General features: G+C 58.8%; 38 protein-coding genes and 10 pseudogenes (1 of these 48 running past the window's edge). 17 read left to right on the top strand and 31 right to left on the bottom strand.

The genetic code is table 11. From position 1 onward, the window contains the following. The 3 genes from I6F20_RS35230 to I6F20_RS35220 form a co-directional block, all read left to right on the top strand. A protein-coding gene (locus I6F20_RS35230; protein WP_225130653.1) for an amidohydrolase crosses the window boundary here: on the top strand, window positions 1-1,589 show its 3' portion. 67 nt of this gene lie to the left of the window's left edge; only the last 1,589 of its 1,656 coding nucleotides appear in the window; its start codon lies off the left edge, out of view; it ends in the stop codon at window positions 1,587-1,589. 250 nt (window positions 1,590-1,839) lie between these two features. Next, the gene (locus I6F20_RS35225; RefSeq protein WP_225130651.1) at window positions 1,840-3,486 is read left to right on the top strand and encodes an amidohydrolase; all 1,647 of its coding nucleotides are present in this window, start codon (window positions 1,840-1,842) and stop codon (window positions 3,484-3,486) included. Between the two features lie 9 nt (window positions 3,487-3,495). Then, window positions 3,496-4,464, top strand: coding sequence for a CobW family GTP-binding protein (locus I6F20_RS35220; RefSeq protein ID WP_225130649.1), 969 nt, complete (start codon window positions 3,496-3,498; stop codon window positions 4,462-4,464). A gap of 208 nt (window positions 4,465-4,672) precedes the next feature. Here I6F20_RS35220 and I6F20_RS35215 read toward each other — a convergent pair whose 3' ends face one another. Then, window positions 4,673-5,560 carry a LysR family transcriptional regulator gene (locus I6F20_RS35215; protein ID WP_225130647.1) on the bottom strand — a complete coding sequence of 296 codons (888 nt, stop codon included), beginning with the start codon at window positions 5,558-5,560 and terminating at the stop codon, window positions 4,673-4,675. Window positions 5,561-6,475: 915 nt separating this feature from the next. Continuing rightward, a pseudogene (locus tag I6F20_RS35210) lies at window positions 6,476-6,703 on the bottom strand (DNA polymerase/3'-5' exonuclease PolX); the annotation flags it as partial. 523 nt (window positions 6,704-7,226) lie between these two features. On the opposite strand from I6F20_RS35210, the gene ligD reads away from it, so the two are divergent. From ligD to I6F20_RS35190, 4 genes and pseudogenes are all read left to right on the top strand, one after another. After that, window positions 7,227-8,165: a non-homologous end-joining DNA ligase gene (ligD, locus tag I6F20_RS35205; RefSeq protein WP_225130645.1), complete on the top strand. Its 939-nt coding sequence runs from the start codon at window positions 7,227-7,229 to the stop codon at window positions 8,163-8,165. 186 nt (window positions 8,166-8,351) lie between these two features. Continuing rightward, the gene (locus I6F20_RS35200; protein ID WP_225130643.1) at window positions 8,352-8,498 is read left to right on the top strand and encodes a hypothetical protein; all 147 of its coding nucleotides are present in this window, start codon (window positions 8,352-8,354) and stop codon (window positions 8,496-8,498) included. Continuing rightward, a complete protein-coding gene (locus tag I6F20_RS35195; protein WP_225130731.1) occupies window positions 8,498-8,665 on the top strand; it encodes a hypothetical protein in 168 nt (55 codons plus the stop codon). The genes I6F20_RS35200 and I6F20_RS35195 overlap by 1 nt, the downstream gene beginning before the upstream one ends. 85 nt (window positions 8,666-8,750) lie before the next feature. Next, window positions 8,751-9,118: pseudogene (locus tag I6F20_RS35190) on the top strand (non-homologous end joining protein Ku); the annotation flags it as partial. On the opposite strand, the gene I6F20_RS35185 reads toward I6F20_RS35190, so the two are convergent. Continuing rightward, window positions 9,115-10,521, bottom strand: coding sequence for an AlbA family DNA-binding domain-containing protein (locus I6F20_RS35185; RefSeq protein ID WP_225130641.1), 1,407 nt, complete (start codon window positions 10,519-10,521; stop codon window positions 9,115-9,117). The pseudogene I6F20_RS35190 and the gene I6F20_RS35185 sit on opposite strands and share 4 nt — an antisense overlap. 185 nt (window positions 10,522-10,706) lie before the next feature. Further along, window positions 10,707-10,967: pseudogene (locus I6F20_RS35180) on the bottom strand (hypothetical protein); the annotation flags it as partial. 310 nt (window positions 10,968-11,277) lie between these two features. Here I6F20_RS35180 and I6F20_RS35175 point away from each other — a divergent pair. Further along, the gene (locus I6F20_RS35175) at window positions 11,278-13,437 is read left to right on the top strand and encodes an exonuclease domain-containing protein (protein WP_225130638.1); all 2,160 of its coding nucleotides are present in this window, start codon (window positions 11,278-11,280) and stop codon (window positions 13,435-13,437) included. Between the two features lie 179 nt (window positions 13,438-13,616). On the opposite strand, the gene I6F20_RS35170 is transcribed toward I6F20_RS35175, so the two are convergent. The 3 genes and pseudogenes from I6F20_RS35170 to I6F20_RS35160 form a co-directional block, all read right to left on the bottom strand. Further along, complete coding sequence (locus I6F20_RS35170) at window positions 13,617-14,150, bottom strand: SOS response-associated peptidase family protein (RefSeq protein WP_345944135.1); 534 nt, start codon at window positions 14,148-14,150, stop codon at window positions 13,617-13,619. A 27-nt stretch (window positions 14,151-14,177) separates the two neighbouring features. Next, window positions 14,178-14,327 (bottom strand): annotated as a pseudogene (locus tag I6F20_RS35165) (DUF3606 domain-containing protein); the annotation flags it as partial. A 239-nt stretch (window positions 14,328-14,566) separates the two neighbouring features. Beyond that, entirely contained in the window at window positions 14,567-14,911 is a 345-nt protein-coding gene (locus I6F20_RS35160) for a radical SAM family protein (RefSeq protein ID WP_225130636.1), read from the bottom strand. Window positions 14,912-15,109: 198 nt separating this feature from the next. On the opposite strand from I6F20_RS35160, the gene I6F20_RS35155 reads away from it, so the two are divergent. Together I6F20_RS35155 and I6F20_RS35150 are read left to right on the top strand one after the other, a co-directional pair. Then, on the top strand, window positions 15,110-15,397 hold the full coding sequence (locus tag I6F20_RS35155; protein WP_225130634.1) for a hypothetical protein: 288 nt from the start codon (window positions 15,110-15,112) through the stop codon (window positions 15,395-15,397). A 176-nt stretch (window positions 15,398-15,573) separates the two neighbouring features. After that, a complete protein-coding gene (locus tag I6F20_RS35150; protein WP_225130632.1) occupies window positions 15,574-16,779 on the top strand; it encodes a hypothetical protein in 1,206 nt (401 codons plus the stop codon). A 252-nt stretch (window positions 16,780-17,031) separates the two neighbouring features. Here the strand turns inward: I6F20_RS35150 and I6F20_RS35145 are convergent, their stop codons facing one another. The 10 genes from I6F20_RS35145 to I6F20_RS35095 form a co-directional block, all read right to left on the bottom strand. Further along, window positions 17,032-17,784 (bottom strand): DUF4011 domain-containing protein, encoded by a 753-nt coding sequence (locus I6F20_RS35145; protein ID WP_225130630.1) that lies wholly within the window; start codon window positions 17,782-17,784, stop codon window positions 17,032-17,034. Between the two features lie 936 nt (window positions 17,785-18,720). Then, window positions 18,721-19,854, bottom strand: a complete 1,134-nt coding sequence (pimD, locus tag I6F20_RS35140; protein WP_225130628.1) for a pimeloyl-CoA dehydrogenase small subunit — start codon at window positions 19,852-19,854, stop codon at window positions 18,721-18,723. 161 nt (window positions 19,855-20,015) lie between these two features. Next, window positions 20,016-21,206 carry a pimeloyl-CoA dehydrogenase large subunit gene (pimC, locus tag I6F20_RS35135; RefSeq protein ID WP_225130626.1) on the bottom strand — a complete coding sequence of 397 codons (1,191 nt, stop codon included), beginning with the start codon at window positions 21,204-21,206 and terminating at the stop codon, window positions 20,016-20,018. Between the two features lie 175 nt (window positions 21,207-21,381). Then, window positions 21,382-22,569 carry an acetyl-CoA C-acyltransferase gene (locus tag I6F20_RS35130; RefSeq protein ID WP_225130624.1) on the bottom strand — a complete coding sequence of 396 codons (1,188 nt, stop codon included), beginning with the start codon at window positions 22,567-22,569 and terminating at the stop codon, window positions 21,382-21,384. Between the two features lie 364 nt (window positions 22,570-22,933). Further along, the gene (locus I6F20_RS35125) at window positions 22,934-25,030 is read right to left on the bottom strand and encodes a 3-hydroxyacyl-CoA dehydrogenase NAD-binding domain-containing protein (RefSeq protein ID WP_225130622.1); all 2,097 of its coding nucleotides are present in this window, start codon (window positions 25,028-25,030) and stop codon (window positions 22,934-22,936) included. After that, window positions 25,027-27,252 (bottom strand): acetate--CoA ligase family protein, encoded by a 2,226-nt coding sequence (locus I6F20_RS35120; RefSeq protein ID WP_225130620.1) that lies wholly within the window; start codon window positions 27,250-27,252, stop codon window positions 25,027-25,029. Before I6F20_RS35120 ends, I6F20_RS35125 begins: the two co-directional genes overlap by 4 nt. A gap of 975 nt (window positions 27,253-28,227) precedes the next feature. After that, window positions 28,228-28,950, bottom strand: a complete 723-nt coding sequence (locus I6F20_RS35115; protein ID WP_225130618.1) for a D-2-hydroxyacid dehydrogenase — start codon at window positions 28,948-28,950, stop codon at window positions 28,228-28,230. Continuing rightward, entirely contained in the window at window positions 28,922-29,170 is a 249-nt protein-coding gene (locus tag I6F20_RS35110; RefSeq protein WP_225130616.1) for a hypothetical protein, read from the bottom strand. Before I6F20_RS35110 ends, I6F20_RS35115 begins: the two co-directional genes overlap by 29 nt. Window positions 29,171-30,042: 872 nt before the next feature. Next, complete coding sequence (locus tag I6F20_RS35100) at window positions 30,043-31,920, bottom strand: IucA/IucC family protein (protein WP_463671685.1); 1,878 nt, start codon at window positions 31,918-31,920, stop codon at window positions 30,043-30,045. 1,065 nt (window positions 31,921-32,985) lie between these two features. Beyond that, window positions 32,986-33,468: an SET domain-containing protein-lysine N-methyltransferase gene (locus I6F20_RS35095; RefSeq protein WP_225130614.1), complete on the bottom strand. Its 483-nt coding sequence runs from the start codon at window positions 33,466-33,468 to the stop codon at window positions 32,986-32,988. A 1,935-nt stretch (window positions 33,469-35,403) separates the two neighbouring features. Here I6F20_RS35095 and I6F20_RS35090 point away from each other — a divergent pair. After that, window positions 35,404-35,850, top strand: coding sequence for a hypothetical protein (locus I6F20_RS35090; RefSeq protein WP_225130612.1), 447 nt, complete (start codon window positions 35,404-35,406; stop codon window positions 35,848-35,850). A 513-nt stretch (window positions 35,851-36,363) separates the two neighbouring features. Here the strand turns inward: I6F20_RS35090 and I6F20_RS35085 are convergent. The 8 genes from I6F20_RS35085 to I6F20_RS35050 form a co-directional block, all read right to left on the bottom strand. Continuing rightward, window positions 36,364-37,323 carry a succinylglutamate desuccinylase/aspartoacylase family protein gene (locus I6F20_RS35085; RefSeq protein ID WP_225130610.1) on the bottom strand — a complete coding sequence of 320 codons (960 nt, stop codon included), beginning with the start codon at window positions 37,321-37,323 and terminating at the stop codon, window positions 36,364-36,366. A 772-nt stretch (window positions 37,324-38,095) separates the two neighbouring features. Next, on the bottom strand, window positions 38,096-39,100 hold the full coding sequence (locus I6F20_RS35080; protein WP_306469177.1) for a cysteine synthase family protein: 1,005 nt from the start codon (window positions 39,098-39,100) through the stop codon (window positions 38,096-38,098). 299 nt (window positions 39,101-39,399) lie between these two features. Further along, on the bottom strand, window positions 39,400-39,891 hold the full coding sequence (locus tag I6F20_RS35075; protein WP_225130606.1) for a GNAT family N-acetyltransferase: 492 nt from the start codon (window positions 39,889-39,891) through the stop codon (window positions 39,400-39,402). A gap of 1,329 nt (window positions 39,892-41,220) precedes the next feature. Then, on the bottom strand, window positions 41,221-42,402 hold the full coding sequence (locus I6F20_RS35070; RefSeq protein ID WP_225130604.1) for a trans-sulfuration enzyme family protein: 1,182 nt from the start codon (window positions 42,400-42,402) through the stop codon (window positions 41,221-41,223). Window positions 42,403-43,055: 653 nt separating this feature from the next. Further along, window positions 43,056-45,236, bottom strand: a complete 2,181-nt coding sequence (locus I6F20_RS35065) for a 3-hydroxyacyl-CoA dehydrogenase NAD-binding domain-containing protein (protein WP_225130593.1) — start codon at window positions 45,234-45,236, stop codon at window positions 43,056-43,058. 23 nt (window positions 45,237-45,259) lie between these two features. After that, complete coding sequence (locus I6F20_RS35060) at window positions 45,260-46,468, bottom strand: acetyl-CoA C-acetyltransferase (protein WP_225130591.1); 1,209 nt, start codon at window positions 46,466-46,468, stop codon at window positions 45,260-45,262. 602 nt (window positions 46,469-47,070) lie between these two features. Further along, window positions 47,071-47,670 (bottom strand): UPF0149 family protein, encoded by a 600-nt coding sequence (locus I6F20_RS35055; protein WP_225130589.1) that lies wholly within the window; start codon window positions 47,668-47,670, stop codon window positions 47,071-47,073. Window positions 47,671-47,717: 47 nt separating this feature from the next. Next, entirely contained in the window at window positions 47,718-47,966 is a 249-nt protein-coding gene (locus tag I6F20_RS35050) for a transposase domain-containing protein (RefSeq protein ID WP_463671684.1), read from the bottom strand. A 260-nt stretch (window positions 47,967-48,226) separates the two neighbouring features. Between I6F20_RS35050 and I6F20_RS35045 the strand changes: the two genes are divergently transcribed. After that, window positions 48,227-48,427 carry a hypothetical protein gene (locus I6F20_RS35045; RefSeq protein WP_225130587.1) on the top strand — a complete coding sequence of 67 codons (201 nt, stop codon included), beginning with the start codon at window positions 48,227-48,229 and terminating at the stop codon, window positions 48,425-48,427. Further along, window positions 48,399-50,468 carry a recombinase family protein gene (locus I6F20_RS35040; protein ID WP_225130585.1) on the top strand — a complete coding sequence of 690 codons (2,070 nt, stop codon included), beginning with the start codon at window positions 48,399-48,401 and terminating at the stop codon, window positions 50,466-50,468. The genes I6F20_RS35045 and I6F20_RS35040 overlap by 29 nt, the downstream gene beginning before the upstream one ends. Here I6F20_RS35040 and I6F20_RS38095 read toward each other — a convergent pair. The 5 genes and pseudogenes from I6F20_RS38095 to I6F20_RS38260 form a co-directional block, all read right to left on the bottom strand. Next, a complete protein-coding gene (locus I6F20_RS38095; RefSeq protein WP_275945349.1) occupies window positions 50,465-51,127 on the bottom strand; it encodes an IS66 family transposase in 663 nt (220 codons plus the stop codon). The two genes, I6F20_RS35040 and I6F20_RS38095, sit on opposite strands and share 4 nt — an antisense overlap. Window positions 51,128-51,222: 95 nt before the next feature. Continuing rightward, a pseudogene (locus I6F20_RS38090) lies at window positions 51,223-51,798 on the bottom strand (transposase domain-containing protein); the annotation flags it as partial. A 101-nt stretch (window positions 51,799-51,899) separates the two neighbouring features. Beyond that, window positions 51,900-52,254: pseudogene (tnpB, locus tag I6F20_RS35030) on the bottom strand (IS66 family insertion sequence element accessory protein TnpB). Window positions 52,255-52,259: 5 nt separating this feature from the next. After that, window positions 52,260-52,481, bottom strand: a complete 222-nt coding sequence (locus tag I6F20_RS38265) for a hypothetical protein (protein ID WP_225130730.1) — start codon at window positions 52,479-52,481, stop codon at window positions 52,260-52,262. A gap of 23 nt (window positions 52,482-52,504) precedes the next feature. Next, a pseudogene (locus I6F20_RS38260) lies at window positions 52,505-52,675 on the bottom strand (transposase); the annotation flags it as partial. A 965-nt stretch (window positions 52,676-53,640) separates the two neighbouring features. Between I6F20_RS38260 and I6F20_RS38540 the strand changes: the two are divergent. The 4 genes and pseudogenes from I6F20_RS38540 to I6F20_RS35000 all read left to right on the top strand — a co-directional run. After that, the gene (locus I6F20_RS38540) at window positions 53,641-53,865 is read left to right on the top strand and encodes a transposase (protein ID WP_225130583.1); all 225 of its coding nucleotides are present in this window, start codon (window positions 53,641-53,643) and stop codon (window positions 53,863-53,865) included. A gap of 200 nt (window positions 53,866-54,065) precedes the next feature. Then, a pseudogene (locus tag I6F20_RS35010) lies at window positions 54,066-54,392 on the top strand (transposase); the annotation flags it as partial. 550 nt (window positions 54,393-54,942) lie between these two features. Further along, window positions 54,943-56,454, top strand: a complete 1,512-nt coding sequence (gene ltrA / locus I6F20_RS35005; protein WP_225130581.1) for a group II intron reverse transcriptase/maturase — start codon at window positions 54,943-54,945, stop codon at window positions 56,452-56,454. A gap of 64 nt (window positions 56,455-56,518) precedes the next feature. After that, window positions 56,519-56,692, top strand: a pseudogene (locus I6F20_RS35000) (IS3 family transposase); the annotation flags it as partial. 18 nt (window positions 56,693-56,710) lie between these two features. Here the strand turns inward: I6F20_RS35000 and I6F20_RS34995 are convergent. Beyond that, a pseudogene (locus I6F20_RS34995) lies at window positions 56,711-57,637 on the bottom strand (IS3 family transposase); the annotation flags it as partial. Between the last annotated feature and the right edge of the window lie 34 nt (window positions 57,638-57,671).

Below are 57,671 nucleotides of genomic sequence, written 5' to 3'. Positions count from 1 at the left end.
AAGCCGTGGCAATATCCAAGGGAAAAATACTCGCCGTTGGATCTTGGGAGGCCGTAAGCCGTCACCGTGGCTCGCAAACAACTCTAGTCGATATCGATGGGCGCACGATGTTACCCGGCTTCGTCGAAGCACACGGTCATCCCCTGCTTAGCGCTTTGTGTTGGGGCGACCCCGTGGTCGATATTCGATCGGTGCACACGCCCACGTACGAGGCGGCTCTCGCTAAGATAAGAAGAAGAGTTAGCAAAGCAAAAGATGGTGAGTTCCTCTGGTTCCTGGGGCTTGACCCCCAGCTCCACGTCGGCGCCAAAGAGCCTAGCAAGGCCGACCTGGACGAACTCTCACCGAACATTCCGATCGCGGTGCAGGTGTCAAACATGCACGGAATTTACCTCAATTCGGCGGCCCTTAAGGCACTTAAAATCACACGCGAAACCCCCGTTGTTCCTGGCGGGAATGTTCGTTGCGATGAGAATGGTGAACCTTGGAAATTTGAGGAGCGCTCGCGCGAATACGTCATCGAGAGTTTCTATGCTCTCTGCGGCGAGCAGCGGGGCGTCGACTCCTTACGGGATTGGCTGTGGAAGTTCTCAAAGTCTGGATATACGACCAGCTCCGAAATGGGCGTGACGCCCATGACCAGCCTCTTCTACAAGAAGACTTTGGAAAGAGAGCAAATGCCCATTCGGGTCTTTTGCTATCAGAGAGCAGTTCCCGAAGGAATCGAGACAATTTCCTTTGAGGGAGGAAACGATCGGTTTGCAATGGCCGGCATCAAGGTGTGGGGTGATGGGTCCGTCCTTATGGGCAACGTGTGGCTGACAAAGCCATACCTCAATAACGAAATCACCCTTACGAGCATGGGTCTACCGCGCGACAGCGTCGGTCACATGAACTACAAGCCCGAAGAGTTGAACCGTATCATACGAGCTTACGCCGCCCGCGGGCATCAAATGTCCGTTCATACGCATGGCGATCGGACTATCGACGCGGTTCTGGATGCATATGAGGCGGCACTCAATGAGTTTCCCGAAGCAAAGCGACCGTTCCGGCTCGAGCATTGCGGAACGTTGCGCGAAGACCAAATTGACCGCTGCAACACGCTCGGAGTGGTGTGTAGCTTCTTCTTACCTTACCTTTATTACTGGGGCGAAGCACTCCGCGACGCGCTCCTTGGACCGGAAGCGGCCGCAAAGTTTGTGCCAGCGGGGAGCGCCGTCCGAAAGGGGATGCGGAGTTCGCTCCACTGCGACCCACCGATGACCTGGCCGCACGCGCTCCTTTGTCTACATCTTGCCACCACTCGCCGAAGCCGCGCAGGAAACGTTATTGGCCCAGATCAGATCATGGATATGGATTCGGCCTTGCGGTCCATAACAATTGACGCGGCCTTCCATCTTAGAAAGCACAACGAGATCGGAAGCATTGAGGTTGGCAAATATGCGGATTTTGTAGTCCTCGACAAGAACCCGCGCGCCGTCGATCCAGAGCACGTGCTTGATCTCAAGGTCCTCGGCACGTACGTCGAGGGAGAAAGAATTTGGGAGTGCTCGGCCGAAGAAGCGCCGAGTGGGCGACAGGCTGCATAGCACAGACGACCATTCCTAGCTGCCGGCCATCAACCCTTCTTCACAGCGAGCAGCTAACCGAAGCAGTAGCGGCAACGATGCGTCGTGAATGGTGGTGCCGGGTGCACGTTACCATCACGAGCAGAATGAACCTTGAGCAGCCGTTGGCTGGCGATCGCATTTGTGACCGCGCATAGTGAACCGGCTCTAACTCGGCGTTGTCATGGCACGGGCTTGGCCATTCCCAACAGATCTTCGGAAGGATTCCAAGGTGGAAAAGACGACCATCTACAGGGCGAAGACCATCCGGACGATGAACCCGTCATTGCCGGTCGCCGACACCGTGGTCGTTCGAGGGTCTCGCATCCTCGAAGTTGGTACGGAAGAGTCAATCCGGCCGTGGTTCCCAGGCCAAACACCTGAGATCGACGACAGGTTTCGAGATGCCGTCCTGATGCCCGGCTTCATAGACCCACATGTGCATCCTGCTCTGGCTTCTATACTCCTTCCCATGCACTGGATCACTGGCGTGGATTGGAAATTGCCTGGGAGATCGCTCGTCTCCGTTCGTGGACAAAACGAATTTCTCAACCGTCTGACCGAGATCGAAAGCCAGCTCTCCGAGGGCGAACCGCTCGTAAGTTGGGGCTATCACGAGTTGTGGCACGGCCCGGTAAGCGGAGGACTTCTGTCACGCATCTCCAATAGACGGCCGATTGTCGTGTGGCACCGCGGCTTTCACTCGCTTTACCTCAACGACGCCGCGATGGCATGGGCCGGAATAACGCGGGAGGATGCCGAAAGGCATCCCCAAGTCGATGCCGAACGACAGCTGTTCTACGAGAGCGGCATGGCCATGGTGCTGGCGCGTTTACGGAGCTATCTCCTCGAACCCGAACGTATCAAGGCTGGATATCGTTCCTTCAAAGACGTCATACGTGCGGGCGGCAACACCACGATCGGTGACATGGCCTTTGGCAAAATCGGCGGCGAAGAGCTGGAATGGCAGCTTTGCCAGGAAGCCTTCGATGAAAACACGCCGTTCAGAGTGCAAATGACTCCCGTTGGAGTTCCCTTCGGAGCGGACTCCGTCGACATCCCTGCGCGTATGGCTCATCTCGAAGCTCTGCGCGCAACGAAAACCGAGCGCGCACACTTCGGCAAATCGGTCAAGTTGTTTGCTGACGGTGGATTCTTCTCCAACCTGATGCAACTTAACTGGCCGGGTCGGATCGAGGGCCAGGATGGCCACTGGATCACATCGCCCGAGATCCTACGCCAGGCTGCCGAAGCCTATTGGGATGCCGGAAACGTCATTCATATTCATACCTCCGCCGACTTGGGTCTAGAACTCGTCCTCGACACGCTCGAGCATCTCCAAGCTCGCCGGCCGCGATTTGGACGCAAGCTCGTCATCGAGCATCTGGGAGTTAGCACACCGGAACAAATTCAGCGTGCGGCCGAGCTGGGCGCCAATGCTTCGGTCAACGTCTACTACGTTCATGAGCTCAGCGACCGCTTTTATAAGCGCATACTCGGTTATGAGAGGGCATCGCAGATGTCCCGGCTAGGCACTTTGACGCGTAACAATATTCGCTTCTCCTTGCACTCAGACTTCAGCATGGCGCCCGCAGCACCACTGGTGAACGCCTGGGTTGCAGTAAACCGCCTGTCTGAAACGGGTAAGGTCATGGGAGAACTCGAGCGCATTTCAGTCGAGCAGGCGATGAAAGCCATCACTATCGACGCCGCCTATATACTCGGAATGGATAGCGAAGTCGGTAGTATCCGCTCGGGCAAAAAAGCGGACTTCGCTGTGCTGGATAGTGATCCGTTCGAAGTGCCGCCGGAGCGCATCCGCGAAATCAAGGTTCTCGGCACCGTTTTTGAAGGAAAGTACTTTCCGAACAGCTTTTAGAGCGCGTCAATGAGTGTGGACGTCATCATAATTGGCGGGTATCTCGGCTCCGGCAAATCAAGCCTTGTCAATCACCTCTTACAAGCGTGGGGCTCCAAAGAGACAGGCGTTATCGTAAACGACCTCGCGCCTATCAACATCGATGCTCAACACGTGATTAGCGAGGCTGGGCTGACGCTCGGCATTCAAGATGGTTGCGTCTGCTGCTCCGTCACCGATCGACTCGGAGAAGCCTTCGATTGGATGACTGCATTTCGTCCGCGACTAAAGCGCATTCTGGTCGAAGCCAGCGGAGTTGGCGACCCTCGCCGCATTTCATATTACAGCCGAGGCCTGCGAGAGTTGAGCCTCAGCGCCATGATTACAGTGATCGACGCTTCAAGTTTCGTCGATCGTTTGAACGACAGGTTCGTTGGCAAACTGGTCCAGCGGCAAATCGAAGCGGCCGACCGGCTGATCCTTAACAAAATAGATCTTGTACACGCAAGTCGGGTGTCCAAGGTCGAAGCGATCTTACGCGAACTCAACCAAGAGGCAGTCGTTGTACGCACCCGTCATAGTCAAGTCGATGCGAGTGCAATCTACTTGCGGGATGGCATACCGATTCTGACGCGCCTTCCCTCAAAAGTTCTTCCTGCCGCGAGCGACGCTGAGCTCTCCGGAACCGCGTTCAGCACCATGGTTCTGCGCACGAAGGATTTGGTCGACCAGTTGGGAATGCGCGAATCTTTGAGCCAGCTGGCAAAAATAACAGAGCGAATCAAGGGTGTCATAGTCACGTCCGAGGAAGCAAACAACAGGTACCTTGTTCAAGTCGCGGCCGGTGACGTTCAGCTAAGCCCCGCCAATCCGTTGGCCGCGTACCCTGAGACTGTGCTGGTGTTTGTCCTCAGCGGTGACAATCCGACTCTTCAAAAAGAAATAATTGAGACGTCTCTCTCCAAGCGCGCCTGTTGGACCAGCTCGGTTATAGGCTAGATTGTCGTGCGAGAGCCTTGCTCATGACGATGTACTTATGATCTGGGCCCATCTTCAGGAGCCGATGCACCGGAATTCCTGGCACCATTTTCCGCATGCGCTGGACAGGCTTTCTCGCTAGGCACTCGTCAGCGACGTTTGCGCTCCCTTCTCGACTGCAATATGAAGTCTAGCCTATTCGATGCATCCGTCTGTGCGTCTGTCCATCTTACTCCGATACGAATGAGGCCCTCTCGGCCTTCACGGATCTAGAGATAAATCGATGCACCTCTTGAACTCGGCGTGTCTCATGCGTATCAGGGTGAGAGGTGATCCAATAATTGCGCACGAATCGAACTGCCGGCAGCACGCGCTTCAACTCCGGATACCGTTGCGCTGCATAGTCGTGAAGGATTCCGACTCCATACCCGGCGCGAATTGCCTCCATTTGCGCGACCACGCTGCCGCATTCGTATTTACGTGACTTAAGGCGACCGAGTACAGAAGCATAGTCTAAGGCGGGGCTGTAGGCCATGTCCTCAACATGCGTTACGAACAATCGGCCGTCCAGTTCGTGCTGGTTTGTGATCGGGCCCTCTCGCGCAAGGTACTTCTCCGCCGCATACACACTTAGTGTGTAATCGGTTAGCTTCGCCAGGATCAGTCGGCCCTGTTTGGGGCGATCCAACGTGATCGCTATGTCGGCCTCTCGCCGCGATAGCGAGAATGTTCGTGGCAGCGGAACCAGTTGGATGACGAGCCTTGAATGTTTCGCAGCAAGCATACCGAGGCGCTCTGCAAGGAAATAGTTGCCAAGGCCGTCAGGTGCACCGACGCGCACTGTACCTGTGATAGCCTGATTCGCGCCGCTGATGCTCGAACTCATTCTGATAAATTCGCTCTCCGCGCGCTCCGCCGCGACCATCAACGACTCGCCTGCCGCAGTTAGAGTGCATCCAGACGTATGTCGTTCAAGCAGCTTAGTGTTCAAACTTCGCTCAAGAGCGGTAAGTTGTCGAGCTACCGTGGAATGATCTAACCTAAGAGTCTTCGATGCCTTCAGGATTTGCCCTGCTCGCGCGACCTCCAAGAACATGCGAACGCGTTCCCAATCCATCGAATATAATTTTTGCACAACGGGCGGCAAATTCGGTCGTCGTTGCACGAATTTATGCGCTGCATACGAACCTCGATCAAGCCCTGTTTAGAGCGATTTTCAATGCAGGTGGCCGTACTGCGGTTGCTTACAATCTCGCGACCGGCGGACAATCGGAAGCACTTGGATTGGCTTCGGCTGAAGACGTCCGTACGGCGGCAGCGGAGGCTCAAGAGCGTTTCCGGCCTCGGCGAACACCCCTCCCTTGCACCGCACGTGAATTCTAGTTGCTTCGCTTAAGTTCTGAAAGATCGGATTGAAGCGCTCGCCGAAGCGAGCGCTGCCGAGCACGGCAAACCGTTCTCGACCGCAAACGAATCCCGAATTGTTCAACCTCAGGATCGACAGCGAAGCCGCGAGAGCCTGCCATCCGTCACGATTTCTAATCGCTTTGGCCGCCGCGCGGCCCTTAGACAAGGTGCGCCGTGAATGGTTTCGCTCCCGGACATTAAGTCGGACTTCCCGAATTGGCCCGACGACGTCGTCGACAATGGCTCCTGAAGCTCGCAAACCAACCGGGGATGGGTTGGCCTCCGCCCGACCCGATGACCGGCCACCGTTGGGAGCTGCTGCTTACGCATCCGATCTCCTGGTGGAAGGACGTGACCTGGACGCGGGAGACCCGAGACTGCAGTTTCGACAAGCTTTCAATCGATGCTCGAAAGACAATGAAGAGCATGTACAAGGCGCTGATCGAAGGCGAGGACAACGGACTCGGCGGCGACAACAGCCTCGCTCGATTTCAACGTCAGCTCGTCATCGTGACACGCACCGGCAAATTCGAAAGGCCCCCGGTGCTCTTTCCGATCGCCAGCGGGTTGAGCCCGCTGGACGGCAGCGGCCACTGCCGGACGGCACGCTGCGGATCGTCGCCCGTGGCGTCAAGGAGGTCTTGTGCAGCTTGGTGATGATGTCGGCGATCGCATCGCCGACGCCGGGGATCTCCGTGAGCCGCTCTTCGGCGATGAGCACATGAAGAGGCATCGCAAGGGCGGCCAGGCTGTCCGCGGCCCGTGAATAGGCTTTTGCCCGGTAGGGATTGCCGCCGCGCTGCGCGTATTCTCGCAGGAGGCTCGCTACCGTGGGACTGTCGAGAGAAGCCACTCAACGAGCCTCCCGACCCGCGCTCGACGATCTCGATTTAGCAAAATGACTTTGAGCGGCCGGGCCATCGCCCGGCGGACAATCGAGGGATCTCTCGAGTTTCTGCGCTGCGCGGAAGTCCTCCAGATGCTGCGTGTTCGGGCCGTAAGCGGCCTCTTTCTTGAGGAGATTGTATATTCGCCCGGCCACGAGCTGCAGATGCTTCATCTTGCCCTGCGGCATAGACCGGGCCCTGCAGAGAGCTCGTACGGCATAGGCCCGGAAGTAGTCGAATGCGTCTGACATGATGTCGGTAAACGCCGGCTCGAGCCTATGGTTCGGTCGAACTCGGTGGGGGGAGGTCCGCGGGCTCAAATAGGAACCTGTGCGCGGCGTTTGGACCGGTTCTCGGGGCAACGCGATGGCCTTGGTGCGCTTCGGAACACGTCACAGCCTCCGAAGTTGGAGGACTCGTTGAGTAAGGTAGGTAGACCGCCCGCCGTCGGCCCAAACCCGGCGGTGGGTTTTTTATGAGTTGTGTAGCGTGGCGAAGCGTACCAAGAAGCCGGCCAGAGAGCCGCAAGCCTCTCGGATGCCGGGGTTCATCTTTCTCCAGCTTGCGGCCCTAAAGCTGAAGGCACCTTCGGGCTCTAGGTGGATTCACGAAATCAAATACGATGGCTACCGTATTCAGCTCCGCATCGACGGGGAGGATCGCCGTGCCTACACGCGCAACGGCCACAACTGGATCAGCAAGTTTTCGAGGATAGCCGGCGCCTTCGACATCGAAGGACAGGCGATCGTAGACGGCGAGGTCGTGGTCATTCACGACGAGCGCACGAACTTCTCCGAGCTGCAGGCAGATCTAGGCAGAGGCGACCAGGACCGGCTGATCTACTTCGCCTTCGATCTGCTGTGGCAGGACGGCAGAGATCTGCGCAAGGAGCCGCAGATCGAGCGGAAGAGGCTGCTCAAGCAGTTGATGGAGGAGCATAAGCTCAATGAGCCCATCCTTTACAGCGAGCATCACGAAGGAGATGGGCAGGCGCTCTTCTCGGCCGCCGGCAAGTTGAATTACGAAGGCATCGTTTCCAAGCGCGTGGACGCGCCCTATCGGTCGGAGCGGGTGGAGGCCTGGCAGAAGATCAAGGTCGTTCAGAAGGGCAAATTCCCTGTGGTCGGCTTCATCAAGGACCCCTCCGGCGTGGCCGCCCTCTATTTGGGCAAGAAGGAAGGCAAGGACTTGGTCTACATGGGCAAGGTCGGCACGGGATGGAGCCGGACCACGTCAGCGCAGATCCGGAAGGCGCTCGATACCGTGGTAAGCCCGAAGCAGAAGCTGACGAAGACCATCAGAAAGCCAAAGGCCACCTGGGTCGAACCCAAGTTCTACGCCGACATCGAATATCGGGACATCACCTCCGAAGGCCTGCTTCGCGCCAGCTCGTTCAAGGGTCTGAGCAAAGGAACGCACCGTTCATAGCTGCGTTTGCCTCCGAGTACGTGGAGTACCGGTCATGGATCCGGAGGAGCGGGTGCCGAGGGCGGTGGCGGAGGCTCAGGCGTCCTGGCTCGCCATATCGAGCCTGGCCCCCGGAGATTGCGAGCAAACCATCGATCGGCTGCTGGGCGTGCCCGATGACGAATGCAGGCCGTCGAGGAATCGAAAATGGAAAAGCCCACCGCGGAACAGCTCGCCGAGCTGAAGAGGCTCAGCGCGATAGCGAGAGCACCTGATGAATCGGAGATCGTGACCTCGAAGGAGGAGGCTGAAACACGAATCCGCGACCTGAAGTACAAGGCCAGGATGGAATGATGCCCGACAAGCCGATGAATGGCGTGGAGCCCGAGCGTTCGGAAGACGATATCCAGCGCGAAGAGCTGGGCCCGCGCGGTGTCCCCGGAATAGAAAGCCCCGCGAGGATGGCGCCTCAGCGGGAGAAGAAGACGCCGAAGGATGTCGATCCCGGACATACCGCATGAACCCGATGGACACCTTCGATCCCGAAATGCCGTGTCGCATGCACGACGGGCTCAACGACCAGATGGTCGAATGGAAGCCTCAATGATCACCAAGGACATGCTCGATCTCGCCCGGCACATCGTCGAACAGAAGTCGGGCAGCTTCGAGCCGGACAAGTTCGAAGACCAGTACGAAACGGCGCTGGTCGAACTCATCAACCAGAAGCGGGCTGGCAAACCGATCGTTCCGAGGACCGGCCGAAGGGCGAGAACGTCGTGGACCTAATGGAGGCGCTGCGGCGGCGCGTCGGCGGCGCTGCGGCCCAGGGCAAGGCTCCGCAGAAGCCAGCCAAGAAGTCGAAGAAGGCCGCCGCGGGTCAGAAGGAGATGCTGATGCCGATCCCCGGCAAGAAACCGGCCAAGGAGGCAGTCGCGAAGCGCGCGCCGGCGGGGGCACGGCGGAAATCGGCCTAGGTCTGCTCCTTCATGTAGAGCAACTCATCGACCCGGCATGCGGCCCGGTAGATGGCTCCCCGACGATTGCTGCTCCGCGGGTCCGATTCCTGAGCCCGGTCCAGGCAGTCGATCAGGATCTTCCGGATCTCCTCCAGATCCTTCGTGTTCGTCGTAGCGGGCAGAGCTTGGACCGCTCCGGCAAAGACGACGTCCTCGTCGACGTCGGTCGGCGCGGTGATCTCGCCTCGGACCAGTTTGGTACGCAGGGCTTCGGCCTTCCCGCTGGATTGTCGGAAAGCCGCGTCCTTGCCCGCGAGCCTGTCGACGAGCGCGTCCCGCGACGACGGGTAGGTCGCGACCTGCTTTCGCAGATCCTCGGCGATCTGCTCGGCCGTCGACTGCGTCTGGTCGATGTAGAACCACACCGGAAACCACTTGCGCTGGGCGTGGGCTTTGAAGAGGATATACTGCATCGGCTCTGCGACCTTCTCGTTCCGCAGGAAATTGCGGACCACCGCGTCGGGCGTCACGTTTTCGCGGATGATTCTCGTTCTCTCCCGTTCGACTTCCGAAATCGGCTCGACGTCGCCGATCAGTCTCAACGCCGGCGCGCCTTTCATTTCGTTGAATTCGCCTTCGCGGACGAACTGGATGCTCGGGAGCAGGGACTTGTCGATGAGAAATTTGCCGCTGGTGCCGGCGAACTCGCCGGAGTCGAGATCAATCGTCGCCTCCTTGCCGACCGCGACGCGATTCATGCGGGCGCTGAACTCCGCGACCGCCCGCTGTTCGCGCGCGGCGATGATCTGCCTGAGCTCTCCGGGTTTGATCAGGCGGGTCTCTCCGACGTACCGGAAATAGATTCCTCCCTCTTTGACGTCCTGACCGACGTTCTTGATGGCGATGACGGGGCCATGATCGTGCTTTTCCACGTACAGCGCGCCCACCTGCTTTCCGCCGAGCTCGATGAGGCCCTTCGTGACGTGCGGGACGAGATCGAGGGCGCCCGCGAGGATCCTGTTGACGAGCGAGATGCCCGATTTCGTGAAGGCGTCGTCCGCAAGTCCCTCCGCTACGAAGGTGGCATCCGCCACACCGAACAGTAGGTAGCCCCCCTTGTTGTTGGCCAGCCCTGCGATTGCGCGGAGAGCCTTCGAGAAGCGATCCTCCGGTCGCAGCCGGAAGCCCGCCTTGCATTCGGTACGGTCGGTCTCGCCGCCGGCCAGCCGCCACGTACCGGTTTCGCGGACGAACATTGAGCGGAGGATGCGCATAGCGACCGGAGACGGCGCAGGGAGCGGCTTGATCTCCGCATCTTGTCGGGCCGACAGGAAGACCTCGAGTTCTTCCGGAACGGCCTCCTCGACGGAAGCCCCGTACACCCCCTTCTTGATCTGCGTAATGCGTCCGGAGCTGATCAACCGGTCGGGCTTGTTGAATTGGTAATGGATGACGTCGTTCCCCCGCCCCGGTCGCCGTGCAGCACGGCCTTGAGGCGGTGCCGCACTCGCAAATTACGTTCGACCGTTGTTGCTATCGGAGGATGTCGGGGCGGCGCAAGGGCGCACATGTCCGGCTGGAAGGCGGGGCCGACGCTAAGCGCCGAATCTGGCGGGCACTCGGGACACGTGTCGCCGATCGAATCCAGGACGTCACGAATCTCCTCAACGGCATCGTCCGCAGAGACCCCGGTTGGCGGATCCTGCGTGGCCACTACGAAGGCCCGTTCGCGCGCGTGCGGATCGGCGCGGTCTTTGACCCAGCCATGCTCCTCGCATTCGTTGATGGCGCCGGCTTCCTGCAGGACGCCCATCGCCCAGCCTCTCAACGTCCGGATCGCCCGCGGTCTTTCCTTCGTCATCAGCATCGAGATCGCTCCTGCCGGGACGAATCCTCATGACCGCCGGCGCGTTCCCGGCGGATAACACGGGACAGGGATTCGAAATCGGGAGAGCTCCGGTTGTCCACCTGTTCCGACCTGCGCGGTCGACGCGTGCCCACACTTGAGCAGACAAACGAGACGTTGGCCTCCGAAGAATTTTGACGCCATCCATCTGCGCCTCCTCGTGCGAAATCCCGGCTCCCAATCCGTCGGGGAGTGGGAGAAGGGGTATTGACTTTCGTTGATGTCTTCGAACAAAAGTAGAACAACCGAATCCCGATGCCTGAAGGTCCGCGTGGCCAAGCTCCCGGTATTGCCCGTCTACTATTACCTCGACCATTTCGTTGAGATGCTGGCGTTCGTCCAGAAGACCTACGGTCCGATACTCGCCGCCGAGCATCTTGCCTTCGTCGCACGCTTCGGAGGTCATTCCAAAGATGCCCAGTGCCTGTTGGTCGGGATGGTCAACCGCCGTGGCGCGATCTTCGACCGGTCGCTGTTCAGCTATCCTGAGATAAAGGACGTCGATCAGGCCGCCGCGGAGCTGATGGCGGCCGGCCACGCTCGCGCGCTCGGGGAAGCCGACTACGCGGCGTTCATCGCCTGCTTGCCGAAGGAGGTCCTGATGACCGGCGCGCAAGCGGCCGGGCGCGGAGACGTGCGCAAGTCTTGGTCGAAGCCGAAATTCATCGACTACTATCTCGAGCGGATACCCTACTCCGTGGCCGCGCAGCATTGCGGCGCCCACAAATTCATCGCTCTCGACGGCACGAGGCCGATCGAGTTTCTGCTCTATCTCTACTTCGGCAAGACCGAGGTGGACCTCAAGAACTTTGCTTTGCGCTACCTCGGGATCCTCCGGACCAACCAGGAAACTGCGTTCAGCGCGCGCTTCACGGACGGCGACGAGGCTTTGGCATCGTTCCACTACAGCCAGATCCTCGATCGGTTGGATGCGAAGTCCGAGTCCGTCCATCGCCGGGCCGCGATCGACGTTCTTGCCGGCCCGACTTGCGGCGGCGAATACGCCGCCGAGCTCCGCAGCCGGGCGGCGCATCAGACGGGACTATTCTTCGAGAAGGCCGGCGAAAAGGACCTCACCCGCCAGCTCTATCGCGCAGGTTCGTCGCCCGAATGCAACGAGCGTCTGGCGCGCCTGCTTTACGGCCAAGGCGAACGCGCCGAAGCCGAAGAGCTTCTGCAGCGGATGATCGACGATCCCGCGAGCGATGGCGAACACCTCTTCGCCACGGATTTCTACGCGCGCAAGTTCGGCGGCCGGCGCACGGGCCTGCACACCGAACTGCTGCGGGCCGGGCGCGTCATCACTGTCGACGACACGCACCGCGGCAACCCCGAAGCGGGCGTCGCCGGCGTCCTGCGGCGCGAGGGCGCCAAGGTCTTCCACGCCGAGAACGGGCTCTGGCACTCGTTGTTCGGTCTTCTGTTCTGGGACGAGCTCTTCGAGCGCTCGCAGCTTCCCAGCGGCTTCGACTGGCTGCCGCAGTGCCTGAAGGACCGCAGCTTCCGTCGGTTGTTCGCGCCGTCGATCGACGAGAAGCTCGAAGCCATCGGCTCGCGACGGGCGCTACCGTCGCTGCTGCGCACCGTTGCGCAGCGCTGGGGACGAGCGAACGGCATCTTCGCCTGGGACCACGTCCAGGTCGAGGCGCTTCGCGCGCTGCTCGATGGTGCCGATCCCGCCGGCGTCGCGAAGATCGTCGGCGCGATGTGCGAGGACTTCCGCGGCATGAGGGATGGTTTTCCCGACCTCTTGGTGGTGCGCGGCGGCAACGTCTCGTTCATGGAGATCAAGACGGAAGGCGACGCCATCCGCCGCAATCAGCTGACCCGTCTCCGCCAACTTGGTGCGGCCGGCATCGTCGCCGAGATCGGGCGCGTCGATTATCGCTTCGATCCCGAGCAGGACTACGTAGTGGTGGACATCGAGACCACCGGCGCTTGGTCGAGCGGGGACCGCATCACCGAGATCGGCGCGGTCAAGGTCCGCAATCACCAGGTCGTGGACGAGTGGCACAGCCTGGTCAATCCGCAGCGCCCCATCCCGGCCAAGATCGTTCAACTGACCGGTATCACGAACGAGATGGTGCGCGGCGCTCCGCTGTTCGTCGAGTTGGCCGACAGCTTCATGAACTTCATGGGCGACGGAATCTTCGTGGCCCACAACGTGAACTTCGACTACGGCTTCATCGCCTACGAATTCGAGCGACTGGAGCGGCGTTTCCGCTTCCCGAAGCTGTGCACGTGCACCGGGATGCGCCGCCGCTTTCCGGGCCTCAAGTCCTACGGACTCGGAAGCTTGTGTGAAATCTACGGGATCGAGCTCGACAATCATCATAGGGCGCTCTGCGACGCGCGGGCCTCCGTTCACCTGCTCAATCTGATCAACCGAAAGCGCGAAGAGGAAGAGGCGCCGGACGCAGTGGCTGCCTAGCGGAGGCGCGGCTTCCGAATTTCTGCTGCGGATCCGGCTGTCCACCTGCAAGCTCGCGACGCGCATTCGACGTCGCCGCACGAGAGCCGGATCCGATGCCGCCGAGCGCACTCGGCGCAAATCCTCATTGCGGTCGATGATTTCGGACGTTGGTCGAGGAGACCGACCTGCGCAGGACGCTACGGCGGCGCGATATCCTCCTTCTGGCCGGTCGCCACGATCTTCAACGCACCGTCGGGCAGCGGGCGCTGCAGCGCCTTTGCTTCCTCCCACGGCGCCCGCATCCAGACCTCGCACTCCTCCGTCGTCGTCAGGATCACCGGCATCGCCTTCGGATGCACGCGCTTCACTTCCTCGTTCGGTTCGGTCGTCAGGAACGCGTAGATGTCGGCTGTGACCTCGCCCTCCTTGGCCTTCTGGACGCTGGTCCAGTTCGTCCACAGACCGGCGAATGCGAGCAGCGGCCGGCTTTCGTCCGGAGCGAACCAGACCGGCGTCCTTTTGCCGTCGATGGTATCGTACTCGCTGAACGAGGTGAAGGGGACCAGGCAGCGGTGCTCCGTACCCAGCCAACGCTTCCAGTGCGCGCTGCCGACGTTGCGGATGTTGGTGGTCCCGGAATCCGGCTCAATTCCTTGAAGTCGACGATCTTTCCCTTGGCCTGCAGCTTTTCGGCGCGCTTCTTGGTCGCGTCCATCCGCACCATTGCGCACGATCGGAGCCGGATAGTCGGGGAAGATGTTGCCGACCTTCTTGACCGCCTTCTTCACCGCCGAGGCCGAGCGGCCGGTCTTCTTTGCTTCTTATCGCACTTCGTAAGCCTGTCCCTTGGCCACGCGGGCCCGATCCTGTTTGCGTCCACGCCCGGTCCTCTTCTTCGCTGCGGCCATCGGCTGCTCCCTTTACCAATCCAATGGTGGAGCAACGTTGAAGGGGTTCGCGCGGTTCCGGAGCGGTCCAAAGAACGACGAAGCGGCCGCAGAAAAGTGAGCGGATACCCGTCTGCTTCACTGTCGAGGATATCGCGGAAGGAATACGTCAAGTCCGCGAAAAACGGTCGATGGCCGCTGGGATGCCCTTGCTGGAAGCCCATCCGTCGAGCCGCAGACCGTCCCAAGCAACGACGCCTTCATCCCATTTCACGCCGAACTCGCGATAGATCGGAGCCACAGAAGGATTTGAACAGTGGTCGCCCGCGAATTACGGCGCTGAGCTGATCCCGATGCTGTTGCGTGTCGTTGACACCAGGCAGAAGCAGATAACTCACATGAACTTTGCCGAACTCCTGTTCCGCGTAGCGGGTCATTTCAGCTAGTAGCTCGTTGAGCGGGTAATAGCGAGCAATCGGGATTACCTGCCGACGCGTTGCGTCATCGGGGCCATGCAAGGATACGTAAAGCCGGTCTTTACGGCGATCTCTCCGCATACGGCTGATCTGTCGGTTAGAGGAATGGCGCAAGCTATTTTCCTTCATGGGCATCGATCCATTGCAATGGCGTCATCGAGACGCAAGAAGAGAGGATCGCCTTTCGCGACGGACTTCCGCCCTGCGTCGTCGACCACTTCTTCGTTCCTCTGCCGATCCACACCAATGGTGCGAATGGGCCGCCGAGCGCTTTCGCGGCAAGCTCTAAGCGCGCAGATACGCACGAAAGTTCGCTTCGGGAGTGACATGACGGCATTCGACAAATCCAAGTTCACCTGGGATGGCATGTATCTCGAGTACGAGGGACGCTTCGTGGCCAGGTTCAAGTACGTGCGATCGAACGCGGCGGGATTCAGGAGGTTCCTGATCAAGAATTTCACCGTCGAGGAGTACTTCGCGCGACGCGACCGAGACGAGCAACATATCTTGGAATCCAAGGGGTACGTCCCAGGTCATATCCGGAAATGGCTCATCGAGGCCGGGCTCCCTCCCACTCCCGAAGGCAGGGCTGAATTTTCTCGACGTCAGCGTTGAAGCCCGCGAGGCCAGGCGGGCAGACGATTGGATCGGGACCACTGTCGAAGCAGGCCCGCCCCGCGAATGCGCGTGGACTTCTTGATCGCGGTTGGACGCAGTTCGCGCGTTCGCCGCAGATTGCGGTAGACGAGTGATCCTGACATCATACATCTCCCAGTGGAAAGGACGACGGCATGGCGGGGCAGGAGCGAAATTGGGGTTCTCTACAGGCAGTCGAGGACCTAATTGGCTGCCACTTCGACGTTGATGAAGCTGAAAAACTTTCTGGAGCTCCAGACGACCAACTGAGCGATTTCCTCGCCAGATTCGCTCCTGCTTGGTACGATTGGCTGGAGAGTGACGGTATCGCGGCGAGGGCGATTGCGGACAAGCCACTCTACTTGCCGTCTGGCGCGGACCAGTTTGGCGAGGAAGGTCCGCTCCTGATGTCCAGTGCCTCATATAAGCGAGCGGCACTTTGTTTCAGTTCAATCGCCGTTCCCGATCTACTTGCCGCTGCGGTGCACCCGTCCGTAGAGACTGGACAGCTGATTGGTTCTTTCTCGCTCGAAGAAGCCCGGACCGGCTTTCGCGCCGGCTTGATGAGACTGGCTGAGATAGCCCCTCTAGTCCGCGCTGGCGCCTTCGCTGTCGTGCCACATGGCTTCGGAGGATTGCACCCTATCTTGCAGGCGCACGCTCGCGAAGAGCTGAAGAACGTGTCTAGCGAAGATACGGAATTTTGGGCCAAGCTTGTTCGAGATGCCAACCCGGGGGCTCCGGAGGACAGCATAAACTTCGGAATCCGGTTCCTATCCGATGAAGTTGCGCTTGCCTTAGCCTGGGTCGCGACAACCGGCGCTTGGCCGATCACTACCGCGCCTCATGTTTTTGAGCGTATCGAAAAGGGTTTGGCTCAAACGGCGGACAAGGGAAAGAGCATGGGCATTGAAGTAGCCCGCGCGATCACTACGTTCCAACTGCTCGATGCCAGCGGTGTCGACTGGGAGCTACTATCAAAAATCCGGGCTGACGATCATCGCTTCGCCGATTTTCGCGCGAATTTGGACCTTGCTATCGTGCAAGCATCTAAAAATGCAGGTCAAAGTCCGCAACTCTTTGCGGCTTTCCTGAAAGATCTCCTGCAGGATTCTGCCGACGAGTGCAGCAAGGCAGGCGGGTTTTCTTCGTCATGGGACGGAATGTGGGGTCCGACCTTCGCATCGCTCAGTATAGCCACGATGTTCGCTATCGTCTGCGATTTAACGGTGCCCGGCGGGCCTTGGATGACGAGGTTGCGGCCCTTCATCGCATCGATGACGGCGCTGTGCTGCGAAGCGTCCGCATCGTGGATCAGGAAAGGCGCCGCCGCTTCTATATGCGGATCGTCGATCAGATAGTCGGTAGGTTCACTCGGGATGAGAGCGCCGTCGCCTTCGAAGCCCTTTTCTGCCCCCTGCAGGATCGATCCGACGAGGGGATGCGCAGCAGGATCGACTTGCCAGTTCGCAGGATTCAGGTCGGCGTATACTGCGAACCGACCGAAGGCGAAATGACCCGGGACGAGCCATCGGCGTATCTGCCATCGTCCGAGATCCTTGATGGCCTCCTGGACCAGGTCGAAATATGCTTCGATAGAGGCCAATCCTTCGTCATCGCTGCCTTCGAAGGACGGCAATTTCCGGTGGAACTCCGTCTCCAGAAGCTTCTGCAAACTGAGATTTGACTCGGCGGAAGATTCGGTGGCCGACAAATGGAAAGAATTTCGGCCGTACGCCTTCTTCACGTCGAGTGCGACGGGCAACAGAAGCAAAGCGCGAACGCCTTCTTGTCGCAGTTGTCGGATTCGTACCATCCAAAAAGCCGAACGACAGGAACAGGGTCGAAAGTTCCATTTCCTGTTCCGATAATCGTGCATCAGCGGCGATCTTCTCCAGCACGCGCTCGAGTTCGTCCGGAAATTTCAAGGTCTGTAGGGCGGCGTCGCTATGCGATGGCTTCGACTTGACGCGTCCGAGCTCCGGATTCGGATCGATGTTCGACCGGCGGGCGTGTTCTGCACGGTTGATTTCGGCCTTCTTGGGCCGAGGCGGCAATTCGAATTCGTCGCGGATGTGATCGCGAAGCTCGCGCTCGAGCTTTCCCAAGGAGAACTCGTCATCGCGCCCGGAGCTTTCCAGAGCCTGAAGCTTCGTCAGATACTCCAGGTTCGAGACTTTCGCATGCTCGAGCGCGGCGATGAACTCCTCCGTCTTCTCCTCCGGCGGAATATCTTCGGGCTCTTCCAGAGGGTCGATTCTCAAGGAGGCATCTTCGCCGGCGAGCTTCCTGTAGACCTCCTCCATCACCTCGTCGACGATCTGAAGATGTCGCTTGGATCTCGCACCGAGGCTGTAATTCAGCATTCAGTTCTTTTTGGACAGATCCAGAAGCTTCAGCCTGAGGCGATCGTACACCCCAGCCAACCGGAGCTCCTCGTTCGGCTCGTCGAGAACGGTCAACGAATTTCCCCCCGAAAAGTCGACCATTACCAAGAAGAATCCTCTACGGACAACCGCTTCGTGCACATCATAAGGTCTACAACATCCCCAGCAGATCTCTCTATGTCGGCCTATCCGTTTTTTGCGCCGCCGACATCTCTGAATTGCCGGTCTTAGGTTTCTTAGTCGGTGTTGTAACGCCCATCGCGAGGCGGGATAAGAAGAGCAGCGTTATTCCGAGCTTCGACTAGCGGGGGTAATTTCTGCTGGCTGGATTACCCCCCCGGATGGCATACTTAAGGGGATCACGGTGCTCCACCGTAGTGCTCCACCGCAAAAAGTTCGGCGGCTCGGGAAGCACCTGATTTTGAAGGACTTTTTCGCTACTGAAAATCGGTGGCGGAGAGAGTGGGATTCTACACCAAGCTAAAGACCATCACGAAACGGTGGCCAATAGGGATTCGCTCTGGCTGAGAGGACGGTGGCGAAAGCGAATCCCGCAATCTTCGCAGCTGTGGAAGCGAGTCCCGGAGATCGCAATGCAGTGTCCGACCGGTGGACCAGATCGCATCTATACGACCTTTTCGCATATCCTCGCTTTTTCCGCCTGTTCTTGCAGTACAAAACCCACTTATGCCGCGGCTTGAGCAGCTAACGAGGGCGCCCTTGCTGGTGCAGTCGAACAAGGTGGTTTCCATTTTTGTCGACCTGATTGGGTGCGCTTGCTCCGTCATCGCCAGGAGCGTAGCGACGAACCATCCGGCTGTCTCTCGCCGAAAGGGTCTGGGTTGGTTCGCTTTGCCAGGAACGAGAAGACTGGCCCCGCGCTTGCGAGATCCAGGATGACGGCTGTGTATTAAATTAAGCTATCCCCATCACGCGAGACTGGTGATAGTCGACATCGCCAAACGAGTTCTCGATCATGGTGAGGCGCTTGAAGTAGTGGCCGATCTTCGCCTCCATGGTCATGCCGATGCCGCCGTGGAGCTGAATCGACTGCTGACCGACGAATTTCAGCGACTTGCCGATCTGCGCCTTGGCCGCGGCGATGGCATTGCTGCGCTCCCTGGCGTTCTCGAAATCACCAGCCATGGTCGCGAACATCGACATCGAGCGCGCCTGCTCGGCCGCGACGAACATGTCGGAGGCGCGGTGCTGGAGCGACTGGAACGAGCCGATCGCGACGCCGAACTGCTTTCGGGTCTTGATGTACTCGACCGTGGTCTTGAGCGACTCGTCCATCAGCCCGACCGCCTCGGCGCAGAGCGCGACGCGGGCCTCGTCGACCACGCGCTCGACCAGCGCGAGGGAATCCTCGGGATTGCCGAGCACCGCATCCGGGCCGACCTCGACGCCGGTGAAGGTGATGTCGGCGGCGTGCAGGCCGTCCTGGGTCGGATAGCCCTTCGTGCCGACGCCCTTGGCGTTGGCCGGCACCAGGAACACGCCGATGCCGCCATGATCGCGGCGGTCGCCCTTGGTGCGGGCGGTCACTACAAGCGTGTCCGCGTTCTCGCCGTTGAGCACGACGAATTTCTCACCGTCGATGACCCAGCCGTCGCCCTTCTTCTTCGCGGTCGTGGTGACGTCGAACAGATCGTAGCGCGAATTCTTCTCGAGCTGGGCGAACGCCAGCGTCTTGCTGCCGTCGATGATGCCGGGCAGGTGTGCCGCCTTCTGAGCGTCGGTGCCGGCATGGCGCAGGAAGCCGCCGCCAATCACGACCGTTGCCAGATACGGCTCGAGCACCAGCGCCTTGCCGAGCGCCTCCATCACGATCATGGTCTCGACGCCGCCACCACCGAAGCCGCCATCGGCCTCGCTGAACGGCAGGCCGAGCAGGCCCTGCTCGGCGAGCTTGAGCCAGACCGCCTTGCTCCAGCCGCCCTTCTCCTTCATATACTTCTTGCGCTGCTCGAAATCGTAGGAATCGGTCAGCAGGCCGTCGATGCTTTCCTTGAGAAGCCGCTGCTCCTCGTTCAGGTCAAAATCCATGTTTCTCAACTCTCCCGGTATCTGATTTCGTCATGCCCGGCCTTGTGCCGGGTATCCACGTTCTTCGTGCCGCTAGCGTGGATGGCCGGGTCATTCGTCGAAGACGCGCTTCGCGCTTTTGCCCCGGCCGTGACGTCGAGTGTGTTTGTGACGGGCAGAATTCACAGCCCCAGCACCGCCTTGGCGATGATGTTCCGCTGGATCTCGTCGGAGCCGCCATAGATCGAGAGCTTCCGGTTGTTGAAGTAGCTCGGCGCGATTTGGGCGGTCCAGTCCATGGCCTCACTGGAGCCGTCGTCGCCGCGCACTTCGAAAGGAGCAGCGAACGGGCCGATCACTTCCATCAGCAGCTCGGTGGTGGCCTGCTGGATCTCGGAGCCCTTGATCTTCAAGACTGAGGAGGCCGGGTTCGGCTTGCCCTTGCCATGCTTGGTTTCGTCGGCGACGACGCGGAGCTGGGTGAGCTCGAGCGCCTTCAGCTCGATCTCGCAGGCCGTGAGCTTCTGGCGGAACGCGTGATGCTCTATAATGGGCTTGCCACCGGCTTCCACCTTGGAGGCGAGATCGCGAATGCGGCGCAACCGTGCTTTGGAGAGGCCGACGCGAGCTAGGCCGATTCGTTCATGGCCGAGCAGGAATTTTGCATAATCCCAGCCTTTGTTCTCCTCGCCGATCAGGTTCTCGTAGGGCACCTCGACGTCGTCGAAGAACACTTCGTTGACCTCATGACCGCCGTCGATGGTCTGGATCGGTCGCACGGTGACGCCCTTCGATTTCATCGAGAGGACAATGAAGGAGATGCCCATCTGCTTCTTCGCGGACGGATCGGTGCGGCACAGGCAAAAGATCATGTCGGCGTGCTGGGCGAGCGTGGTCCAGGTCTTCTGGCCGTTGATGATCCACTTGTCGCCCTTCCGCTCGGCCTTGGTCTTCAGCGAAGCAAGGTCCGAGCCGGAGCCTGTCTCGGAGAAGCCCTGGCACCACCAATCGTCGACATTGGCAATGCGCGGCAGATACTTCCTCTTCTGCTCCTCGTTGCCGAAGGTGTAGATGACGGGGCCGACCATGCCGACGCCAAAAGCGAGCGGAGGCTGCGCCGGATAGCACTGCAATTCCTCATTGAAGATATAATGCTGCACGGATGTCCAACCCGTACCGCCGTACTGCTTGGGCCAGTGGCTGACGCCCCAGCCTTTCTTGTTGAGGATGCGCCACCAGGTCACCATCTCGTCCTTCGAGAGGTGCCGCTCCTCCACAAGCTTGCGCCGCGTATCCGGTGGCACGTTGTCACTCAGGAATTGCCGCACCTCCTCCCGAAACGCCTGCTCTTCCTTTGTGAACGCGAGATCCATGAGATCCTCCTGTTAGCTTCCTCGTCCTCCGGCCTTGCGCAAACAGGCACAGGGGCCGGGACCGTAACAATCGGCCTTCGTAAGAAAGCCACTCGTCTCCGTAGCCGTCACTCCGTCTGCGGAATACGGTTCGTGCCGCGCGTGCGCAATTGCGCAACTCGGCTGCGAGGTGCGATTACTGCAACACCTCGAACAAACCCGCCGCGCCCATGCCGCCGCCGACGCACATGGTGACGACGGCATATTTGGCCTTGCGGCGGCGTCCCTCGATCAGGGCGTGGCCGGTCAGGCGCGCGCCTGACATCCCGTAAGGATGGCCGAGCGAGATCGCGCCACCATTGACGTTGATCTTCTCGGGGTCGATGCCGAGCTTGTCGCGGCAATACAGCACCTGCGCAGCAAAGGCTTCGTTCAGCTCCCAGAGGCCGATGTCGTCGACGGTAAGGCCGTGGCGCTTCAAGAGGCGCGGCACGGCAAAGACCGGGCCGATGCCCATCTCGTCCGGCTCGCAGCCGGCGGAGACGAAGCCGCGGAAGATGCCGATCGGCGCAAGACCGCGCTTGGCCGCTTCCTTGTCGCTCATGATGACGGAAGCGCTGGCGCCGTCCGAAAGTTGGCTGGCATTGGCGGCGGTGATCGAAAATCCTTCGCCCCGCACGGCCCTGAGCCTTGCGAGGCCTTCAGCGGTGGTTTCGGGGCGCGGACCTTCGTCCTGCGACAGCGTGACCTCCTTCATCGACACGGCACCGGTCGCCTTGTCGGTCACCGCCATCGTGGTGGTGATCGGCGCGAGCTCGTCCTTGAATTTGCCGCCCTGCTGCGCGGCCGCGGTGCGGCGCTGGCTTTCCAGCGAATATTCGTCCTGGCGTGCACGCGAGATGCCGTAGCGCTTAGCGACGACTTCTGCCGTGTCGATCATGGACATGTAGGCTTCGCTCTTGATTTTTAGCAGCGCGGGATCCCGTACGTGGAACGAATTCATCTTGTCGTTCTGCACGAGGCTGATCGACTCGCCGCCGCCGCCGACCGCGATCTCGACGCCGTCGAAGATAACCGAGCGCGCGGCGAGCGCGATCGCCTGCAGGCCCGAACCGCATTGCCGGTCGATCGTGGTGCCGGAAACGGTCACGGGAAAGCCGGCGCGGAGCAGCGCCTTGCGAGTGATGTTGCTGCCGGTTGATCCCTGTTGAAGGGCTACCCCCATTGCGACGTCCTCGACCTCATTGGGCTCGATCTTGGCCCGGGCGACGGCTTCGCCGATGGCGTGGCCGAGCAGGGTTGCGCCCTCGGTGGCGTTGAGCATGCCGCGATAGGCCTTGCCGATGGGCGTGCGGGCGGTTGAAACAATGACGGCGTCGATCAAAACGACCTCCTGATGCGAGATGAGATGGATTGTGACGATTTCTGCTGTTGGCGCGCCCGACCATGGCCGCGAGTTCGGTGAGCTGATCCGCTGGTCGCCAGATTCGGCATGCGCGCCATAATCAGCGGCAGCTTCCGACAGGTGGTCGGGCGGCGCGCATTGCAAGATGGTGTCGTCTGCCGCACGGTCTCGGAATAAGCCTGGTCACCGGGAGGGGTCATTTTCTGCAATTAGATCAGACTCATTCCGGGATTGGACAAGTCGCGAGCCGCGGAATCAATCGACCCGCGCTTTTCACGGCGAAATGGATTCCCGGCCCGCCCCTTCGGCGCTTCCGGAATGACAAGCGGAGAGGCTGAGGCCATCACGCCGCTTTCGCCGCGGCCGCGAGCGACGCAAAGGTCTTGCCCTCTGCGGCGAGCTTCTTCAGCAGCGGGGCGGGCTCGAGGCTGGGGTCGTTGGTCTCCTTGGCGTAGAAGGAAAGGCGATCGGCGATGTGCTTGAGGCCGACGGTGTCGGCCCAGAACATCGGACCGCCGCGATAGATCGGCCAGCCATAGCCGTAGAGCCAGACCACGTCGATGTCCGAGGGGCGCGCGGCGATGCCCTCTTCGAGGATCTTCGCGCTCTCGTTGATCATCGGGTACATCATGCGCTCGAGGATCTCCTCGTCGCTGACGACGCGCTTCTTGCGCCCCAGACGCAGCAGCGTCTCGTCGATCAGCTTCTCGACATCAGGATCGGGCAGCGCTGCGCGCGAACCGGCTTCATACTTGTAGTAGCCCTTGCCGGTCTTCTGGCCAAAGCGGCCGGCCTCGCACAGCGCATCCGCGATCTCGGACTTGATGCCGCGGTCCTTGCGCGAGCGCCAGCCGATGTCGAGGCCGGCAAGGTCGCCCATCGCGAACGGCCCCATCGGCATGCCGAATTTTGTCACGACCGCGTCGACCTGCTGCGGCAAGGCGCCTTCGAACAGCAGCTTCTCGGCCTGCTTGCCGCGCTGCGCCAACATGCGGTTCCCGACAAAGCCGTCGCAGACGCCGACCACGGCCGGCACCTTCGCGATTTTTCGCGCGATCGTCACCGCGGTCACCAGAGCATCCGGCGCGGTCTTGTCGGCGCGCACGATCTCGCACAGCTTCATGACGTTGGCCGGCGAGAAGAAATGCATGCCGAGCACGTCCTGCGGACGCTTGGTCGACTTCGCGATCTCGTCGATGTTGAGATAGGACGTGTTGGAGGCGAGCACGGCGCCAGGCTTGGCGTACTGGTCGAGCTTGCCGAACACCTCCTTCTTCACCGCCATGGTCTCGAACACGGCTTCGATGACGAGGTCGGCATCGCCGACATTCTCGATGCCGACCTTGCCGTCGATCAGCGCCATGCGCTTGGCGGGCGCATCGGCCGGGATGCCGCCGCGCGCGGCGGTCGCCTCCCAGTTCTTCTGCATCACGCCCATGCCGCGCTTGAGCTGCTCCTCACCGGTCTCGATCAGGGTGACGGGAATGCCGGCATTGGCAAAGGACATCGCGATGCCACCGCCCATGGTGCCGGCGCCGAGAATGGCAACACGGTTGACCGGACGCGGCTTGGTGCCTTCAGGTACGCCCGCGATCTTGTTGGCCTCGCGCTCGGCGAAGAAGGCGTAGCGCTGCGCCTTGGACTGGTCGCTGGCGACGAGCTTGAGGAAGCCCTCGCGCTCTTTCTTCAGGCCTTCGTCGAACGGCAGGTCGATGGCATAGCCGACCGCGTCGGCGGCGGCGAACGGCGCCTCCAGGCCGCGCGACTTCTTGGTCATGGCCGCAACCGCATTGGTGAAGATCGAGCGGTCGGCCTTGGCCGCCGCGAGCTTGGAATCGTCGTCACGCAGGCGCCGCAGCGGGCGCTTCTCGGCGATGAGCTTGCGCACGAAGGCTTCGCCGCCCGAGGCCGGCCCCTCGATGATCTCCTCGATCAGGCCGTTCTTGAGCGCTTCCGCCGCACCGATCGGGTCGCCGCCGACGATCATCTTGACCGCGAGCTCAGGCCCGACCGCGCGGGGCAGACGCTGGGTGCCGCCAGCGCCGGGCAGAAGTCCGAGCTTCACCTCGGGCAGGCCGAGCTTGGCCTCTTTCACCGCGACGCGGAAATGACACGCCAGCGCGACCTCGAGGCCCCCGCCGAGCGCGGTGCCGTGGATCGCGGCAACGACCGGCTTGGGCGAATTCTCGATCTCGGACAGCACGTCATTGAGGGCGGGCGGCTTCGGCGGCTTGCCGAATTCGGTGATGTCGGCGCCGGCGATGAAGGTGCGGCCGGCGCAGGTCAGCACGATGCCCTTGATGGCGGGATCGGCGATCGCGGCCTTGATGCATTCGAAGATGCCGCCCCGGACTGCGGCACTCAGCGCGTTGACCGGTGGACTGTTGACCGTGACGATGCCGACCTCATCATGACGCTCAAGCTTCACCACTTCGCTCACAGTGGGCTCCTCTTGGCGCTCTTGTCTGTGTCAGACCGCAGTACGACAAGTGCATCAGCCGCGAGACCTTTCTTGGTCGTGACGAGAAATGGATTGACGTCAATAGACGTGATCTGACCATCCGCATCGGCTATCAGGTTGGAGAGCCCGACGAGCGCCTTGACAACTGAAGCCTCCTTCAAGGCGGGCTTGCCGCGGTAGCCCCCGATCTTAATGCCCGCTTTGGTGCGACGTATCAGCCTTCTGGCCTCGGTCGCGTCAATAGGCGCTCCGGCGAGTGCCACGTCTTTCATCAACTCGACGTCGACACCGCCGGTGCCAAATAGCACCACCGGCCCCATCTCAGCATCAAGCGAGGCGCCTATCAGTAGCTCGAGATCGGCTTCGAGCTGCTGAGAAATCAAGATACCTTCCAGCCTCGGCTTGCTCTTCAACTTCTTCACGCGTGTGACGATTTCGTTGAAGGCAACCTGAACCTCGTCCGCACTTTTGAGGTTGAGCATGACGCCGCCGACATCGGATTTGTGAAGGATGTCAGGGCTGACTACTTTCGCCACGACTGGAAAGCCGATCTTCATTGCGAGTGCTGACGCCTCTTTGGCGGTTCGCGCTATCGCCTCCTTTGGGATCGGAATGCCATAGGCCTTGAGCAGCTTTTTCGAGGCGACTTCGTCGAGCGCGGCGCCGTTGGTGCAGTTCAAGGTCTTTTTTAGTACGGCCCGAGCCCGGGGTTTTGAGCAGGAAACGATATCGGGCACGTCATTTTTGAGCATCGCATAGTCGATTAGCGCCTTGATCGCGCTGACGGCACGGTCCATGCCCTGCACAACAGCAATGTAAGGCAAGGACTTACGCAGGGCCTTTGAGTGCTCGGTAAATCCGATGGACATCCCGCTAATGTAGATCACAGGCTTCGATGTGGTGCTCGCCATCTCGTTAACGATGCGCAGATTTTTCTCGCGCAACTCATGCGGCGCCTTAGGCAATTCCGCGTCAATGATGACGATGTCGGTGTCCGGATCATCGATCATGATCTTGATTGACTTGAGATAAACGGATGGATCGACCACCGCAGCAAAACCGGCATCCAGCGGATTGCCAACGAGCGAACCCGGCCCAAGCATCGTCGCGAGCTTTCCGCTAATGTCCTTACAGAGCGGGGGAAAATGGAGTCCCGTCGAATGGAATGCGTCAATCAGAAGCCCGCGCTTGCCACCCGATAGCGTCACCGCGGCAAGCCGCCCGCCCCTAGGTAATTGAGCATGAACGAAACATTCGGTCGTTTCGATCAGCTCATCAAGCCCGCGCACCCGGATCACGCCCTCGCGGCTCGATATCGCGTCGAAGGATTCGATGGAGCCTGCCAGCGCCCCGGTATGCGCCATAGCGGCAGCGCGCCCCCCCGCAGAGGCCCCCAGCTTCAACGCAATGACAGGTTTTCCGGCGTCACGCGCTGCCCTGCAGGCACGCCGAAACGCATTGGTATTGCGCACGCCCTCCAGATAAACCACGATGACTCGGATCGAGGGATCGGCGGCGAAGTACTCTATCAAAGCCGGCGTTTCCAGCCCGACCTCGTTACCGGTCGATACCATATAACCGACACCGACACCGCGCTCCTCGAGCGCCTGCCGGATCAGCATCACGATAGCGCCCGATTGGCCGGCAATCGCGACCGCCCCCTGCTCCATCGTGACGACCCGGTCATCGATATTGGTGAACAGTCTTTCGCCTGCACTTAAATTGCCAAGGCAATTCGGGCCCGTTACGAAAATTCCCGTCTCGCGCACCGCGGCCTTAAGTTCAGCCGCAAGCCGCTGACTTTCCTCATCTTGCAACTCGCTGAATCCCGACGTCACGATAGTTGCTGATCGCGCACCTGCGCTGGCTGCCTCCCGTAATACCTGAACGACGAACTTCGCCGGCACCAGCACGAGCACATGGTCGGGCGCTTCGGGAAGGGAGGCGAAATTCCGATAGCAGGTCACGCCCCAGATCGTGTCGCGCCCGGGGTTCATAGCATAGAGCCCGCCAGCGTATTTATACTTGATCAGATTGTTCCAAATGCGCTCGGCATAGTTGCCCGGCTTGTCTGTGGCACCGACGAGCACGATGTTGCGGGGATGCAGCATCGCATGAATGCCGCTAATGACGTCACTCGCATCGACTGCAGGCGACCAATCACTTGAGGCGACCGCGGCGGTCGGAACGCGTGCTTCCATAGCTCCAATTCTTCCTTTAGTTATTCCGCCGAGACGCGATGCTCGATCGTCTCAGCCTTAAAGCCCATCATCTGCGAGCGAGGTAGCGGAACGCACGTCAAGACATTGTTCAGCCGACCACACTCGTCGCAGGCCCTAGACTGCAGTGGGGCCGCATCTCGTACACCGATGCGCTACATCGAATACTCACCAGGATGACAGATCGCCATCATCCGATCGCTGGAGTCCCTGGTGAACCGGAGGCCCAGCGCGGCGATGTACGGGCAGTCAATATTCCGAGCAGACGCGAATCGACGCTGCATCAGCGCCGCATCGCGTGCAGGATCAATGCAAACAGCAATCAGAACTCCGAGCAGTCAGGGTAATTCGAAAGGGCGATAGACAATGAACCTCTGCATCGCGCCCGGGTTAATGTGCAGCGCTCAGGCGGTTCACTGCGTTGTTCAAATAGACTAGCCGTCTCGCCGGCCGAATTTCTTCAATCTGGGCCGTCATATGTTCGAAATTCAACGCGGAACTGGACAACAGCGCGGCTTTTCATTCGATCGAAACGATACTCAGCTCGAGCACGACGACAGTAGGGGGAATGAGGCCGCTGCAAAGGAAAAGACGGCTTGACCCGACAACAATTGGCTCCGACCGGGACAACCTGCCGAGCAGTTCGGGGAGGGCCGGCCATCCTTGCTCTCCAGAGCAAGGTTTGTCATCTCGAGGTGCCCCAAAGAGGGCTGTTCAGTCAGGAGACCGCCTCTCAGGCCGTCCCCCCCATCAGGAAGCCGGCCATTACTAGCCTCGTTGAGCCAGCAAAGCTTGGCCCGCTGCAAAAGGCATTCAACAGCATTCATATAGGATATCGTCCAGGATTCATGTAAGATTCGTCTCGCGGCAAGCCTAAGCACGCCATCGATTGGAGACGCCCATGCGGCGGCACGTGGGGCGAGCGAACCGAATCTTCTGCCTGGCTCCCATCGAGGCTCAGTAACCGCGTCGCAGGTCAATTACGTTCCTCAGCGGGAGCCCTTTCAGGTAGCGTTCGACGTTCTCTGTGACGATGTCAATTGCTCGCTCCACATAATCTGTGAGAATACCTGCAATATGGGGCGTCATGATCACATTCGGCATTTCCCAAAGCGGACTGTCCTGCGGCGGCGGCTCACGCTCGAACACGTCGAGCATTGCACCCCCGAGTGAGCCCGCCTGCAGGGCACTGATCAATTCGGACTCCACGACGACGCTGCCCCGGGCGATGTTGATCAGGAATGCATCACTTCGCATGCATGCTATCTCGTCAGCGCCGATCAGACCGACCGTCTCCGGCGTGGCCGGCACGGCCAAAACCACGAAATCACAGAGTGGCAGCAAGTCCTTCAGCTGATCGGAGCCGAACAACCGGTCTACGTCTTCCGCCGGGACAGAAATATCCCGCTTCGCACCCAAAACGATCATCCCCGCGCTCTTCGCGCGCCGAGCAATAGTCGAACCGATCGAACCCAACCCAACAATGCCAAGCGTTTTGTTGGCCAAAGGCGCCACGGATCGATGGATCCATTTGCGCTCCGCTTGCTCGGACAAAAGTTTTCGGAAATTCCAATTCAGTATCGTCACGCCGCCCATCACGTAATCAGCGATGAGGCCGCCCTGCATTCCGCGAACATTTGTCACGATGATATCACCCACTCTGTCGCGGATCGGAAGCATGGAACTGAAACCACTTCAGCTTCCGCGCCCGGCCGTGCAGTTCGACCGGGAAATGGTAAGCAAGCAATGCCTGGGCCTCACCTATGTGTTGCTCTAGCCGTTCGGCATCCGGCGCCACAATGATTCGGACTTGCGGAAAACGTTCACCCAACACATGTGCAAACAATTCCGCCTTATCGTGGTTGACGACAATGGTGAGGGCGGGACTTTCACTTGACATGCTACCTCATGTTTGTGCGTAGGATGGTGCCTGGACACCAATTCTTGTTTGCTCAAAACACCTGCTGAATGGGAGCGAGGATCTGCACACATCGCATCGTGCGAGCCAAGGTGTGCGCCTTCTTGAACTCACCGAACCGCCTGGGGCGCAGAAATCGTTTCCTTTTGCAGTTGCCGGAAAACCGCTATCAAACGACCGACTTTCGATTCATTCGATGTAGCGCCGCTGCTGTTTGAAATTCTGCGTCCTTGCATTGATTCCGGCGAATTCGCCCACGTCTCGCCGTTTGTTCTCCCCTATGCTCGAGTTGAGGCGACAAGGTCATCGCGAAACTGGCCAATGTGGACCGTGAGGCGCATAGAGAACGGGATCGCCTGCGCCTCGTCTCCAGTCTCTGTCACATCGCTCGGAACGAAACGATCTGCATTACCAAGGTGGTGCCCCGTCCACCTTTGTGGACCACCAAGCGGGAGCGCTTGGCGTAAAGTGAGCCAGCTCTGGCGAAACCGCACACGATCATGGCCGCCGAAAGAACAGGCAGCAAATCTCGCTATGTTGCCGCCATCGATGTTCTTTGGCAGGCAAAACAGCAAAGGGGGGCGCGTCCGTCAGGCCAGGAGAGTTGCGACACCGGCAGGGTGGCAATGAAAGACTTGAAGACGACGGCAGCCCGAATATAGCGATCGCCACTTTTGGATTCTCGGCGCATCGATCCTGCTCTGAAGGATAAAGTGGGTCTTCAGCTGGCCTGGCACGGAGCGTCAAAGCCCCATTTCAGCTTCCAGCGGCCGTCAAGCGCAACATCAGAGGCGCTGAACCGGCGGTTTGCGGATGCAGTATGCCAGGTCCGAAAACCCCGGGGACCGCTGTCATTACACTCCCGCCAGTGGATTTGGCAGCTCGTGCTCCACTCGAAAGTCCCGATAGCGCTCCAAGTGCATCCGTAGCACCGAGCGGCTTCGCCAGGGATCCTCGAGAAACGCTTTGCGTTCTTCCAACCAGAGCGCATCCGACATCATGCGTGGCCTGAGGGCGTCAAAGACGGCCTCGGTCTCTTCCCGTAGGATGTACCAAAGGCTTGGGCCTGACGGCTCATAATGTTCATCGAGGCACAGTGCGACCTCATGTAAATGACAGACGAAGCACGCGTCGATGACGAATGAGCGCACGAGACTGATGTCGTCGTAAAAGGCCGTGGGTAAGATCCCCGTCCGAGTGAACGGCTTGAGATCGTACCCTCGCTCCTTGAGCAGGGGAACAAAGGTGCGGGCGTCGCCGAAATCCCGGAGTAGGAGTTTTTGGGGACGACCGATCTCGTCGAACAAGATTGTACTGTTTTGCTGATGCGCCTCAAGTGCCAGTCCGTAAAGCAAATACATGGTGAGGATCGGCGTGATCACGGTCCTCACATAGGCACGGAAGAATGCAGATTCGCTTTGACAGCCGCCCCGCGCAATCAGTTCGCAAATGAGCGGGCGGCCGTCGACCGGGCTTGCAGCAAGGAGCGCTGCAACAGTGACCGAAAATAGTCCATCATTTCGTGTCATTGCATCAGGGTTGCGGTAGACAACCGAAAGAAATCGACCCCGATGCTCGTCGTCTGTTACGGGGTGGTGAAGGATTGCCCCCAGCTCCTCTGGGAAGATCTCCAATTTTTCTGAGAGATGCCTCTCATTTGATATGATTTCTAGAATCAAGGTGCTGAGACGCGGTCCCATGTGAATCGACTTTGCCTGCAGAATGCGCTGTTCGCTGGTCATCCAAATCGCCACCGGTAATTTGATAAAGGGTCTCGGCTCCCGTGTGTCTGGCAGCATTGTGCGGAACGACATTGCCGGCAGCGTTATGATTTCCGGGCCGTTGGGATCGAAAATTCCAGACGCGATCTCTGAGGCGAGTTCACGTCGCAGAAAATTGTCTAGGTGCCAGATATGGATAGGTAGCGGCAGCCAGTCCTCAGAGGATTTGCCCCTTTTTTTAAGTCCTTCAGTCCAGTCGTACCAGAGCTGCGGGAAGTTTTGGGAGAACCATTCCGAATAGGTGCCCACATGCGGCATCTTCTCCACATAGGACCATTCTTTGCGCAGTGCGGCGATTCGGACGCGCACGCGAGCCCCGAACTCAGGCGACAATGCAGTGACGTCCTCGGTCGACAGATCGGATTTGGCCTTCCATGTCGGGTAGAAGGGATGCCCCTCCAGTGCTCCCCACTGATCGAGAGTAATTGCCGCCAGGTGCGGCGGCAGATTCCTTTGGAGATATTCGATGAAATCCCGGGCTCCAGCTTCGGCTATTTTACCACGCAACTCTGCGCTCCAATGCTCCCGGTGATCACGTGCGAGGACGTCGTTACGCATGCTGTCCTCGACGTCGCGGATGAGACGCTGAACGCCGTCCGTTGCTGGCGCGATTGTCAAAGACGGCGCGACCTCTCTGATGAGGTCGCAGGGACTATCGATCAGGTAACGAGCGCCGGTCTCGTCTATTACTTCGATTGAACCTCGATTTTGAAGTACTCCGGCAGGCGCACGGTGCAAATCCGTAAAGTGTAGGACTTCGCGTGATCGCCAAAGGGGAAGCCATGCTTCGTTGCCTTGGCGAGCCCACATTAACCCCTCCGGCTCGAGAAGACGCTCGGCGAATAGGCAGCGGACCAAGCGGCAGACGGCATTGCGCGATGCGCTTAGGCAAAGCTGCGAGGCACACGCCTTAGATTCAGCATATGCCCAGGAGGACATTCTCTCGTTCATTTCACCTCCTCCACGAGAACGGCGAGCAAACAGGCCTGCGCGCCCTCCGTGAACGCCGCGTTCGAGCTGGGCGTCCAACTAACTTTGCGGGGATGCCCCTCTCGCGTTGCGCGGTCAATTGCGTGTTCTGCGACTTGAGAGAGCTTCGAGCCGTCCGTCCCGATGCCGTGGGGAATAAACGAACTACCTTGCATGGCATCATTCGAAAGGAAACATGAGTGACAAAGCTTCGATCGGAACCGCTCCCAACTGCTTGACCTCCTCGATCATTTTCATTAGATCCTTCGCGCCAATCACGCGTAGCAAGCCCTGCTCCCAGCAAACAGTATGCCACAACGGTGTGCCCGGATGTTGCTGAGATAAGAGGAGGGCACTCCGCCTTTTTCCTCCGTCGCTGAAATGCTTGCACAGTGAGATGCCGAGTCTCGCTTGTCTGGAACCGGACATGCGCAATTTTCGGGAGCCTCAGCGCAAGATGTGAATGGTCAACTATTTCCAGCGCGAAGTGGCCAACAACTGAGGATTCGGGTTACTTGCATGAATCAGGCGATTGATTTCATAGCAATCGCGAGGGATCGACTTTTTGCAAGAATGTGATCTGAGGCGCGGTAAGCACTATTTGAGCTGCAATGTTTCGCACTGATTCCCAGGCTGGAACGAGCGAAGAATGATGAACGCCCTCGGCGTTTCGGCTGCCAGAAGACGTTTATCCGTTTGCTGTCGGACATCGGTGGCAAGGCCCGCATCAGCCAGGTGACTTCCCTATTTTAATTGGAAGAAGAGTATGACGGCGGTTGCCGACCGAGAAACGGCGGTTAAAGCAGCTCGAGGACGAGAAGATCAAGCTGAAGAGCTGTCGTCGGATCTATCGCTCGACACAAGGAGACGCTGCAGGACGTGGTCCGCAGAGAGCTAAGAAATCGGGCTGAAAGAGCAAGCTGGCCCGACCGTCAGAACTCCGCGTAACGCATCTCTGCGATGCAGCTGTTGCACTCCTTACACCATGCTTGGACTACCTGATCTCAGTTTACCTCCTCGTAGTCGAACTCAGTCCTGTGACGACGATCATTTTGAAGACATCGACAAGAGGTGCGGCAGCACGAATTGCCCTATTCGTTGCAGGTATTCGCCCTGGTCTCCCTCCAGTAAGTATCTGTATCCAGCGATAAGCCTGGGAGGCTCACAGCATCGACACAAGAAGCTCTCAGCAAGAGAGTATTCGGAGCAGTTGTAATTGATCGTCACTTCATCTCTGTCACGACCAATTTCCTCCATCGCAATCAGTACAACGCCACCATCGTCGATCTGAAGGCGGGCATTCGGACGACAACAGTGATTTATGAAGTCTATGTATTCACTACAAAGATGCTTATCGCGATCAATTTGTATCGTCCTCTTGGTCGCCAGCGGACAGATCTCACCTTCGAGCCGTTCTATGACATTTCCCCTCGATATAGTTCTTCTTGAAAACAAGCCGGACCCATTTATCTCGGATCGTCCGACGTAGATGCGATCTGACGGCTTACAGGCGAGGTTGGTTTTGTTCATAACGTTATCTCTCCGACTCGATTTGACCTGTGCTCTCATCTTGTTTAGCTGTTGACACGGTAGCTGTGACTCATCGGCATCATGCGATCTAGACGCTCTGCCTCTGGTCTTGCCAACTGCCAATGATGATAGTCTCGGCTCGTTGAGCTCAAACTTGAACTCAACTCAAGCAGAAGGCGTTTAGTAAGTTTGTTCGCGCCGCCTCCAAGGCGGCTGCCGCCGTAGATCAAGCCAGTCACGACAATTCTCCGCGTTGACAGATGTCGCCTCTGCCTATGTTAGGCGGCCACGCGGATCGGGCGGAGAGGTGAAGCAGGCTTGGTGTGCTGCGGTCGAAGCTCGAATAGGGGCGTCTCTGTGGAATCGGGATATGGCCTATGATCGTGAGCCCCCACTGCCGGTCTCGCAGACCCGACGATATACCTCCTCGTAGTGGCGCTGCGCTCCCACCGCTCAGACAAACACGTTTATCGCGCCGGGCGCCCTTATCGTCCGTGCTGACGGCGACGTCGTTGCCGGCACGTACAGTTATGAGGGGCTTACCCGTGAATTGTGAGGCCAAACCTGTGGAGGGGTCCGACCCGCTTTGACGATCAGGGTATCCTCAAAAGATGTTTTAGCGCGAAAGGCTGTTCCATGGTGATCCGACCACCGCCACAACAGAAATTGGCGTGCTACCCGATCCAGTACCCTGGCGAGATAGACGAGCTGTAAGACCCTATGTCCGCCTGTGTTGAGGCGACCGGCCGACACAGCGAGTCCGAGTGATGATCGGGCAGCCGATCCGATCATCATGATCCAGGAAGGAGTTGTGGTAGCTGATTGCTATGCATGTGTCGGAGCAGACGTCGCGAGGTGAAGACACTGCGCGTTCGTGGAAACATGCCGGCAAAGGAGACGCTTGCCTCTTGCGAGGTCGACGCGCCTGCAGCCAGTATGCGCTACGGATCGGTGCCGATTTGATCGTGTGCATTTTGGTTATGAGGCCTGTCCGGCCGGCTATGCCTCATGAATGCAGGCTAGCTCGTCACTGGCCTCAAAGAAGGCAGGTGATCGGGCCAAGACTAACCGCCAGGCGCCGCCTTTCTCGCGTGGCTGCTACGCGTGGGCGCCGACGGCGGTATGGTCTCCGATGAATGCCGCGAGACGATGCGCGGTCTCGTTCACGTCCGAGTGGCAGCGGTTGAAGCGCTGCCGCCCACTGGCAGAAGGCGCGCGCCTTGATGCTCAAGCACGGCCTCACCTATCCCCGCAGAAAAGGCTCGACAATTCGTTATCTCGCTGGCCTCAGGAACTAGAGGTTAAATCACTCCGGCACATGGCCGCGCTTCAGGAAATAGTAGGGCGGTTTGGGTCGCCAAGGCCTGGATCGACCGGCTTGAGCGCGTGATCGAAGAGTTTGTCTCGGTACGGCTTCTCCCCGTCTGCGGGCGCTTCGAACATTGGGAGCTATCGACCTAATCGTCGCGATAACATTCAACACCGAGCTTGGGAGGCGGGTGTTTTTGAGAGTTTTGGTCGCATCATGCATTATCGCCGTGTGATGCCCGGCGAGCTAACGGCGGGACTGTCCGTCAGGTCGCCGGATCACTAGGGCGGCCGACGGCCGCGTCCGGGAGCTGGTGGGCGAGATCGCCTGGATGCCTATCGACAATGTCTAAGATCGGGTAGACAAGGTTGCCCGCGCTGCTAGACGTCAGCGCACGTGTACCACGTGGGGGACCCTCGAGCAGACATCAGGCGTACGGTGGAAAAGGGCTACTTGCCTTCTACGTTGCGGGAGCCCACCGAGGTTGAAAGGGAACAAAACTTGTCTACGGCTCGGGACCATTCTTCATTTGACGTCGCGTTCGTTAAAGCCCTGCATCATTCCATCGTCCCTCACCTCAAGTCGTCTAGGTCGACTGAGCAGCTGTCCACAGGGACGAGTAGCTGATGGCGCGTCGTTTTATAGTCCATAAGGTCGCCGGAAAGCCCGGCCCGGATGATCTGATCCACAGCGACAGGCGCCGAATTGGACCAGTAGGTCACCTGCAGGTTGGGATCATCATAAGAAAGCAAGACGCACGGGACAAACGAGAGACCAAGCGCGTTTGCACAGAAGTAGCGATGATGACCGTCCATGATGACAGAGTGACGGTGCTCGACCAAAATAGGTCGCTTCCAACGTTTCTCCTTCCCGATTATATTCGTCAGTTTACGCGCATCTTCAATGTTGATTTGCTCTGTCGGTCGCAATTGCCTGACAGGCAGTTTGATTACGGCGTAATTCGATACGGGATTGGCCGTTGCGCACATTCTTTTGTCCCTGATTCTTTGTACACCTTGCGCATTCAGACGACTGAAATGCACCAGCAGCTCGCGACAAAGGCTCGCCTGTGACTCGTGTACGGACAACAAGCACGTACCATGCCAAACGCATCAAAGCGTTGGGTGAAGATTGTCGTATGGAACACCTCGCATCACCCAGCCGAAACACTTCGCTGCATCGACGCTCGCATGGGGATCGGGACAACAGGGCTTTGCTTGATGGGTGCCAAGCGAGCCACCGAGCTACGTGCGGTCGCCGCGCCTCTACTGAATCGCTTTGCCGGGATCGCTTAAGCTTGGCGATAGATCAATTCTCAGCTCCAGTTACGTTCGGCTTTGGAGGACCTCGATGGAGCCATTGCGGCTCTCGAGCTAGCGAAAGATCGGGCCAGAAACGCATGCGCGAAGAGAGCTGCTGAACGCAGGCCAGCCGTAATCAACCACCGGGTACATGCCCGCGTCCAGCCGAACTGCTGATGCGGGCTTATCTGAGGCGCTCAACGCCAACTCTCGGTTCACGCTTTGGTAGCGGTTTCGTTCGATGCAGTCGCGCCAATCGAACGAACACTTCTGCCACACTTTTTGCTAGTTATCTGCTTCTACCATAAGGCCAAATAGTGCATCCCCAATCGACGTAAGCGTTGGAAAGCGCCGGAAGCTGACGATGCCTGCTGCAGCAAAAGTGAGTTCAAGCGGTTGCGCGAGCGGGTCATCTAAGCGATAGATGCATCCAGCCTTTTGACCGACGGCAACCTGGTCGCCGGGCCTCACATGAGGTTCGAAAAGACCATCAGTAGGCGAATAGATTGTACTTGTTGGCCCGAGTGATCTCGCGAGCCGAACCGGCGGCGCCTCTGGAGCGATAATATCGGGCGCGATACCGTAGTCACGCAGCACGCGGCGAAGGCCGCTTTCGGCGATTGCGAGGCCAACTCTTGATATCGTTGGACCGCTGCCGAGCTCCGTCGTCAATGCTGGAATGCCCTGCTGTTCGGCGAACCCATAGAGTGTGCCGCTTGCTCCGCCTCCCGCTCTGTCCGTAAGGATGCCATAGGGCGCACCGAAACTCCTCAAAAGACAGCGGATTTTTTCGGCTTCGCCGTCGGTGCGCCCGGGTCGGGCCAGCGCCACAGGCAAGTATTCGAGCGATGTCCCGCCCGAATGCAGATCAATGATAAGATCGGCGCGAGGAAACAGTTCCGTGGCTACATAATGTGCGATCATGGCCGTTGGGCCGCCATCAGGCATACCAGGAAAAACGCGATTGAGGTTGCTTCCATCGAGGGGCGAGTTGCGATGGCCCGCGGCGACCGCGGGCCTGTTGAGAGCGGGCAGGATGATGACCCGACCCTGGAGATTGGTACTCGTAAGTTCTCGTGCTAGCTTGCGAAGTGCGACTTGGCCTTCATACTCGTCCCCATGGGTACCCGCAGTAAATAGGGCCGTTGGCCCGTCAGCACCTTTGAAGCAAAGCATCGGGATAGGGATCCAACCATAGGCGGAGGTGTCCGAGGAGTATGGAACGCGCGCGAAATCGGATTGCATTCCGTCCGCATCAAAATTGATAGTAGTCCACACGCGGGTTCTCATAGATCTTACACCTTTGGTTGACAAACGGCACTCGAGCACGGACGCTTGCGGTTTCGATGCAACTCTCCCTCAGACGCCTTTCAACCCAGATAGGAGAAGCTCTCTCAACGACAGAATAGGACAAACGATGATCAACAGAGCTGCTCCTCGTGATTGCGGCGCGGTCCCCGCAAGTATGGCGTAAGTCACGCATGATCTCGAGCTCGAGGACCCAGACATAGGTTCATCCAAAACATCGGTTTGGTAAGGTATACGCCCCTTTCCAACACGTTCTTGTCCTCGCCAAACATCGCGATGCCCTTTTTACGCTCGGACGGATGCAGAACTTGGAGCGTCATCGGATGCTTTTGCTCTCAATGCTGGGGCAAACGTCCCTCCTAATCGGCAGCAAGAGCTGCGCCTGCATCGGCTCTCCGCGAGCGAGCTCAGCACATCGTTATATGCGCGCCACGCCCATGCCCACATTCGCTGAGGCAAGCTATGAAGCATGTTACCCCTTCACGAGATCAAGCAGCAAAGTCATCCGGCTTTAAGGCTTAAGCCGGCAGGAGGCTGACCGATAATCAGCCTACTCAAGTTCTCTCGCCCAGTCGGCCTTCATGACGATCCTCTCAACCTGTCTCAAGACCATTATCCTCGCGAGTTTCCCACCTCGATGCATTCGCGCCTACTGAAGATAAGCAGCGACGCATTATCGAATGGGGATGCGTGCCCAGCTACCGTTGCCTTACGTGTCATTCCCAAAGAGCCACTTGTCCAATTGGGCAGCGACTGTTGGATCTAGCAAGCTACGCTTTTCCATCCAGTCATCGTCGAAAATCGTGCTCAGATATTTTTCACCGCCATCAACGACCAAGCTTACGACCGTACCGGTCAGCTTGCCTGCGTCGATGAACTCCAAGGCTTTGTAGATAGCGCCGCCGGACGACCCGCCGACTAAAAGCCCTTTGCGCCGAGCGATGTAGCGCGCCGTCTCGAAAGCGTGAGCATCGGTCACCTGGACGCCCTCGTCGATGCAGCCATAGTCCAGGACGTTGCCGACCTGGTCACCAGTAGGCATGCCGGTCCCTGATTGATAATAGGGGTGCGCGGGTCTTCCGAAAATGATCGATCCGGCCGGCTCCACGCCGATTGTGCGCACCGTCGACTTATGGCGCTTGAGCCGTTGCGCAATACCTGTCATGGACCCGCCGGTCCCAACGCATCCGACAAACGCGTCGATGCCCTGAGGAATTTGCGTGATCAGCTCTTCGACGAGAGTTGCATAGCCGTCCGGATTTGCAGGATTGTTCGATTGGTTCATGAATAGCGCGCCGCTAAGCTCTGAGGCAAGCCGTTCCGCTAGGCGCTGCCTCGCGACGACGGCGACTTCGTCTTCCGCAAACTCGCCTTCGACGTAGCGGATCTCGGCGCCGAGCGCCCGCATCATCCGGACTTTATCGGGGGCCGCATGGTGATCTACCACCGCGATGAAGTGCAGGCCAAAGTCCAATGCGGAGAGAGCTAAACCTATACCCGTATTGCCGGAAGAGGACTCAACGATGGTGCCGCCAGGAGCGAGTCGCCCATCCTGGAGCGCAGCCATAACCATGCTTCGCGCCATGCGGTCCTTCATCGAACCGCCCGGATTGTTTTTTTCGATTTTTAGCATCAAACGGGCATCACGATTGGGAATGTCAACTGACATTACCGGCGTCTGCCCGATCAATTGAGTTACGGTCTTGTGCAGCATAGCATGCCTTTTTGATGCTTCTGTAATGAGTGGACCGCCGTTGTGCGCCTCCTCCGCGGAGCGGGCGGGCCTCAGGTTGTGGTAGATTTTCTGCTTCGAGATGACCATCTGGTGACGACCTCGACTGGCGAGTTAAGCTAGTCTCCAATTTGTGGCTCGGGACGAGGATCAGAAATTTGCTGGAACATTCTCCACCGAGCATTCTATGACCGAATCGCGAAAACCATGCAGGCTTCACTCAGAGAAGACGTGCCGCGAATGCCACGCCGCCCGAGGGACTAATCGAGAACAAGGCACTCTTACCCTCCCGGACGGATCTCATGTTTAAGAATGTTTTGAAGGCCGCTTGGGCCGTAGTGAGTAGCGCCCGTGTCCCGAAACCCCGACTCCAGATAAACAGCTCTAGCTGTCACATTGCGTACGTTGACGCCGAGCATGAGACTGCCGATAGAAGGACGGTTCCTAGAGATCCATCGAGCAGCAAGTTCAATCGCTGCTTTACCGTATCCATTCCTTTGGCATGATCGGTCCACGCAAAGGGTGTGCAAGGTCATGGCATTTGGGAGCGCCCATTCGGGCAATGCCGCTCTTTCACGCAGAACAAAGAAGCCAACGGTCTTCTCGCAGACCTCAATCGAGAACGCGTGCTCAAAACCGGGACATGCGCTATTTCGAAGCTCCGAAAACACTAAATCCAATGGGTCCACAAAGTCTTCTTGCTCGGGCTCCACCCTCAGGTGGGCGACCAGCGGGTAATCAAGATGAGACAGGCTTTTCAGCGCCGCGCGCATGCTAACTCTCCGTATCAGCGTCGATTCAGGCCCTTGCTGAAGAAAACGAATGAATAGCTCCGACACAACGTCGATCTGCGTTGGTAGCTCCTCGAGCTCCGACGAGAGACTCACAAAACTCGTGCCAACAAGCGCAAGAGCGCCGAGATCGGATTAGAATTGACAATTCAACGGCTTAGATGAGTGGCAGCAAGAGGCGAGGTGCTGGTAGTCTCTTGTCGCGAACTCGACAAACCCAACAGCGTCGATTGTCCTGCGTTCGGCGGTAGTATCGCTGTGGTCTCGGTACGTAGGTCGAGCGCATGGACCTACGGGTTGCGTAGATCCAAACCGGTTGCCCGAAACTGCTGGTTTTGCTTCTGTGAATTGATTTCAAGAGCAACGTCTGGCGCACCGAACGAAGCGCCAATTCCAAAACTGGTGGGGTGGTCGTTCCAAGATCAAAATCTAAGATAAGTCGCACGGGATCTAAGATGAGTCACGTTTTCACTAGCGTCTGTTGAACGCACCTCAGCTCCAGAACTGCAGCTCCGGAATGGGCAAGGACGCCATATCGCAATGACGGCCGCATATGACGCCGTTACGGCACGTGTTGCCGGGTGGACAATGATTGTCGACAAAGCGTCGGCAATTTACGCTTGGAGTCGTGGTAGGAGAGAGCCCGGACGTCGTTCCGGCGCAATATCGGGCGGTCGTGGCTCACCGGCCCAATCTGGCGTGGCGGCGGATTGTCATTGTCTTCCTCTAGTATGCTGCGTCAGAACGATTGATCAAGGGGTCTGCTCGCTGAGCGGCTCGGCGCGATTGGAACGAGGCCAAGTACAATAAGCTTCTGAGGCTTTATCGCACCCCGCGAAATCGACGGCGCCGACCAGAGGAGTTTCAGCTCTGCTGCAATCCGCACGTGCTTGCATGATTGATCCGTAAAGGAGCGTCGCCGCCTCTCACAGGCAAGTTCGAAGAAGCCAGTCGATCCATCGAGCGAGGTCTGACAAAGGGCACTTGATGTTGGCGCGGCGGCGGACGGCTGAGTTGATGATCTGCACATAGCTCTGACGAACATGAGTCTAGATATCTTGCCACTTGCCTCGATACGACTAGATTGGTTGAGCCGAGATGTATTAATCCTCGGGGGCATCGTGGGAGATGCGCCATTTGCCTCTCCTTTCATTGTCGAGAGTCTCTGGTCCTGCGCATCCGTGCACGTACAAGCTCTTCTATGCCAAGCTCACCCTGCCCTACCAGATTGCGTACGGCAGCTCTGCTTGCCGCGTCAATGCCGCTCTTCAAAAACGGCCTTTACGATGGTTAGGTCGGTCGTGTGTGGCGTTATTGACGTTGCAACGTTTTCACCAGCCCTTCAAGATCTGCCCACAGCTGGTCAATGTTTTCCAAGCCAATGCTAATCCGCAGATAGGTTGTTGAGGCGCTTGAAGCCATAACATCGCGGTCACTGGCGATGATCATTGGGGCCACAAGGCTGCGGGTCCCGCCCCAAGAGGCTCCTATGGCGAATGTCTGGAGACCATCTAACGCGCGATTGATACCTTCTGAAGAAACGCCGTCCACTTGGAGGCTGAAAACACCGGAACTGCCCTTGAAATCACGCTGCCAGATTTCATGATTAGGAAACCCAGGCAGGCAAGGGTGTAGCACCGGGAAGTTCCAACTTTGAGCCAATTGGAGGGCAAATTCTTCTGAAAGTTTGCCAACGTGTCGCAATCGGAGGCTCATTGTCTGCATGCCGCGCAGGGCAAGAGAACATTCGTCGGGCGACACGCCGATACCAAGTGACCCCAATGTGAGTCGTGCACGCTGGTAGAGGTCCATATTACGGAAAATAATCACGCCCAACAGAATATCGGAATGCCCACCAACATATTTCGTGAGTGCTTCCGCAACTATATCAACGCCCAGGTCCAAAGGTTTGCACAATAGTCCCGTTGCCCAGGTGTTGTCACATCCAAGGAGCGCGCCGTTTTCCTTGCTCAAGCGAGCAATAGCGGGAATGTCGCAGATCTCCATGGTGGTCGATCCGGGGGACTCGATCCACACGAGCCGCGTGCGTCGGGAGCGAAGCCGCGCCTCGAGTTCTGTGAGCCGAGTAGGATCGAAGAACTCTGTCTCTATACCTAGATCGCCAAGTATCTTGCGCGTGAATTGCTTTACAGGCGGATAAACGTTATCCGTTACGAGCAGAAGATCGCCGTTTTTGACCACGCTTAATATGGCGGCTGAGATCGCAGCTTGACCAGACGGCACAATGATTGCCCGCTCCGCATTGTGCATGGCGGACAGCTGCCGCTCCAAAGTCCGTGTGGTCGGCGTCCCCGACAGTCCATAGGTGTAACCATCTGGTGCACGAGTAGCCCGGCCGCGATAAGAGGCTGCGTCCGGAAATACAATTGTCGATCCCCGATAGACGGGAATGGCAAGACTCGCGAAGCCTTCAAGCGGTGTTTCAGGCGGAATAACGCAAAGCGTCTCATCTAAACGGGTGTTCTTGCGCATCTTGCCGTCTCATAGATCTTTCGTGAGGAATTCCCGCGTCCCGCTCGTGGGGAGCTCCAGAGATTCGCGGGAAAACTCACCATGATAACGGCCACCCGCGGCAGTCTCCAAAACTCTTTTCTTTAGTGGCGATCACTCATCACGCCATCCCGTGCGAACTTACGAATAAACATCGAGAACTTCTCACACCATTGTCGGATCAAGAGCGCTGCAGTGGGCTCGCCTAGCAACATAGGTCCTCGCTTCCTGGCAGCCGTGCACAATCGCCCTCCTGCTTCTGGCCATCTGGCAGCGTGCCGGGACATTCTGTCAACGCGATCAGTCAAGCTCCAGAGAAGCCATGACGCTTCGATGCATTTCAGCCTTTGTTTGCTATCCCGTTTGATGCAGATCGGGGCAAGTGAGATATTGCCCAGCACGGATTGGTAAGCTTGCCAGCCAAGGGGGCTGTAGCGTTCTACATGGAGAAGGCAAGGGCTTGTGTCCAACGCTCAACGATCACCTTCATGAGTTCGCATAGATCCAGTCAGTGCTGATCAAGGCCGCGCAATCGCGCGGTCTGAGTAAAACATTTCGAACTTTTGACTCTTTCGCAGACCCGATACGCTGCGATGGCGACACGTCTTTTCTTGCACTCAAGAGAGTTATGCTAATTAGTAGAAGGATTCAGAATTCTTGGCCATATTTTCCAAGAGCTGCGGCGGTGTAAACCGATCACCGTACGTAGCTTCGAGCTTGCGGCAGCGCTCAACAAACCTGTCCGCGCCTACGAGGTCGATATATGATAGTACGCCGCCGGTAAACGGTGGATAGCCGAAGCCTAAAATTGAGCCGACATCGGCGTCGCGCGGATCGGTTATGATGCATTCGTCGATCGCGCGCGCAGCTTCCACCGATTGCACAATCAAGAACCGCTGGCTCAACTCCCCTGTATCAACCCTGTCGGAATCAATATGCCTTGGTTGCAGATTGGCAAGACCCTGCCAAAGATGCTTTTTTCCGTTGCCTTTCTCAGGATAATCGTAAAAGCCACGGCCGTTTTTTCGTCCAAATCGACCCTGGTTCTCGACTAGCTCTACCATCAGTTTCTTTTGGCCTGGGTCGATCGCGTTTGGGCCCAAATCGGCTTCTGTCGCTTTCATAATCTGCAAGCGAAGGTCGAGAGCAACTTCATCAGCTAACGAGAGCGGTCCTATCGGCATGCCTGCCATCTTGGCGCAGTTCTCGATCGCAGCCGGAGGCACCCCCTCCAGAAACATCTCTATTCCTTCAGAGACATAGCGCCGCACGCAGCGATTAGCGAAAAACCCGCGGGAATCTTTTACGAGTATCGGGGTCTTCCCGATCTGGGCAACGTAGTCTAGGGCGGTGGCAAGCGCGAGCTTGCCTGTGTTTTTGCCTAGAATAACCTCGACCAGCCTCATCTTTTCAGCGGGCGAGAAGAAATGAAGGCCAACGAATATGCCCTGATTCCCGAAGGTTTCGGCCAGAGAACTGATCGGCAGCGACGAAGTGTTCGAGGCGAAAATAGCACCGTCCTTCAGAAGCGGCTGTGCCTTGGCATACACGTCGGCCTTGGACTTCCGGTCCTCAAATACCGACTCGATGACCAGATCGCATTGCGGAAGCGCCGCATAATCAGTGGCTGCCGTGATGCGCGAGAGCGCTTCGTCGCGCTCATTTTCGTTGGCACGCCCCTTCCGAATTAGATCGTCGAACGCAGATTTTGCGTACGCTTTGGCTTTAATCGCGCTCTGTTGGTGCCGGGTAATTAGAACCACTTCGATTCCGGCGCGCGCCGAAACGTAACCAATGCTTGCACCCATGAAACCAGCGCCAATGACAGCCAGCTTTCTGACCTTGCTGGGCGGCACGTCCTGCGGACGGCAACGCCCTTGCTCCAGTTCGCGCATCGAGATTTGACTGCGAATCATAGCCCGAGCTTCCTTGGACCGTAGGACGCTCGTAAAATATCGCGACTCCACGCGCAGCGCCGCGTCGATTGGCAGCTGTAAGCCTTCATAGACACAGCTCATTACTGCGCGGGAGGCAGGATAATTGTCGTAAGTGTCGCGCCGATAGAGCGCATTGGCAGCCCGAAACGCCGATTTGCCTGCCGGCGAATATATCGGCCCAGCGGGGAACCTAAATCCCTGCTTATCCCAAGGTGAAACCGCGTCGCCGCTCCCTTTTATCCAGTCTTTCGCCCTCTTGATCAGATCGGCCGCCGGCACCACCGCATCGATCAGCTTCAGTGCTTTGGCGCGCGGCAGGTTCACGGGCTGGCCTTTTAGCAAGATCTGAATCGCGTCTTCCAAAGCTACGATGCGAGGCACACGCTGGGTCCCACCAGCGCCTTGGAGCAGACCAATCTTTATCTCGGGAAAACCAACCTGCGTTACCGGGTTATCGGCCGCAACGCGATAATGGCAGCATAGCGTCAGTTCAAATCCGCAGCCTAGCGCGGTCCCATTGATGGCAGCCACCCAGGGCTTGCCCGACGTCTCGATCGACCGAAAGGCGAGCGACAATCGACGGCTTCGATTAAACAGCATCTGGGTCGCGGCAAGCTCCCCCTCTTCCTCCATCGCCTTGATGTATTCCCTATTCGTGCTTTCGAGCAACGGGAGATCGCCTCCCGCGCAGAAGTTCTCCTTGCCCGAGGTGATAACAACGCCCTTCACCGAGTCGTCCGCTATGATCTCCTTAACAATCTGCTCGAGTTCGCTAGTCGAAGTCTCGTCCAGCACGTTGGTCGAACGACCGAGATTGCTCCAAGTCACGAGAGCTACGCCATCCGAGGCGACTTCAACTTGAAAGTTCTGAAAAATCATATGCTGCTCCTGCCGCCTTGCCTTCACACCCGTTCGATGATTGTGGCAGTCCCCATGCCGCCGCCAACACATAGGGTCACTAGGGCGGTTTCTTTATTGCTGCGTTCGAGCTCGTCGAGCACGGTGCCTAAGATCATCGCGCCGGTGGCGCCTAGTGGATGGCCAAGCGCAATCGCGCCACCATTGACATTGATCTTGTCGTGATCGATCTCGAACGCTTCGATATAGCGCAAGACGACTGAAGCGAACGCCTCATTGACCTCAAAGAGATCAATGTCCGACTTATTCATGCCGGCGCGTGCGAACAATTTATTTGTGACATCGACTGGACCGGTTAACATGATCGCGGGCTCCGAACCGATACTGGCGAAAGCTCTTATTTTTGCGCGCGCCCTGAGCCCGTGTTTCACACCGCACTTTTTGCTCCCGAGTAACACTGCTGCAGCGCCATCGACGATGCCCGACGAGTTGCCGGCGTGGTGCACATGGTTGATGCTCTCAAGTTCGGGGTGTGACTGAATGGCGACGGCGTCGAAGCTGCCCGTTTGCCCACCTTCCTCAAAAGCCGGTTTGAGCTGTGCCAAAGACTCCAGAGTTGTGTTTGGGCGAATGTGCTCGTCCCTGTCCAAGAGCGAAAGCCCGTTGATATCTTGTACCGGCACGACCGATTTGTTGAAACGACCCAGCTCCCATGCTTTTGCTGCCCGCTGCTGGCTCTGCACGGCATAGCTATCAACCTGGTTGCGCGAAAAGCCATACTTCGTTGCGATCAAATCTGCCGACAGTCCCTGCGGCATGAAATAGATGGGTATTGCCACGGTGGGATCCATCGACGAGGCGCCGCCGGATGAGCCCATGCCAACCCGACTCATAGATTCAGCGCCGCCGCCGATGACGAGTTCATGCTGACCGCTCATAATCTGGGCGGCTGCAAAATTCACGGCATCAAGACCTGAAGCGCAGAACCGATTAATCTGTACGCCGGCTACTGCATCGCCGAGCCCAGCCTTGAGCGCCGCGAACCGAGCGATGTCGCCACCGGCTTCGCCTATGGGATCGACGACGCCGAGGATAACATCGTCGATCATATCGCAAGCAATGTTGTTCCGCCGCCTAAGTGCGTTGAGTGGCACGGAGGCTAGCCGAAGTGCGGTTACCTCATGTAGCGCGCCGTCCGGCTTTCCACGACCTCGTGGAGTACGAACGTGATCATAGATGAATGCCTCAGGCATGATACCTCACCTAAAATGGGACCAATATCGGACAGCGGATTTCAAGGTGGCTTGCCGGGCGAAACAGCCATCGGCGGTCAGTATCCATGCGTCCGCCAGGCTCCGATACCGCGACGCAGGAATACACTCCGGGCGATGCACCTCTCCGGACTTCTGCCACCCCAATGTCATGCGACTTGAGAAACGATCTCTCTAAGCGGAAGGTACTTCTCTTTAACATAAGGACGCACCTGACCAACTGATATTCTGCACGGGCTTCTATCTCTCGTCCTCTCGTACTTAAGGCTAGCTCGGAAACTAAGAGCACTGCGCTTTGCGCGTGCTAATGCGCTAGGCCACTCTCAGTGTCGTTACCCCTCAATTGCGACGTACAGCAATAGTCATGCCAAGACTGATCCAGCGTGTGGACCTGACGACCTTACACTATCTGGCTTCGCGGAAAGAATTTTCACTTACCGCCGTTCCAGATCCCTTGTCGAATACCGAACAACGATGCGCCGAATGTCGTATGTTTCTCTTGACTGTCGCTCCCGCTTACAGAGCGCAGCTCCACTCATTGAAAGTAAGCGGTACGAGAGGGCCACGGACTTGGCGCGGACGGCCTACGTGCCACGCTTGAAGCGTATAGGCACCCAGAACTGCCACAGGGCCTCGACGGTTGCTGGAATGTCGCGCCAGGCGTTTTGGACAATGGGTTGTGTTCCCAGTGTGCGCCGGGCCGGGGGCAGCAAGGGCCGACCGGCGTCATCGATGCAATGGACCAGGATCGGCCGCAGCATAAGGTGTTCGGTTCCGTTCTGGGAGAGAAGCCGCGACCAGACGAGAAGCCGAAGCTTCATGACGGCGTAGAAGCCCATGCACCAAGGCTGCGGGTCGACGTCGCCGTCCGGCGATCGCACGAACAGCGGCTCGAAGCTCTCCGGTCTCGTCGACAGCGTCTCGCTGATCGCGTTGTGGCGCATCAGCGTGGCAGCGATCGCCGAGAACCCCTCGGTGTTGTGATTGAAGGCGTCGGGATCGACGCCGAGGAGTGGGCACACCCATTCCTCGGAGGCCATCGAGACCGGCCCGGCGACGACAGCGGCCACTGCGCCGTCGAGCATAGAGAGCGACGTCGCTCGCGGATGCCGAAGCGTCGGCGACCTGGCGCGCTCGCTCATCCATTGCCCGAGCCGCTCGAATGACATGGCATAGTCCGCCATCGTCGTCTTGACCGGCTTACGCGTTACTCGCCGTTGCTTCCGCTTCGTCATGCCACGGCACGCTTTTCGGCTTCGCGCGCGGCCTTCCAGTTCCAGGCCAGAAGTTCGTGAAGCTGGTGGGTCTTCGTGGCGCCGCTCACCATGCGTTCGAGAACGTCGACGAGATAGGCCTCGGGGTCGAGGCCATTCAATTTCGCCGTGTTAAGAAGCGAAGAGAGTACCGCCCATGTCTCGCCCCCGCCTTCCGAAGAGGCTGCATAATGCAGGGATTCCGGGCAACGAAGTTCGAGTAACATATCCATTCCATCCTGACGCTGGCCGAGACCTGGTCGTGCTCGGCGAACAAATCCACGATGCCACCGCCACTTCACGGTTCGCCGCGAGAACGGCCGCCTCCATCTTCTGCCGGCATGGATGACGGAGCTCAAAGCAGCATCGGCTAAAATTGTAGCTGATCCGTGTCTCCCGGTGGATCGACTTCTTGAGCTTCGCATGTTCCTTGACGTCCTCGTAGCCTCGCGTTGGGAGGAATCGCCTCCCGTCGAGGGAGGAGCCCATGTCCAAGACGATGCAAAAAAGGCGGCAACCGGATCTGTTCGCGACGGCGCGAGCAGAGCATCTGCCTCAGGTGGTGCAAGCCGAGGCCGCAAAGTTGCTGTCGCTTCTGCTAAACGAAGCTGTCGCAAAGGCGCCCGCAGCGCCAGCCCAGTCAGGTCAGGAGGCGGGTCATGACGAAGATCTCCGCCCTGGCGCGTAGCGCCGTGGTTTACGTTCGACAGTCATCGGTCGATCAGGTCGTACACAACCTGGAGAGCCAACGTAGGCAATACGGCCTTGAGGCTCGCGCCCGTGCACTCGGCTGGAGCGAAGTCGAGGTTATTGATGATGACCTTGGCAAATCTGGTGGCGGCACTGCAAGACGTGGATTTGAGCGGTTGTTGGCGCTAATCTGCGAGGGCCGCGTCGGCGCAGTATTTTCGATCGAGGCTTCCCGCCTCGCTCGAAACGGTCGAGACTGGCGCACGTTGTTGGAGTTTTGCGGCTTGGTCGGCACGCTCATTGTCGATGAAGATGGCGTCTATGATTCGCGGTCGATCAACGATCGATTGCTGTTGGGGATGAGGGGAACGATGAGCGAGCTGGAACTCAGCGTCATTCGACAGCGATCAGTTGAAGCCGTCAAACAAAAGGCTCGGCGCGGCGAGCACTTCACGACGGTCGCCATCGGGTACGTGAAGACGAAAGATGACCGAATCGAGAAAAACCCGGACGTACGTGTCCACGAGGCGCAGGATCTCGTCTTTAGGAAATTTGTGGAGTTGCAATCGATCCGGCAGGTCTTGCTCTGGTTGACCCAGGAGAAGATCGCGCTACCCTTCGCCGTTGGAGGTTCGAGCGATCCGAAAATCGAATGGCGTACGCCAAGCTACACGACCTTGAATCACATGCTCACCAACCCTGTTTATGCCGGTGCGTACGCGTTCGGACGACGGGGTGTCAGGACGACGATTGAGAACGGCCGGAGGAAGGTGAAGCGAAATCCCCAACGAGATTGGAAAGCCTGGGACGTGCTGCTCCGCGACCATCACGAGGGCTATATCTCCTGGGATGAGTTTGTTCGAAACCAGCGGCTCATTGCGGACAATGCCAACGGCAAGAGCTATCTGGGTCGAGGAGCCGTCCGACGCGGCGAAGCACTTCTCCCTGGGCTTCTGCGCTGCGCGCGATGTGGTCGGCGGTTATACGTTCAGTATTCTGGTAGAGGCGGTGACACGCAGAGATATGTCTGCCGCGGAGACTTCAACAAAGCGGCCGTCGCAGCCTGTCTTGGCTTCGGTGGAATGCGCCTCGATCGGATGGTGGCGCGAGAGGTGCTGGAGCGGCTTCAACCGCTTGGCGTTGAGGCTGCGCTAAATGCAATGAAAACTCAGGGCGCCGAACAGTCGGAAAAATTGCGTCAGCTCCAAAGGTCTCTCGAACAGGCGCACTACGAAGCGAACCGGGCGTATCGCCGATACGACGCGGTCGACCCCGACAATCGTCACGCCGCTAGTGAACTTGAGCGTCGCTGGAACGAGCGCATCCAAGCTGCACGTGTGATTGAACGAGAAATCGAGGGCTTGACCAGTTCGCCTTCTCCTGGACTCAGCGCCGGCGATCGCAAAGCGCTGCTCACACTCGGGGACGATCTGATCCGAGCCTGGCAACGCCCCGGTGTTACGTCCGAGATCAAGAAGAAAATCCTACGCACAGTTCTGTCGGAAACCGTTGTCGACGTGGATCAGGACAATGAGCATCTTGACCTCGTCATCCACTGGCAAGGTGGCGATCACACCCGCCTGAAGGCTAAGAAGAACCGTGTCGGCGTGACGCGTTGGACGACCGACACCGAGGTAGTGGATCTTGTACGCGTGCTTGCACGTCAAATGCCTGACTACGCAATCGCTGCCTTGCTCAGTCGCTCCGGAAAAACAACCGCGCACGGGGCGTCCTGGACGAGGACCAGCGTATGTTCATTGCGCAGAACCCGAGAGATCGCCCCTTATCGTGAAGGAGAACGTCGGGATCGAGGTGAGCTCTCGTTAATCGAGGCAGCGGAGATGCTCGACGTCAGTCCGTCAACGATACGTCGCATGATCATTGAGGGACGATTGCCCGCGGAGCATTTATGCAAGGGCTCGACATGGATCATCAAACAATCTGATCTCACGCAACCAGATGTGCGCCAAGATGCCTCTCGCAGGCGATCGCGCCGTCCGCCGTCTTGCGACGCCAACCAGAAATGCCTTCAACTCTAGGGAGATAGGCAGATGGTAGTATGAAGCACCCTCGTCGCTGCCGCTGAACAACGAGTTGCGTCTTCGATCGGGCGCATGGAACGCTCAACCGTGTTGCTGTCCGGCTCGATCCGCCCGTCATCCAGGAACGCCATCAGTCCCTGCCAACGTTCGAGCATGTAATCGATCGCCTTGATGAGCGTCGAGCGGCGGGAGATCCCGTCCTTCACCGCGATCAGACGAGCCTTCAACGCCTCCATGAGCGGCTTCGTCTCGGCCTGTCGCGCCGCGCGGCGTTCCCCGGCGCCGAGACCGCGGATCCTCTCCTCGATCGCGTAGACGGCCGCAACGCGCTCGATGACCTCCGCGGCGAAGGGTGAGTTCGTCGTCTTGTGCACCCTCAGGAAGTTGCCGCGCGCGTGAACGAGACAATACGCCAGCTGGATCTGGCCCGACACCTTCGCATCGCCGGCCAGCGAGGCGTAGGCCGCATAGCCGTCGACTTGCAGCACGCCTTCGAAGCCGGCCACCTGCGCCACGATCTCCTTCTTGCCGCGATCGCCTGCGAACACATAGGCGACCGCGGGCGGCGCCGGACCCTTCCACGCCCGATCGTCCGTCGCATGCGCCCAGAACTGGCAGATCCTCGTGCGGCCGCGTCCCGGGTCGAGCACCGACATCGGCGTCTCATCCAGAACAGCCGCTCGAAGCCGTGCATGGTCTTCAGTTGCAGATCGTAGAGTCCCCTGACCAGCCACGCCGCGCTCTCCATCCAGCGCGCCAGCGTCTGACGGTCGACGACGACACCCTGGCCCGCCAGGATCTGCGTCTGGCGGTAGAGCGTCGATTGCCAGGCATATTTGGCCGCGGCGATATGCGCGATCAGCGCCGTCGTCGCCATGCCGCCCTCGACCAGCCGCGCCGGTGCCGGGGCCTGGACAATCGGGCCCTCACAGGCCCGGCAGGCATATTTGGGACGGATCGTGCGGAGTACACGCAACCACGCGGGAACCCGATCGAGCGCTTCGCTGCTCTCCTCGCCGATCCGATGCATCTGTCCCGTGCAGCACGGGCACAGCGTGGACGTCGGCTCGATCACCCGCTCGACCCGGGGCAGATGCGCCGGTAGCGCGCCGATGTTGCGCCTGGGTTTGCGCCGCTTCGGTCTCCGCGCGTCCGGTTTGTCGTCATTGGCCGGAGGCCGCGCGCCCGCAGTCCGTTCCAGATCGAGCGCGATCTGTTCGGCGCAGACGATCGCCGAGCGCTCCGATCGCGCGCCGAAGATCAGGCTCTTCAACGTGGCGATCTCTGCGCGCAGATCGTCGTTCTCGCCTTCGAAAGCCAGCACCATCTCGGCGAGAGCCGCAGGGTCAGAGGGGAGATCTTCAGGGCGAAGCGCCATATCGCAGAGCTACACGAACACACTCGCAATCGCCAGCAAAACAAGACGATTCAGGCAACTTTCGTCGGCCGGTTCGTCACCTTCGGGACCACACGCGACCACTCCGCAAGACCTTCGATCAGCATCGCCATTTGTGCCCCCGTCACCGGCATCGTACCCTCGCGAACAGGTGGCCAGGCGAAGCCCCATTCTCAAGCCACTTCGTCGCTAGAACCATTCCCGAGCCGTCAAAAACCAAAAGCTTCAAACGATCCGATCGCTTCGATCGGAAGACATACACGTCGCCGCTATAGGGCTTGCCGCCTAATCCCTCCGCTACCAGCGCGACCAGGCCATGAAGCCTTTGCGAAAGTCAATCGGCTGCGTCGCGACGAACACACGGACCATTGGACCGAACGAGATCATCGCGTCTACCTTACCGCCGCCAGCACGCGCTCCAACGTCGCGGCGTCGACGCCGACGCGCACGCGCACCGTCGCGCCCGCGATCATCACCTCGATCCGCTCGGCCGGACTCACCAGAACATGCGCCTTATCGATCGCGTTCGGCTGCGCCTCGACGGCGGCGCCGAGCCTGACCTGCACGAACTGCGGCGCTTCGCTCGACGCGAGCCGCGCCTGGCGCGCCGCCACACACTGAGCAGTCCCCGGTTGACCCCGTTGCGTCGCGCCACCTCGGAAATGCCCGTCTCCGGATCGGCGCTCTCGGCCACGATCCGCGTCTTCTCCGCATCGCTCCAACTGCGCCGTCGCCTCTCCCCCGTGATCACTTCGATCCGCTGATAGGAGACGGCATCATGCCTGTCTTGATGTCTGTCTTGATGCATGGAATGAGCGTCCCTCACGTTGTCTATCCACGCACGAGTCTCGCTCGTCTCGCCCACCTAAACGAGGTGGGGTCGTCGTACCGCTATCCATTGAAATGTTCGAGAGTGTGTTGAAAGATCCCACACTCGTTGAACAGATCTACCGCGAGCCAATAGCCTTACGCTTTTCACAAATTAGAACGGGCGCTCATATGTCCGGTTCTTGCGCTCGGCAATCTGCAGCCGCTGGCCGTTACGACATCTGCGAAACAAAGGAGCTAATACAAATTTTTGCGCTTGAGTGGATCAGAGGAAATAGCTTCACTCGGTTCGGGATTTCGCGCCATGGGTCACCAACACTTCACCTTGTCATCTGCCGGCCCGCGCCCGTTAGATCGTTTTAATGTCACTGCGTTATCGCTGTGATCGCCAGTGAGCCAGGCGCCGATAATTCGGCCATTGTTCAGGGGCGCCCATATAATCTGCGGCCGTCTTAATCGGAACGAAGCGCATTTTCTTCCGGGCCACAGGTTCGCTAACGCCACCGCGTCCGTCATCCGCCTTGCCGGGTTGGGGAAGGGTTTAGCATCGCGGAATGAGCCGCATCTCATGCCGAGAGCTGCGATTTCGGGCGCCCGATAGTGGGCGCTACCGCATGGTTCCATCCCCATGCCTGACGCCTAAGCAGAAATCCAGTGCGGGAGACCGGCTTGGTTGCAAAACGGGGCGACAGATCAGCCGCTAGCTTGTCATCGGAGCACGTAACGTCATCCGATACACACAGGCCGCTCCCTCGACGGTGGCCGTAAGTGTGCGGGGAAAATGAAAGCACGATGGAAAACAGCGGAGCTGGGAATCGAGAAAGTTGCAGGATCTTTAAGCGCAACGACCGGCCCGTTAATGAGATCAGCACCGTATTTCCCGGACCCGTTGTTGTTGAGCAGACCGGCAATATGCGTTAGCTTTGAAGAACACGGTTTGCATATGTGTCGAGCGTATTGTCGCGCGCATTTGGTCGGCGGCGCTGGAGCGCCGAGGTCCACGAGGGACGGATCGCGGAAGCCTTTGTTTGCGGTGCGATCGTCTCTGACTTCGCGCGGCACCGCGCTCTGTCACCGCAGCATTTGGCGACCTGGCGCAAGGCTTGTGCGACGACTTGTTTGCGTTGTCGGGACACATCGAGCAGCCTATGGCGAGAAAGGCCGGCTTGAGCAGTCGCGATCAAGACTGGACAACACTTGGAGCTCGCACAAGAACGCGTCGCGCCATTGTTGATCGACGACCAATGGAACGCGCTATGGCTGTAGCCGCTTCCACGGGCCGGAGAGCTGGCTCTGGAAATCTGGACAGGGCGATAAGTGGAATTTCTGCCTGACGGCGGGCAAGATTGTCCCGTGAATCAGGAGAGACGATGAGCAGACGAGTCCGCCGGCACCACGCACCGGCATTCAAGGCCAAGGTAGCGTTACCGCGATCAAGGGCGAGATGGCGCTGGCCCAGCTGGCTGAGCATTTCGACGTGCACCCGAACCAGATCACGCAGTGGAAGTCCCAGCTTCAGGAAGCGGCGGCCGAGGTATTTGGTGCTGGCGGCGGCAACAGAACGAGCGAGCCGGCGGTAGACGTGAAAACGCTGCACGCCAAGATCGGGGAGCTGACGCTGGAGAACGATTTATAGAAGGCGCGCTCAGCAAAGCCGGCCTGCTGAGCCAAAGCGATGTGCTGTGGGGAAGCATGAGCCCAAGCGGCGGTGACCTGCTGTCAACTGGCAGGGTGACGTAGCCCGCAGGTAAAGGGAATTGAGGTGAAACCGTTACACCGAGATGGTTCCCGAGGCTGAGTATCGGAAGGTTGAGGAACACGAACCGGTTTATCCGCGTCTGTGGGCTGAAATGTCGCCTCCGCCTACACGGTTTAACAGGCGGAATGCTGAATGGTGTCGATGGAAATGTAGCCGGAGACACTCGAACGCGAGCGTAGATGTATGGCGTCTTGCGTGGGCCGAGGGGGAGAACATAGCCAGACCGAGGCAACGGCATCGACTTGCGGCAAGCAAGGGAAAAGACTGCGACCGGCAATCTCACCGATACGCTGGAGTCCGACATATGAACGAGGGAAGGCATGAGCGGAATGACAAGGGAGTTGACTCCAATGTCCGTCATGCTGGCAGAGCTTCCGTAGTAGTCCGAGGCCGGGAAAGCCGGCCACATGGCGAAGGGGAGCAGCTTGAGTTGCTTGGAGTGCACGTGATCTGACCCAACGAGGTGAAGACCTTTGATAATCAGTGAAATGCAGCACAAGCTCGCGACATGGGCCTCAGCCGATCAAACCCGTCGGTTTGATCGATTGCTCAGGCTCATCACCGACAGGAATTGGCTTGCCGAAGCGGCCCGGATCGTACTTGCGTCGAGCGGCGCGGGCACACCGGGCCTTGACGGAATGGACAAGCGACGTCTTGCAGCTCATCTGGAGCATCATCTGGAGCGGCTGCGCGTGGCCTTGCTGGACGGCAGCTATCGACCGACGCCAGTCAAGCGAATCCATATCCCGAAGGCCAATGGCAAGCTGAGACCATTGGGTATACCGATCCTGCTGGACCGCATCGTCCAGCGGGCGATGCTGATGGCCATGGAGCCGATCTGGGAGAGCGACTTCCACTCCGGCTCCTACGGCTTCCGTCCTGAACGCAGTGTTCATCATGCGGTTCGCACAGTTAGGATGCAGTTGCAGGATGGCTCTGACTCGAAGGGCCGCTGGATCATCGAAGGCGATCTGGCGAGCTACTTCGACACCGTCCATCATCGGCTGCTCCTGAAATGCGTGCGTCGTCGCATCAGGGATCTGCGATTCATCGATCTGCTTTGGCGAATCCTCAAAGCCGGTCACGTTGACCGTGGCTTGTTCTCCGCAGCGAGTGAAGGCGTTCCGCAAGGTGGCGTTCTGTCGCCGCTCCTGTCCAACATCATGCTCCATGAGTTTGACCGCTGGCTGGAGGCGAAATACCTGAACAAGAAAGCGAGGAAAGATCGCTGGGCGTGGAACTTCGGCATTCAACAGGGGCGTCCGATCACGGTTCGAGAGAACCGTGAGTGGAAACCTGCCGTAGCCTATTGTCGCTATGCCGATGACTTCGTCGTCATTGTCAAAGGGACGAAGGCCCATGCCGAGGCCATCCGCGAGGAATGCCGTGCCTTTCTGGAAGGCAAGCTGAAGTTGACGCTGAATATGGACAAAACCCATATCACCCACGTCAATGACGGCTTCGTCTTTCTGGGGCACCGGATCATTCGCAAGCGGGGATCACACGGACGAATGGCGGTCGTCACGACCATACCCAAAGAGAAGGCCAAGGCATTTACTCACAAAGTGTCGAAGGCCCTCTCCGGTGAGCATGATCTTGCCAAGGTCGACATGGTGGACCGCCTGAACCGCCAATTGCGGGGCTGGGCGGCGTTCTACAAATACACGGACTTCACCGCGACCACGTTCCGACACATCGATCACGTTGTGTTCTGGAAAATGGCGCATTGGCTGGCGAGGAAGTACCGGAGTCGCATCAAACCACTGATGCGGAATTGGTACCGACCGCCGGCCGCTGGGCAAGCCAAGACCTGGTTTGTCCACGGGGTCAGTGAACGAGGCCATCATGTCGGGAAAGCACTGCATCGATTGGTGTCCAGTCCAAAGGGGCAGTTCCGATGGAGAACTCCGGAGGCAAATCCCTACATCTTCAGGGATGAGCCCCGGAAGACCATCACCTCGCGATATCGAGATGTCGCAATGGCCATGGGCCAGACTTGAGTGGAGAGCCGTATGCGCTGAAAGGTGCCCGTACGGTTCGGGGAGGAGAAGCGCCTATGCGCTTCTTACTCCATCCCCGATGGCGCGCGGCTTCGTCTATCTCGCGGCGGTGCTTGTTTGGTTCAGCCGCCGGGTGCTGTCGTGGCGCGTCTCGATCACGATGGAAGCCGCATTCTGCATCGAGACGCTGGAGGACGCTATCGCTTGCCACGGTAAGCGGGAAATCTTCAATACCGATGACCTTGCCCCCCAAGTTTTACCCAGTCCTGAGTTCGCCCCGGCTGTTGGATTTGCCCGGTTGGGCGGTGGCAGCGGCGCGAGCTGGCGCGGAGCCCTCGGCATAGCGCAGCGCCAGCTCCCGGCGCGGGTGGCAGGTGAAGGCGAACTCGGACGGCGTCTTCCATCTGAGCTGCGGGTGTGGTAGTGCCTCGTTGTAATCGGTCCGCCAGCATCGGAGCGCGACGCGGGCCTGGGCCAACGACGTGAACAGCGTCTCGTTCAATAGTTCATCGCGCAACCGGCCGTTGAAGTTTCGATGAAGGCATTCTGCATGGGCTTGCCCGGCGCGATGTAGTGCCATGCCACGCGGCTCTGATCAGCCCATGTCAGGATGGCGTTGCTGGTGAGCTCGCTGCCGTTGTCGCTAACCACCATCTTCGGCTTGCCGGGCTCCATCACCAGCCTGTCCAGCTCCCGCGCCACCCGGGTGCCCGAGAGCGAGGTGTAGGCTACCAGCGCCAGGCACTCGCGGGTGCAGTCGTCGACCACGGTGAGGATACGGAAGCGGCGACCATCGGTGAGCTGATCCGATGCGAAGTCGAGCGACCAGCGGTCGTTCGGCGCCATCGGCAACGTCATCGGCGCCCGGGTCCCGATCGCCCCTTGCGGCCGCCACGACGACGCACCGCAAGCTTCTCTTCGCGGTAGAGCCGGAACAGCTTCTTGTGGTTGATCACATAGCCCTACCGCTTGAGCAGAACGTGGAGGCGCCGATAGCCAAAGCGCGGCGCTCCTGCGCGATCACCCTCATGCGTTGGCGAAGGCCGGCATCGTCCGCCCGGATCGTCTGGTATCTCATGGTCATGCGACGGCAGCCGATGACTTTACACGCCCGCAGTTCGCTCATCCCGAAGGCTCCACGGAGATGGGCGACAGCTTTCCGCTTGGCCGCTTGCGTCACCATTAATGGGATGGTCCGCACCGTCCTCCTCCCTCAT

The sequence above is a fragment of the Bradyrhizobium sp. IC3123 genome (assembly GCF_020193625.1).
GTDB lineage: Bacteria > Pseudomonadota > Alphaproteobacteria > Rhizobiales > Xanthobacteraceae > Bradyrhizobium > Bradyrhizobium yuanmingense.
This window is presented reverse-complemented; position numbering and strand designations above follow the sequence as displayed.

Excerpts from the sequence above, each read along its gene's own strand:
- I6F20_RS35220 (WP_225130649.1), top strand. The coding sequence starts at position 3,496 with ATGAGTGTGGACGTCATCATAATTGGCGGGTATCTCGGCTCCGGCAAA.
- I6F20_RS35215 (WP_225130647.1), bottom strand. The coding sequence starts at position 5,560 with ATGGATTGGGAACGCGTTCGCATGTTCTTGGAGGTCGCGCGAGCAGGG.
- I6F20_RS35200 (WP_225130643.1), top strand. The coding sequence starts at position 8,352 with ATGGAAAAGCCCACCGCGGAACAGCTCGCCGAGCTGAAGAGGCTCAGC.
- I6F20_RS35195 (WP_225130731.1), top strand. The coding sequence starts at position 8,498 with ATGCCCGACAAGCCGATGAATGGCGTGGAGCCCGAGCGTTCGGAAGAC.
- I6F20_RS35160 (WP_225130636.1), bottom strand. The coding sequence starts at position 14,911 with ATGAAGGAAAATAGCTTGCGCCATTCCTCTAACCGACAGATCAGCCGT.
- I6F20_RS35155 (WP_225130634.1), top strand. The coding sequence starts at position 15,110 with ATGACGGCATTCGACAAATCCAAGTTCACCTGGGATGGCATGTATCTC.
- I6F20_RS35150 (WP_225130632.1), top strand. The coding sequence starts at position 15,574 with ATGGCGGGGCAGGAGCGAAATTGGGGTTCTCTACAGGCAGTCGAGGAC.
- I6F20_RS35145 (WP_225130630.1), bottom strand. The coding sequence starts at position 17,784 with ATGCTGAATTACAGCCTCGGTGCGAGATCCAAGCGACATCTTCAGATC.
- pimD (WP_225130628.1), bottom strand. The coding sequence starts at position 19,854 with ATGGATTTTGACCTGAACGAGGAGCAGCGGCTTCTCAAGGAAAGCATC.
- pimC (WP_225130626.1), bottom strand. The coding sequence starts at position 21,206 with ATGGATCTCGCGTTCACAAAGGAAGAGCAGGCGTTTCGGGAGGAGGTG.
- I6F20_RS35120 (WP_225130620.1), bottom strand. The coding sequence starts at position 27,252 with ATGGAAGCACGCGTTCCGACCGCCGCGGTCGCCTCAAGTGATTGGTCG.
- I6F20_RS35115 (WP_225130618.1), bottom strand. The coding sequence starts at position 28,950 with ATGCTTCCGATCCGCGACAGAGTGGGTGATATCATCGTGACAAATGTT.
- I6F20_RS35110 (WP_225130616.1), bottom strand. The coding sequence starts at position 29,170 with ATGTCAAGTGAAAGTCCCGCCCTCACCATTGTCGTCAACCACGATAAG.
- I6F20_RS35100 (WP_463671685.1), bottom strand. The coding sequence starts at position 31,920 with ATGAACGAGAGAATGTCCTCCTGGGCATATGCTGAATCTAAGGCGTGT.
- I6F20_RS35095 (WP_225130614.1), bottom strand. The coding sequence starts at position 33,468 with ATGAACAAAACCAACCTCGCCTGTAAGCCGTCAGATCGCATCTACGTC.
- I6F20_RS35090 (WP_225130612.1), top strand. The coding sequence starts at position 35,404 with ATGGCGCGTCGTTTTATAGTCCATAAGGTCGCCGGAAAGCCCGGCCCG.
- I6F20_RS35085 (WP_225130610.1), bottom strand. The coding sequence starts at position 37,323 with ATGCAATCCGATTTCGCGCGCGTTCCATACTCCTCGGACACCTCCGCC.
- I6F20_RS35080 (WP_306469177.1), bottom strand. The coding sequence starts at position 39,100 with ATGCTGCACAAGACCGTAACTCAATTGATCGGGCAGACGCCGGTAATG.
- I6F20_RS35075 (WP_225130606.1), bottom strand. The coding sequence starts at position 39,891 with ATGCGCGCGGCGCTGAAAAGCCTGTCTCATCTTGATTACCCGCTGGTC.
- I6F20_RS35070 (WP_225130604.1), bottom strand. The coding sequence starts at position 42,402 with ATGCGCAAGAACACCCGTTTAGATGAGACGCTTTGCGTTATTCCGCCT.
- I6F20_RS35065 (WP_225130593.1), bottom strand. The coding sequence starts at position 45,236 with ATGATTTTTCAGAACTTTCAAGTTGAAGTCGCCTCGGATGGCGTAGCT.
- I6F20_RS35060 (WP_225130591.1), bottom strand. The coding sequence starts at position 46,468 with ATGCCTGAGGCATTCATCTATGATCACGTTCGTACTCCACGAGGTCGT.
- I6F20_RS35055 (WP_225130589.1), bottom strand. The coding sequence starts at position 47,670 with ATGGCGGACTATGCCATGTCATTCGAGCGGCTCGGGCAATGGATGAGC.
- I6F20_RS35050 (WP_463671684.1), bottom strand. The coding sequence starts at position 47,966 with ATGTTACTCGAACTTCGTTGCCCGGAATCCCTGCATTATGCAGCCTCT.
- I6F20_RS35045 (WP_225130587.1), top strand. The coding sequence starts at position 48,227 with ATGTCCAAGACGATGCAAAAAAGGCGGCAACCGGATCTGTTCGCGACG.
- I6F20_RS35040 (WP_225130585.1), top strand. The coding sequence starts at position 48,399 with ATGACGAAGATCTCCGCCCTGGCGCGTAGCGCCGTGGTTTACGTTCGA.
- I6F20_RS38095 (WP_275945349.1), bottom strand. The coding sequence starts at position 51,127 with ATGTCGGTGCTCGACCCGGGACGCGGCCGCACGAGGATCTGCCAGTTC.
- ltrA (WP_225130581.1), top strand. The coding sequence starts at position 54,943 with ATGCAGCACAAGCTCGCGACATGGGCCTCAGCCGATCAAACCCGTCGG.